Origin of the sequence: Pontibacillus litoralis JSM 072002 (genome assembly GCF_000775615.1) — a bacterium.
Taxonomy (GTDB): Bacteria; Bacillota; Bacilli; order Bacillales; family BH030062; genus Pontibacillus; species Pontibacillus litoralis.
Genome location: NZ_AVPG01000013.1, coordinates 1 through 57,671, shown reverse-complemented (window position 1 = coordinate 57,671; position 57,671 = coordinate 1). Strand labels below are relative to the sequence as shown.

The window sequence follows — 57,671 nt, the reverse complement described above, 5'->3', positions numbered from 1 at the left end:
ATGTGTAGAATGTGGCCGATGTACGAACTCTTGCCCAGCAACAGGAACAGGAAAAATGCTGTCGCCGATGGATTTAATTGTCCGGCTGCGCGATCATTTAACGGAAAAAGGTGCAGCTGTTACGGGCAAATCACCTTGGGTTCCCGCTGGTGCGTTTGCTAGTACGCAAGGTAATCAGTTGGCGCAAATGGCGAGGGCTTCTCAAGAGTCAGCAGCAGCGTTAGACAACGTTAATAGTACAGCGTTAATTGGCGATGTCATTACAGAAGAAGAGATATGGGCATGTACAACGTGTCGAAATTGCGAAGATCAATGTCCAGTAATGAACGAGCATGTAGATAAAATTATTGACTTGCGCCGTTACCTCGTATTAACAGAGGGAAAAATGGACCCTGAAGCGCAGCGTGCGATGATGAACATCGAGCGTCAAGGGAATCCATGGGGGCTTTCTAAGAAAGAGCGCGAAAATTGGAAGGATGAAGGAGAAAGCGTTCAGATTCCGACAGTGAAAGAAGTCGAAAAAGCAGGAGAAACATTTGAATACTTGTTCTGGGTTGGTTCCATGGGCTCGTATGATAACCGTAGTCAGAAGATTGCGATGGCTTTCGCGAGGTTATTGAGTGAAGCTGGAGTCAAGTTTGCTATTTTAGGAAATAAAGAGCGTAACTCTGGTGACACAGCACGTCGATTAGGGAATGAATTTCTGTTCCAAGAATTAGCGGAGAAAAATATAAAAGATTTCGAGAAGCATAACGTGAAGAAAATCGTAACCATTGATCCGCATGCATACAATGTGTTTAAACGAGAATATCCTGATTTCGGCTTTGAAGGAGAGGTTGTGCACCATACAGAGCTGTTAGCGCAGCTTGTGAAAGAAGGACGCTTGCAACCGAAGTATGATGTGAATGAAACGATTACGTATCATGATTCTTGTTATTTGGGCCGTTACAACGAAGTGTATGAACCACCACGAGACATTCTTAAAATGATTCCAGGTGTCCAAATAGTGGAGATGAACCGTAATCGTGAAAACGGCATGTGCTGTGGAGCTGGAGGCGGTATGATGTGGATGGAAGAGAAATCAGGTAACCGTGTGAACGAGGCTCGAACAGAACAGGCACTTCAAGTAGCTCCAACTACTATTTCTAGTGGTTGTCCGTATTGTTTAACGATGTTAAGTGACGGAACGAAAGCGAAAGAAGTAGAAGATACAGTAAGCACAAGTGATATTGCAGAGATTCTAGCTCGGTCGATTTTTGGAGAAGAGAAAAAGGATAAAACTGCTTAAATGTCGAAATGGAGAGTGTACAGAACATTCGTACACTTTTCTATTCGTCTTTTGTTGAGCGACCGTTCAGTCGATAGCATACGTTTTCTATATTAAAAATGAAAGCGCAACCAATTTAAGGGAGGAAGTAAGATGACGAAAACGGTAATTGTATCGGGTGTAAGAACCCCGTTTGGAAAATTGGGTGGAAGCTTAAGTGCATTAAGTGCTGCACAATTAGGTGGAGTAGCCATTAAAGCAGCTTTAGAACGGGCAGATTTTGAACCTGAGAAAGTGGATGAAGTTATAATGGGGACGGTATTGCAAGGGGGACAAGGACAGATTCCATCAAGGCAAGCGTCTCGAAATGCTGGTATCCCGTGGGAAGTGAAAACAGAAACGATTAATAAGGTATGTGCTTCTGGAATGAGAAGTGTGACGTTAGCTGATCAGCTTATTCGCTTAGGGGATGAGCAAGTCATTGTTGCGGGTGGTATGGAAAGCATGAGTAATGCACCATACTTTATGCCAAAAGCACGCTTTGGCTTTCGCATGGGTGATCAAGTAGTAAAGGATTTAATGGTGCATGACGGATTAACGTGTACATTTAAAGGCGTGCATATGGGGACGTACGGTAACGAAACAGCTTCAGAATATGAATTAAGTCGAGAAGAGCAAGATGAATGGGCGTATCGAAGTCATCAATTAGCTGTTGCAGCAATGGAAAACGGTACATTTGCAGAGGAAATTACTCCAGTAGAAGTGCCACAACGTAAAGGAGATCCGCTTTTGGTAGAGAAAGATGAAGCACCGCGAAAAACTACGTCCGTAGAGGCGCTTCGTAAACTAAATCCTGTGTTCGATGCAAATGGAACGATTACAGCAGGAAACGCTCCAGGAGTAAATGACGGGGCAGGGGCTATGTTATTAATGTCCCAACAATACGCATCAGCACACGGGTATCAACCAATGGCGACGATTCTAGCTCATGATGAAGTAGCCGTAGAAGCGAAAGACTTTCCAAAAACGCCTGGTCTAGTAATGAACAGTTTGTTGAAGAAAGCAGGCAAAACGTTAGAAGAAATTGATTTATTTGAAGTGAACGAAGCGTTTGCTGCTGTATCGTTAGCAAGCGGCAAAATTGCTGGCTTAGATCTAGACAAAGTGAATGTCAATGGTGGAGCAATTGCGTTAGGCCATCCAATTGGCGCGAGTGGCGCAAGAATCATTATTACATTAATGCATGAATTGAAGCGCCGGGGAGGAGGCATTGGCATTGCTGCTATTTGTAGTGGAGGTGGCCAAGGGGATGCCGTCATGATTGAAGTACCCAAGCAATAACGAGCGTGAGAAAGGGGATAAGAATATGTCTATACAAACGGTAATGGTGATTGGGGCAGGGCAAATGGGAGCTGGTATTGCCCAAGTGTGTGCACAAGCAGGTTACAATGTGAAGATGAATGATCGTGAAGAAGAAGCTTTACAGAAAGGCAAAGCAGGTATCGAGAAGCGATTAACCAAAGCGGTGGAAAAAGAGAAAATGACCGCCTCAGATTGTGATGCAACGATGCAACGATTATCGATGACTACGAATTTAGCAGAGGCAAATGATTGTGATTTAGTAATTGAAGCGGTTGTCGAGAACATGGATGTGAAAAAACAAGTGTTCACTGCGTTAGATACGCACGCTCCGAAACATGCTATTTTAGCTTCGAATACGAGCTCGCTGCCTATTACGGAAATCGCTGCTGCTACCAATCGCCCAGAGCGAGTCATCGGTATGCACTTTATGAACCCTGTTCCAGTAATGAAACTCGTCGAAATTATTCGTGGGCTTCAAACGAGTCATGAAACGTACCAAGCAATTCATGACATGACGCTGAAACTTGCCAAAACACCAGTAGAAGTGCGCGATTTTCCTGGCTTTGTTTCCAATCGTGTGTTAATGCCAATGATTAACGAAGCAATCTATACCGTTTATGAAGGAGTAGCGAATCCTCAAGCAGTAGATGACGTCATGAAGCTAGGAATGAATCACCCGATGGGACCATTAACGCTAGCGGATTTTATCGGTTTAGATACGTGCTTATCCATTATGGAAGTACTGCATGAAGGATTTGGTGATAGTAAGTATCGGCCGTGTCCATTGTTACGTCAATACGTGCAAGCAGGTTGGCTAGGGAAGAAATCAGGCAGAGGATTTTATCAATACGAAGGTTAAAACAGAGCGGAGGATGGAACATGAACCTACAATTTACAGAAGAACAACACATGATGCGCAAAATGGTTCGTGACTTTGCGAACAAGGAAGTCGCACCAATCGTACAACAAATGGATCAAGAAGATTACTTTCCGATAGAGCTAATCAAGCAAATGGGTGACATTGGTTTAATGGGAATACCAATTCCAGAACAGTACGGCGGGTCAGGGATGGATTTTCCGTCTTATATTATCGCTATTCATGAACTGTCCAAAGTGAGCGCTTCTGTAGGGGTCATTTTATCTGTGCATACATCTGTAGGGACGAACCCGATTCTTTACTTTGGAACAGAGGAGCAGAAGCAAAAGTATATTCCGAAGCTAGCATCAGGCGAATTTTTGGGAGCATTTGCTTTAACGGAGCCAGGAGCTGGGTCAGATGCAGGTTCATTAAAGATGAAAGCAGTTCGTGAAGGAGAAGAATATATTTTAAACGGCTCCAAAGTATTTATTACAAATGGTGAGAAAGCGGATACATTCATTGTGTTTGCCCGAACAGATAGTAATGCAGGGAATAAAGGGGTAACGGCATTTATTGTAGAGCGCAATACTTCTGGGTTTGAAATTGGTAAAAAGGAACACAAAATGGGGATGAATGGTTCCGGGACGGTAACGCTTAACTTTGATAACTGCCGCATTCCAGCCGAGCAGCGACTTGGTGAAGAAGGAGAAGGGTTTAAGATAGCGATGGCAAACTTGAATGTTGGGCGCATCGGTATTGCCGCTCAATCATTAGGAATTGCAGAAGCGGCTTTAGAGCATGCAGTCGGTTATGCGAAAGAACGAGAGCAATTTGGTAAGCCTATTGCACGGAATCAAGGCATATCTTTTAAGTTAGCTGATATGGCTACAAGCGTAGAAGCTGCGAAACTATTAACCTATCATGCAGCTAATTTACGTCATCAAGGGATTGACTGTGGCAAAGAGGCGTCGATGGCGAAAATGACTGCTTCTCAAGCTGCAATGAACGTTGCTACTGAAGCCATTCAAGTGTATGGCGGATATGGCTATACAGAAGATTATCCAGTCGAGCGTTTTTTCCGTGATGCGAAAGTGTGTGAAATATATGAAGGTACCAATGAAATTCAGCGTGTCGTCATTGGGAAACACGTATTGAAATAATGGCAAGGGGGAGAAGGAAATGAACTTTCAATTAACAGAAGAACAAGAAATGCTACGTAAAATGGTGCGAGATTTTGCTAAGAATGAAGTAGAACCGACGGCAGCAGAACGCGATGAAGAGGAACGGTTTGATCGAGAAATTTTTGACAAGATGGCACAACTAGGTTTAACAGGTATTCCGTGGCCAGAAGCGTATGGTGGCATTGAATCGGACTTTGTCAGTTATGTGATAGCCGTAGAAGAATTGTCCCGGGTGTGTGCTTCTACCGGTGTTACGTTATCAGCGCACATTTCCCTTGCAAGCTGGCCAATCTATAAATACGGAAACGAGCAACAGAAGAAAACGTTTCTAACGCAGCTAGCGCAAGGAGAGAAACTCGGAGCGTATGCATTGTCTGAGCCAGGGGCAGGGTCCGATGTCGCCTCCATGAAAACGACCGCAAAAAAAGATGGAGAAGAATATGTGCTAAACGGTAGCAAAGTATGGATTACGAACGGTGGTGTGGGTGACATCTATGTCGTTTTTGCTAAAACAGATACAGACGCAAACCACAAAGGGATTAGTGCGTTTATCGTTGAGAAAGGTACCCCTGGCTTCACATTTGGTAAGAAGGAAAAGAAACTAGGTATCCGTTCTTCGCCAACGACAGAGCTAATATTTGAAAATTGTCGCATTCCAGCTGCCAATTTGCTTGGTGAAGAAGGAGAAGGGTTCAAGATTGCCATGACGACACTTGATGGTGGTCGAAATGGGATTGCCGCCCAAGCGCTTGGCATTGCCCAAGGTGCGCTTGATGCTTCTGTTGCCTACGCAAAAGAACGCGAACAATTTGGCAAGCCGATTGCAAGGAATCAAGGCATTTCGTTCAAATTAGCAGACATGGCTACAAGTGTAGAAGCAGCACGTTTATTAACGTATCAAGCAGCATGGTTAGAATCAGAAGGCAAACCGTACGGAAAAGCTTCCGCAATGGCAAAGCTTTATGCAGGTGATGCTTCCATGCGAGTAACGATTGAAGCGGTCCAAGTATTCGGCGGCTACGGATATACGAAAGATTACCCTGTTGAACGCTATATGCGTGATGCTAAGATTACCCAAATTTACGAAGGAACGAATGAAATACAACGTCTCGTCATTGGACGCATGCTAACGACAGAGTAGAAAGGAAGACTAGTCATGCATGAGCTTGCTGAGCGGATACAACAAAAGGACCTGCGGGCACTAGCTCGAGGGATTACATGGATGGAAAACGATCACCCTGATAAATTACAGCTATTAAGTGATTTGTACGCCACTAGAAAGAATGCACATTATATCGGAATTACTGGTTCTCCAGGTGCAGGCAAAAGCTCTCTCGTAAACCGAATGATTGCTTATTTGCGAAAGCAGGATTTAACTGTAGCTGTAATCGCTGTTGATCCAACAAGTCCGTTCAGCGGCGGTGCTTTACTAGGTGACCGAGTAAGAATGAACGAGCATTTCACGGATCCAGGCGTTTACATTCGCAGTATGGCAACGAGAGGGAGTTTAGGAGGATTGTCAAGAGCTACGAAAGACTCCTTACGTGTATGTGATGCTTTTGGCTTTGATGTCATTCTAGTAGAAACAGTCGGTGTCGGCCAATCAGAGCTTGATATTATGAAAATTGTAGATACTACCGCTGTCGTGCTTACCCCGAATAGCGGAGACGTATTGCAAATTTTTAAAGCAGGTATTATGGAAATCGCGGATTTATTTGTCGTCAATAAAGCCGATTTGCCAGGAGTTAGGAAGTTGAAAACACAATTAGAAGAATTTCTATTGATTAGTCATTCAAATGATTGGTATCCACCAATTGTTGAAACCGTTAGTACAGAGAACAAAGGCATGGAACAATTTTGGCAACATCTTAAGGAACATGAACACTTTTTACACGATACAGCACAAGGAGATAAACGAAGGAAGCAACAGTTCGTCTATGAAGTATATGATGTGATACGTGAAGAGCTATGGCAATCGGTGAAACACTTTATTGAAAGCGATTCAGATAAGATTAAATCGATTACGCATGCTGAAGAGGATCCATATAGTACGGCTAAGCATTTGCTAACGCAATGGAAGCTAAAGGGAGGTCATGACCGATGAAAAAAGTACCTTCTTCCATTAAAGATGAACGACTAATTAAGGTGAGACGCGATCAAATGATTAAAGGCGCTGTGTCACTTTTTAAAGAGAAAGGGTTTCATAAAACGACGACGAGAGAAATCGCGAAAGCTTCCGGTTTTAGCATTGGAACGTTGTATGAATACATTCGCACGAAGGAAGATGTGTTATTCCTTGTATGTGACTATATTTATGAACGGGTCAAGGACCAGATGGGTAAGAAAATTGATATGGATAACATGGATGAATACAGCTTGAAAGAGGCGATATCTGCATATTTTCAACTGATGGATGACATGCAAGATGAAGTTGTTGTCATGTACCAAGAAGTGAAATCGTTGTCAAAGGATGCACAGGAATATGTGTTAAATAAAGAAAGAGACATGTTAGAACTATTTGAACACGTCATCAAAAGAAGTTTTCCTAATGAAATGACAGAAGAAGATGTAAAGTTATTAGCCAACAATATTTTTATTCAGGGGCAAATGTGGGGATTCAGGCGCTGGATTTTGCACAAACAATTTTCGTTAGAAGCTTATACAAATCGGCAATTACATTATTTGTTTCACGGTTTGTCCATAACGAGGGGGAAATGAGATGGAAACAGAAAAGTATCAACCGAAGCATGCTGTCAGGTTTGTTACCGCTTCAAGTTTATTCGATGGTCATGACGCTTCTATTAATATTATGCGACGCATTTTACAAGCGAGTGGGGCGGAGGTTATTCATTTAGGGCATAACCGTTCTGTAGAAGAAGTTGTCAATGCAGCCATTCAAGAAGATGCTCAAGGTATAGCGATGTCTTCCTATCAAGGAGGTCATGTGGAGTATTTCAAGTACATGATTGATTTGTTGAAAGCAAAAGGGGCAGATCACATTCGTGTCTATGGAGGTGGCGGAGGCGTAATTATCCCGCGTGAAATTAAAGAACTCCATGATTACGGAGTAGCTCGAATCTTCTCCCCTGAGGATGGGCGTGAGTACGGGCTACAAGGAATGATCAATCAAATGATAGAAGCGTGCGATTTTCAACCACCATTGCATGTTGAGCAACATATGCAGCAATTGCAACAAGGAGATAGTCAAGCCATTGCTCGATTCATTACGTATACGGAAAATACGACTATTCATGAAACCGAACCAGCTGCAGCAGTGGAAAAACTGTTAGAGCAACAAACGAAATCGATTCCTGTACTAGGTATTACAGGAACGGGTGGAGCCGGTAAAAGCTCCTTAACAGATGAACTAATTCGTCGTTTTCTTAATGAAATTCCTGAACGTAAAGTGGCGATTCTGTCTGTAGACCCAACGAAGAGAAAGACTGGCGGGGCACTGCTTGGGGACAGGATTCGTATGAACGCCATTTTCTCTGATCGAGTGTATATGCGTTCGTTGGCAACGAGAGACTCTCGTAGTGAACTATCCAAGTCGATTGATGAAGCCATTCAGGTTGTAAAAGCGGCAGGGTTTGACCTTATTGTTGTTGAAACGAGTGGGATTGGGCAAGGAGATGCGGCTGTTACCGATGTAACGGATTTATCTATGTACGTCATGACTGCAGAATTTGGAGCACCTTCCCAATTAGAGAAAATTGATATGATTGACTATGCAGACTTTATTGTTATTAATAAATTTGAACAAAAAGGCTCCGCCGACGCATTACGCCAAGTCCGCAAACAATACGAACGTAGCCATATGCTCTTTCATGAAGACCAAACAACCTTCCCTATCTACGGAACCATTGCTAGTCAGTTTAACGACCCAGGAACGAACACGCTATTTGCTGCATTAGTTGACCTCATTAATGATAAATATGGTTGGGAGGAGTCAACGCCATTTGAGCGTGTGACGAATGTGGAAAAGCAGAATTTAATTATTCCGCCAGAAAGACAGCAATATTTACGTGATATCGTGCAAACGGTTCACCATTATCACGAGAAGGCAGAAGAACAAAGTGATAAAGCGAGAAAATGGTACCAACTTACAAAATCAGCCAATCTAATAGAAGAAGAAACGATGAAACAACAACTCCTAACAACTGCCGCGCACTATGAACATCAATTAGATCCTAACCACAAACAAACACTAGAGCAATGGGATGATTTAAAGCATCGATATAGCCAAGAAGTAATGACGTATGCGGTCCGTAATAAAGAAATTACTATTGATTTAACGACGGAAAGTCTATCGGGGTTACAAATTCCGAAGGTCGCTTTACCAACCTATCATGACTGGGGTGACCGTTTACTTTGGGTGTTACGCGAAAATATTCCAGGAGCCTTCCCATTCACAGCAGGAGTATTTCCATTTAAACGAAAAGGGGAAGACCCAACGCGCCAATTTGCTGGTGAAGGCACCCCTGATCGCACGAACCGTCGTTTTCACTATTTATCGGAAGGCGAAGCTGCGAAGCGGTTAAGTACGGCTTTTGATTCTGTTACTTTATACGGTGAAGACCCTGATGAACGGCCAGACATTTACGGTAAAGTTGGTGAAAGTGGCGTCTCAATTTGTACATTAGACGATATGCAGAAGCTCTATGCAGGGTTTGACTTGTGCCATCCAACTACATCTGTATCGATGACGATTAATGGTCCAGCACCGATTATTTTGGCAATGTTCTTCAATACTGCCATCGATCAACAGATAGAAATGTTTAAAAAGCAAGAAGGTAGAGAGCCGAATCAAGAAGAACGTGATCGCATAAAGGCAGAAACGATATCCGTTGTACGTGGCACCGTCCAAGCAGATATACTGAAAGAGGACCAAGGACAGAATACGTGTATTTTCTCCACAGAATTCGCTTTACGTATGATGGGAGATATTCAGCAATACTTCATTGATCACGACGTAAAAAATTATTACTCCGTCTCCATTTCTGGCTACCATATTGCTGAAGCTGGTGCAAATCCGATTACACAGTTAGCCTTTACGTTAGCAAATGGCTTTACTTACGTAGAATACTATTTAAGTAGAGGGATGGATATTAATAAATTCGCGCCCAACTTATCATTCTTTTTCTCAAACGGTCTCGACCCGGAATATACGGTAATTGGCCGAGTGGCGAGAAGAATATGGGCGATTGTGATGCGCGATAAATACGGCGCCAACGAACGTAGTCAAAAGTTGAAATACCACGTGCAAACTTCTGGTCGTTCCTTACACGCACAAGAAATTGACTTTAATGATATTCGTACAACATTACAAGCGCTTCTAGCTATTCAAGATAATTGTAATTCCTTGCATACAAATTCATATGATGAAGCCATTACAACCCCGACGGAAGAATCGGTGCGCCGTGCGATGGCGATTCAAATGATTATTAATAAAGAATTTGGTTTAACAAAAAACGAAAACTCCTTACAAGGGTCATTTATCGTAGAAGAATTAACACACTTAGTCGAGGAAGCCGTACTACAAGAATTTGAGCGTATGAACGATCGTGGCGGTGTATTAGGTGCGATGGAACGCCAATACCAACGAGGTAAGATTCAAGAAGAGTCGTTGTACTACGAAGGGAAGAAGCATAGCGGAGACTTACCGATTATCGGTGTGAATACGTATTTAAATCCGAATCCACCTTCTGAAGAGGATATTGATTCCATGGAGCTTGCCCGCGCTTCTCAAGAAGAAAAAATGCACCAAATCCATTCATTACGAGATTTTCAAGAGCGCAACGCTCAAGTAACAGAAAATGCGCTGCAACGCCTTAAACAAGTAGCGAAGCAAAATGGGAATATCTTCGCTGAATTAATGGAAACGGTAAAAGTAGCTAGTCTTGGTCAAATTACCAATGCGTTATATGAAGTAGGAGGACAATACCGTAGAAACATGTAACGTGCTGCTTCAAAAGGTATCTACTGTGAAAGAAAACAATTCTAGCACAGTAGATACCGATTTTTCTGTTTATGTCTAGCATAATCACTATGTATTTGTTTATAATGAATGATAGGCTTGATTTGAAGCGATGAAGATTTTATAATTACAAGTTATGTGTATACTAATTTTTGATATAAAAGGGAGTGCTGGACGTGAGCTTAAACAAATATAGCCACGAAGAAGTTGCGGAAATGTCCATGATTGAAATTGCGAATGAGATTCTTTCAGATGAGAAGCAGGCGTTACAATTCAATGAATTATTTAATAAAATAGCAGAGCTAAAAGGGTTCGATAATCAACAAAAACGAGACAACATGGCGCTGTTATTTACGTACATGAATACAGACGGTCGTTTTATGACTATCGGCTCGAATATTTGGGGCTTGAAGCGTTGGTACCCAGTGGAACAACAAGTTGAAGAAGTGCAAGCTCCTGTAAAGAAGAAAAAGAAAGCGAAAAAAGAAGAAGAATTGGAAGAGGATATTGAGGAAGAAGTTATCGAAGATGATTTGAATCTAGATGTAGAAGAACTAGATTTAGATGCTGATGACGAAGAAGATGAGCTTGGTGAAGGCTTTCATATCGATGGTGATGACGAAGATATTGATGAAGAAGACAACGATAATAAATAATGACCTTGACTTTATAAAGTGATATCAGTATTATTTTATTTGGGCTCTTAAATTTTGATCGTTAAACAGCGCTCTCGTAAATAAATTACGGGAGCGCTTTTCTATTTTTTGTGTTAAACAAGGGATTCTTTTATAGAAGAACATAGGTTTGAACAATGTTGGTTAAGCGCTTCTCATAAAACGCGTACTAAACGCAAAACATAAGAACAAGAGTATAGACGAAAGGAAGAGGAGTATCATGACAAAGTATATTTTTGTAACAGGTGGCGTAGTTTCTTCTCTTGGAAAAGGAATTACAGCAGCATCACTTGGTCGCTTATTAAAAAATAGAGGATTAAAAGTGACAATCCAAAAGTTCGACCCATACATTAACGTGGACCCAGGTACTATGAGTCCTTACCAACACGGAGAAGTTTTTGTAACAGAAGATGGTGCAGAAACGGACTTGGACTTAGGCCACTATGAGCGTTTTATCGACATTAACTTAAATAAATATAGCAACGTTACAACAGGTAAAATCTACTCGACTGTATTGCAGAAAGAGCGTCGTGGAGACTACTTAGGTGGAACGGTGCAAGTCATTCCACATATTACAAATGAAATTAAAGACCGCGTTTTCCGTGCGGCTAAAGAAACGCACGCTGATGTAGTCATTACAGAAATCGGTGGAACGGTAGGGGATATTGAATCATTACCATTCCTTGAAGCAATTCGCCAAATTAAGAGTGATATTGGTAAAGAGAACGTCATGTATTTACACTGTACACTTGTACCATATATCAAAGCAGCGGGTGAAATGAAAACTAAACCAACTCAACACTCTGTGAAAGAATTACGCTCACTAGGTATTCAACCAGATGTTATCGTATTACGTACAGAAATGCCAATTAGCCAAGAAATGAAAGACAAAATTGCACTATTCTGTGATATCGATAAACGTTCTGTTATTGAAGCAGGCGATGCAGAGACATTGTATGACGTACCATTAAAGCTACAAGAGCAGCACTTAGATGATATTACATGTACTCATTTCGGTTTAGAGTGTGCGGCGCCGGATATGAAAGAATGGAACAAACTAGTTGATAACGTTAAGAATTTAAAGAAAGTCACTACTATTGGCTTAGTCGGAAAATACGTTGAACTACCAGATGCGTACCTTTCTGTAGTAGAAGCGTTGAAGCATGCTGGTTATTCCTTTGATAGTGACATTAAAGTGGAATGGATCAATGCAGAACACGTACATGCCGACAACGTAGCAGAACACCTTTCACACGTTGATGGAATTCTTGTACCAGGTGGCTTCGGCGATCGTGGAATTGAAGGAAAGATGGAAGCAATCCGCTACGCAAGGGAGAACAAAGTACCATTCTTCGGCATTTGCTTAGGTATGCAACTGGCAACAATCGAATTTGCTCGTAACGTATTAGGATACGAAGGAGCACATTCTGCCGAAATCGATCCAACAACACAATATCCAATTATCGACCTACTTCCAGAACAGAAGAATGTAGAAGACTTAGGTGGTACACTTCGCCTTGGTGTTTACCCTTGTAAAGTGCAAGACGGAACGAAAGCAAGAGAAGCATACGGCGATGAAGTCATTTACGAACGCCACCGTCACCGCTATGAATTTAATAACGAGTATCGCGAAACAATGGAAGAAGCAGGCCTTACTTTCTCAGGTACAAGCCCAGATGGTCGTCTAGTAGAAATCATCGAACTAAATGATCACCCTTGGTTCGTAGCTTGCCAATTCCACCCAGAATTTAAATCAAGACCAACGAACCCGCAGCAACTGTTCCACGACTTCGTAGGAGCAAGTTTGGCAAATAAAGAACAGAAGTAACTAAAAAAGGACTTGTCCAGAATAAAGGACAGTCCTTTTTTTACGTAATTGAAAAAGCAAGAGCCACATACTTGAGGTGCAGCGCCTCAATCGAGTCCGAAAGCCTCATTCCGGGTCTTTCTCTAATCTGTTTATTCGTATTCTGAGATGATTTCTTTCGTTGTTAGGTACAATGCGTGATAGACATATAACATTCCCATTAAAGTAGGGAAGCCTATTCTTTCCATATCAAACGGCAGCATTGGTCCGGTCATTTGTGTGTCGATGTGATAATTGGCTAATTGTTGGAGTGGGTTATCTTCTTTCGTAGTGGAGGAAATTTGGATAACCTCTGCTCCTTGAGCTTGTATGTGTTTCGTTAGTTTGATTGCGGCTTCGTCATTAGCATGGCGAGATGCTACAATTACGCGGTCTAACGGTGTTAACGTCAAACCCTCTCTGAAAATAGACGTTTTCGGTAATTTCTCCGCTCCTTGTTCAATTTCATCGTGTAGTGCGACCATTTCACCTGTACCGCATACATAAATATGACCATCACCCACAATCGCTTGGGCTAAAGCTCTTGCGGCGTCTTCTATATGATTCCCTTGTTTCTCATTAATACGTTGAAAGGTTCCGGTTAATTGTGTTGAGAACATTTTTAACATGATTTATAATCCTCCTGTACTAAATAAATATGTATGTAAGGATAGCACATTTCTTAATAACTTCGAAATAATAACTAGAAGGTATTCGTATGGTGCAAATCGAATAATAAAAGTAGAAAAGCATAGTTTATGACAGAGAAAATGATGCGAAGGAGGAAGCGATGGATGGGAAAACGGGTTTTAATTGTAGATGATCAATCTGGCATCCGCTTTTTGTTACAAGAAGTCATTAAGAATAAAGGATGCCAAACATTTGAGGCGAAAACAGGTCAAGAAGCAATTGAGCAAGTGAAACAACATGAACCGGACTTTATTTTTATTGATCTGAAATTACCAATTAAAGACGGCATTACCGTATTAACAGAATTAGAAGCGGAAGGTTATGCGATTCCAGCAGTCATGATGAGTGGCTTAACACAAATGGAATGGAATGAACTATCTCTTCCACGCAATGTTAGGGGAACGATTACAAAACCATTTGACATTGAAGAAATTGAACGGATTATTACGGAGTTTTGCAATGTGAAGAGGTAAAAACGTCAATTTTATGAATGTAAGCGTTATTTCAATAGGATGATGTTGCACCAGTGGTAAGGACTTGGTATGCTATACTTGTTGATAGGAAATCGTACATAGTAAGAATGATGTCAGCTGGAAAAGGACATGCTATGGTTGACATATTCTGTATGAAGGATTATAAAGGAGGATCTAGTCCATGCCACTAGTATCAATGAAGGAAATGTTAGAAAAGGCAAAAGAAGAACGCTACGGTGTAGGTCAATTTAACTTAAACAACCTTGAATATGTTCAAGCAATTCTTCAAGCAGCAGAAGAAGAACAATCTCCTGTAATTCTTGGTGTATCTGAAGGTGCAGGTCGTTATATGGGTGGATTTAACGTAGTAGTTGCAATGGTTAAATCACTAATGGAATCTTACGGTACTACAGTTCCAGTAGCAATCCATTTAGACCACGGTTCAAGCTTCGAAAAATGTGCAGAAGCTATTCATGCAGGATTTACATCTGTAATGATTGACGCTTCTCACGACCCACTAGAAGAGAACATTGCTCAAACGAAGAAAGTGGTTGAATTAGCTCACATCCATGGTGTTTCTGTTGAAGCGGAACTTGGCCGTGTTGGTGGACAAGAAGATGATTTAATCGTGGAAGATGCAGAGGCAGCATATGCAATTCCAGCCGAGTGTAAGCAACTTGTTGAAGCAACAAACGTTGATGTTCTTGCTCCAGCTCTAGGTTCTGTTCACGGACATTATAAAGGTGAACCAAACCTTGGTTTTGATCGAATGGAAGAGATTATGAACCTTCTTGATATGCCACTAGTTCTTCATGGTGGAACAGGTATCCCAACAGCTGATATTAAAAAGGCGATTAGTTTCGGTACAGCGAAGATTAACGTTAACACGGAGAACCAAGTATCTCAAACAAAAGCGGTTCGTGAAGCACTAGCTGAAAAGCCTGACCTATTCGATCCTCGTAAATATCTAGGACCTGGTCGTGAAGCGATTAAGGAAACAGTAATCGGCAAAATGCGCGAATTTGGTTCTTCTAACAAAGCATAAGGTGCAAATGATTTGAAAAAGTAAGAGAAATATGGCTTTTCATCATGAAAGATGAAAAGTCATGTTTTTCATTACTCTTGAAAACGCAACCATTCTAAAGGAGGTACAAATAAGGTGAAATTTTTTATAGATACGGCAAATATTGAGGATATTCGTGAAGCAAATGAGCTAGGGATTATTGCTGGTGTTACAACAAACCCATCATTAGTAGCGAAGGAAAATATTTCGTTCCACGATCGATTAAAAGAGATCGCTCAAGAGGTCGATGGCTCCATTAGTGCAGAAGTGATTGCAGAAGATGCAGAAGGTATGGTGAAAGAGGGGAAAGAATTAGCAGCTATTGCGCCGAATATTACGGTGAAAGTGCCGATGACTTTAGAAGGACTAAAGGCAGTCAAGCAATTATCTGCTTTAAATATTAAAACGAATGTGACCCTTATTTTCTCCGCTAACCAAGCATTACTTGCAGCTCGTGCAGGGGCAACATATGTATCTCCTTTCTTAGGAAGATTAGATGATATCGGACAAGACGGCATGCATTTAGTAGCTCAAATTGCAGAGATATTTGACCGTCACGCCATAGAAACAGAAATCATTGCAGCATCTGTTCGTCACCCAATTCACGTAACAGATGCAGCGTTAAATGGGGCGCACATTGCTACGTTACCAGCTAAAGTACTAAAACAGCTTGTCCATCATCCGTTAACAGATGCGGGTATTGAGAAGTTTCTATCGGATTGGAATAAACAAAAATAGTATATAGTTGGAAAAAACGTGTAAAATAAGCGTGGAAAGCATTGGTTTACCTAGATAGAAGGGAGTCCAAAATGGAAAAGCTGCTTATTGAAGGAGGTCACTCTTTAAAAGGGACAGTGCGTGTAAGTGGTGCCAAGAATAGTGCGGTTGCATTATTACCAGCATCCATACTAGCAGAATCTCCAGTCACTATTGAAGGGTTACCGAACATTTCTGATGTTGATACATTAAGTGTTTTGTTAGAAGAGATAGGTGGAACTGTGAAAAAAGATGGGCAGGATATTTATATTGATCCATCGAATATGTTCTCTATGCCTCTTCCGAACGGGAAAGTGAAGAAATTACGTGCTTCCTATTATTTTATGGGAGCGATGCTCGGACGATTCAAAAAAGCTGTCATCGGGTTGCCAGGTGGATGTCATTTAGGTCCACGTCCAATCGATCAGCATATTAAAGGATTTGAAGCGTTAGGTGCAGAGGTTACGAACGAACAAGGTGCCATTTATTTACGAGCAGAAGAGTTACGTGGCGCTCGTATATATCTAGACGTTGTTAGTGTTGGAGCTACAATTAACATTATGCTTGCAGCCGTTCGTGCAAAGGGAAAAACGCTCATTGAAAATGCTGCAAAAGAACCAGAAATCATTGATGTAGCCACACTATTATCGAGCATGGGAGCAAAAATTAAAGGTGCAGGTACAGACGTGATTCGTATTGAAGGTGTGGAATCGTTAAATGGTTGTCGTCATACAATTATCCCTGACAGAATTGAAGCAGGGACATACACCATTATGGCAGCAGCGCAAGGAGATAATGTAATTATTGATAACGTCATTCCACAGCATTTGGAATCGTTAATAGCTAAGTTGAGAGAAATGGGTGTCTCCATTGACACGAAAGACGATCAACTTTTAATTAGTAGCTCGAATGCTTTAAAAAGTGTTGATATTAAAACGCTCGTATATCCAGGCTTTCCAACAGATTTACAACAACCTTTCACATCTTTATTAACGCAAGCGAAAGGGACAGGTGTTGTAACAGATACGATTTATAGCGCTAGGTTTAAACATATTGACGAGCTTCGAAGAATGAATGCTGATATTAAAGTGGAGAGTAGCTCTGCTATTGTAAATGGTCCAGTGCATTTAGAGGGAGCGAAAGTGAAAGCAAGCGATTTAAGGGCTGGAGCAGCTCTCGTTGTCGCGGGTTTGTTAGCAAACGGAATAACGGAAGTATCCGGTCTAGAACATATTGATCGTGGCTATGAGCATCTTGTAGAGAAATTACAATCACTTGGTGCGAACATTTGGCGCGAACAAATGACAGAATCCGAAATAGAACAAACGCAGAATGCTTAAATAACTATACTGCCTGACTTTATGAAGTTGGGTAGTACATAACTTTGTTGCGGAAAGAGAATAAACTTCATACTCTATGGAGATGTAGAATGTTTTTTTGAGAAGAGAAATCGCATAAAAAGTGTAGATAAAACGAGGAGGAGCATAACCATGGAAAGAAGTTTATCAATGGAATTAGTTCGAGTAACGGAAGCAGCTGCCTTATCATCATCACGTTGGATGGGAAGAGGAAAAAAAGACGAGGCAGATGATGCAGCGACAAGTGCTATGCGTGACGTATTTGATACCATTCCAATGAAAGGTACCGTTGTTATTGGCGAAGGGGAAATGGATGAAGCTCCAATGCTTTACATAGGGGAAACGCTAGGGAATGGTTTTGGACCTCGTGTAGACGTTGCAGTAGACCCGTTAGAAGGTACGAATATTGTAGCTCAAGGTACGTGGAATGCCTTAGCTGTGCTTGCAGTAGCTGACCATGGGAAATTATTGCATGCTCCTGATATGTACATGGACAAAATTGCTGTAGGTCCTGATTGTGTAGGAAAAGTCGATATTAATAAGTCAGTAACGGAGAACTTAGAAGCGGTAGCGAAAGCGAAGAACAAAGATGTAGAAGACGTTGTGGCGATTGTATTAAATCGTGAGCGTCATCAAGGCATCATTGATGAAATCCGAGCTGCTGGTGCTCGTATTAAGCTTATTTCTGATGGAGACGTAGCAGCAGCCATTAATACCGCTTTTGATCACACAGGTGTTGATATTCTACTCGGTAGTGGTGGCGCGCCAGAAGGTGTATTAGCAGCAGCTGCTTTAAAATGTTTAGGTGGAGAAATTCAAGGGAAGCTTCTACCAGAAAATGAAGAACAAGAGGCAAGATGTCGTGACATGGGTATTGAAGATACGAGTAAAGTTCTTTCCTTAGAGGATATGTGTGGTGGAGATGATGCCATTTTTGCTGCGACAGGTGTAACAGATGGTGAACTTCTTAAAGGTGTACAATTTAAAGGGATGAAAGCAACGACTCAAACCGTTGTTATGCGTGCGAAATCCGGAACAGTACGATTTATTGATGGCAACCATTCCTTGAAGAAGAAGCCTAATTTAGTTATTAAACCATAATAGATGTAAACGAAATCCTAGCACTTGCTTATAGGAGTGCTAGGTTTTTCATGTAAATCGTTCATGTTGATTTAACGGTGCTACTAAAATAAATGTTGTATATTAATGATAAATAAGGTTAAAATAATATATGTTTAATTAAATCTTGATGAATGCCCCGTTTGAAACTTCTATTCTAGCTTCTAAAGATTCTTCTAATACATTTACAACTAAATGGAGAGAAGCTATTTCACAGAATGACTTTCATAGATTTCAACAATAAGATGATAAAAATAAATAATATGTAGGTGATAGTGTGTCTGATGCATTAACCATTTCGCATTTAGAAACAAAGAATTTAAAAGAATTATATGCTTTAGCCAAGGAGTATAAAGTATCGTATTATGCTAAATTAACAAAGAAAGAACTCATATTTGCTATTTTAAAAGCGCAAGCAGAGAAAGACGGCTTCTTATTTATGGATGGGATTTTAGAAATTATTCCTTCAGAAGGGTTCGGTTTTTTACGTCCGATTAATTATTCACCTAGTGCGGAGGATATTTACATCTCAGCTTCACAAATTCGTCGTTTTGATTTAAGAAATGGGGATAAAGTGTCTGGTAAGGTTCGTCCACCGAAAGAAAATGAACGTTATTACGGATTGTTACACGTTGATGCGGTCAATGGAGAGAATCCTGAAATAGCAAAAGAGCGTGTCCATTTCCCTGCCTTAACGCCTTTATATCCTGATCAATTAATGAAATTAGAAACCGAGAATAAAGGTAGTCTTTCCACACGCATTATTGATTTAATGACACCTGTTGGGTATGGCCAACGTGGATTAATCGTAGCCCCTCCGAAAGCAGGAAAAACCATTCTACTTAAACAAATTGCCAACAGCATCTCCTTGAATCACCCAGATTCGAAGTTGATTATTTTGTTAGTGGATGAGCGTCCAGAGGAAGTAACAGATATTGAACGATCGGTAGCATCCAACGTTGATGTGGTAAGTTCTACATTTGATGAAGTACCAGAAAACCATATTAAAGTATCAGAACTTGTGTTAGAACGAGCTATGCGTCTTGTAGAGCATAAAAAAGACGTTATCATTTTAATGGACAGTATTACTCGACTTGCACGTGCGTATAACTTAGTCATTCCGCCAAGTGGACGTACACTTTCTGGGGGTATTGATCCAGCTGCTTTCCATAGACCGAAACGTTTCTTCGGTGCTGCTCGTAACATTGAAGATGGTGGTAGCTTAACCATTTTAGCAACAGCACTTGTTGATACTGGTTCCCGTATGGATGATGTTATTTATGAAGAATTTAAAGGTACAGGTAATATGGAGCTTCACCTCGATCGTAGTCTAGCAGAACGCCGTATTTTCCCTGCAATCGACATTATGCGTTCTGGTACTCGTAAAGAAGAGTTGTTATTACCGAAGCATCATCTAGACAAAATATGGGCCATTCGCAAAACATTCGGCAATCAACCTGATTTCATCGATCGATTTCTACGTCGCCTGAAATCATCGAAAAATAACGAAGAATTTTTCCAACTGATGGAGGAAGATATGAAAGGGAAATCCCCATCATCTCGCCGTTCTTAGTTCATATTTATGACAAAACAATAGGTTGCAATTGTTATTAGACGCTGTTATAATCAGTCTATGTGAGTTTCGATAATGACTATTGTAGTCTGTTAACGGCTCTTATAATAACTCTGTTTCCACAGGACTCAGGGCAAAAAGGAGTGTAATAACATGAAGGAACAAATTCATCCTAAATTCCAGAAAGTTGTATTTCTAGATACTAGTTCAGATTTCAAATTTCTAACTGGCTCTACTATGACTTCTGATGAAACAATCGAATGGGAAGATGGCAACACTTACCCACTAATCCGTGTTGAGATTAGCTCAGCTTCTCACCCATTCTACACTGGTAAGCAAAAAGCGGACAAAGCTGGCGGCCGTGTGGATCGTTTCAAGAAAAAATACAATCTTGGATAAGTTTTATACAACTTATTATCGAGTTGAAAAAACAGGCAAATTGTCTCCTTTGCCTGTTTTTTTATTGGCATATTGTCCTGTCTTCCAAGGCAGTTTATGAATAAATAAGAAATGCTCACCGAGAAAGAAGGGGGAGGCTAACTAGTGCATATAATGAAACAAAACGGATGGATTGAAGTCATTTGTGGAAGTATGTTCTCTGGAAAATCAGAAGAACTCATCCGCCGCGTGCGCCGGGCTACATACGGAAACCTATCTATCCGTGTATTTAAGCCAGCAATCGATAATCGTTATGCAGAAGAGGCCATTGTATCGCATAATGGTTCATCTGTTGTTGCTCAACCATTAGATCAATCTGAAGCCATACTAAATCAGGTCGATGAATCAATCGATATTGTTGCCATAGATGAGGTGCAATTTTTCGATGATAAAATTGTTGAAGTTGCGCAAACATTAGCAGATCGTGGACACCGCGTCCTCGTTGCAGGATTGGATCAAGACTTTCGTGGCGAACCATTTGGCTGTTTACCAACATTTCTTGCCTTAGCGGAATCGGTAACAAAGCTAAGTGCCATTTGTCCGATATGTGGAGCTCCGGCTAGCCGCACACAACGTTTGATTGACGGCCGTCCAGCATCTTATGATGACCCCATTATCCTCGTAGGTGCATCGGAATCTTATGAACCGCGCTGTCGCCATCATCATGAAGTACCTAACAAACCAAAACAAGTGATGAAGGAGAAACCTTGCTGAACAAATTCAGGGAGGTTTTTTTGTATTCATCATAGAAATGGCGAGAATGGACAACCTATTTCTAAAATAATGAAGGAGGTTGTTCATTCATGTCCAATAAAGTGTTGCTTCTTATTGGTTGCATACTTTTCGTTCTGCCAGCTTGTACGAATAATCAAGCAGTAAATCAAGAAAAGGAAAAGTATGAACGGCTTAGTCATCAACAAACCGATAACCCACAACAAATGAACCAAGTTGGCGAATCGTGGGGGTTACGATTGGATAAAGAGAAAGTGTATGAAACCGTTGCATTAATTGACGGGGTAGAGGTGCGGCGCGTGAACTTTACAGGTAGTAAAGCGTATGTGGCTGTAAGAGCTACGAATGAGGATATAGATGAAGAAGAAAGAAATCGCCTTGAACAGCAAACCAAAGCCGCGCTTGAGGAAGCCTTACCACGTTATCGATTACAAGTGAACATAAAATGAAGAGGTATAGCCTTCAAAAAGCCACTTTTAAATTGCTGTACATTGTCTTGTTTTATCCCTCCACTTCTTTTTGACTACTAGTGGCTGGTGTACTATAATTATACTGTTATGGACGAAAAAGAGGTGGTTGTAAGTGTTAGAAAAGCTTCAAACCTTAGAAGATCGGTATGAGAAGCTGAATGAATTGTTGAGTGATCCTGAGATTGTGAATGATTCTAACAAGCTTCGCGAATATTCTAAAGAACAAGCTGGACTTGATGAGACTGTACAGGTTTATCGTGAATATAAGGATGTTTCGACTCAGCACGATGATACACGTGCGATGCTAGAAGAAGACCTGGATGAAGATATGAAAGAAATGGCGAAAGAAGAATTATCGGAGCTAGCTGACAAAAAGGTAGAGTTAGAAGAGCGTCTGAAAATCCTTCTTATTCCGAAAGACCCTAATGACGACAAAAACGTTATTATGGAGATTCGTGGAGCTGCTGGTGGTGACGAGGCGGCATTGTTTGCTGGTGACTTATTCCGTATGTACGCTCGCTTTGCAGAGGAACAAGGCTGGAAAATTGATATTATGGACTCCCATGAGAGTGAAGTTGGTGGCTATAAGGAAATCATTTTCATGGTAAATGGATCTGGTGCGTTTTCTAAGCTTAAGTTCGAGAACGGTGCTCACCGCGTGCAACGTGTTCCGCAAACAGAATCTGGCGGTCGAATTCATACTTCAACATCAACTGTAGCTGTATTACCAGAAGCGGAAGAAGTAGAAGTGGATATTAATGAGAAGGATATTCGTGTGGATACGTTTGCTTCATCTGGCCCGGGTGGACAGAGTGTAAACACGACAATGTCTGCCGTTCGTTTAACGCACGAGCCGACGGGTACGGTTGTATCTTGTCAGGACGAGAAATCGCAAATTAAGAACAAAGAAAAAGCGATGAAAGTATTACGTGCTCGTATTTTTGAGAAGATTCAACAAGAACAGCAAGCGGAATATGATGAACATCGTAAGTCTGCAGTAGGTTCTGGTGATCGTTCTGAGCGTATTCGTACGTACAATTTTCCACAAAACCGTGTAACAGATCATCGTATTGGCTTAACGATTCAGAAGTTAGACCAAATTCTAGATGGTAAACTGTCTGAGATTACGGAAGCACTTCTCATTGAAGAACAAACAAGAGCGCTAGAACAGATTGGTGAATAACATGACAGAACCGAGAACTATTTTTGAAGTCCGCCGCTGGGCTTCTCTTTTTTTACAAGAAAATGATCGAGAAGTTGGCGTAGGAGAAAGGCTAATACAACATCATTTACAAAAGAGTCGCGTGCAGTTGCTTGCCAACGGTTCCGAACCAATAGAGCATCAGCAATTTATGGCCATTCAACAAGATATAAAGCGTCACGTGTCAGACGGTACTCCAGTGCAACATTTGATTGGTTCAGAGCAATTTTATGGTCGTACATTTCGAGTGAATCCTCACGTATTGATTCCACGGCCAGAAACAGAAGAGTTAATTGTTGGTATATTGGACCGGGTGTCTGCCAAAGAGAGAAGCTTCATCGATTTAGGAACGGGAAGTGGTGTGCTTGCCATTACGTTAGCGAAGGAACTACCCGATGCTACCGTTTTTGCTAGTGATCTCTCTCCCGAAGCGTTAGAAGTAGCAGTCCAGAATGCACACCATTTACAAGCGGATGTTTCCTTTTCTGAAGGGGATTTCTTGCAGCCATTTATCAATAACGGGCAGAAATTCGATGTCGTTGTATCGAATCCCCCGTACATTCCTGAAACAGAACGGGACAATTTATCTGACGTAGTTCGTGAGCATGATCCTCATATGGCATTGTTTGCGGAGGATAACGGATTAGCAGCGTATAAACGGATCGTGACGCAGCTTCCTTACGTCATGAAAGATAAAACGCTACTTGCTTTGGAAATTGGCCATGATCAAGGGGAATCTGTTCCTTTCCTTATTCAACAACATTTCCCAAAAGCATTTGTAGAAGTCGTGAAAGATATAAATCAGCATAATCGTATGGTATTTGCCTGGCTTTCCTCTTAAAAGGGAGCCAGGCTTTGTTGATCATTAAAAAAATATAGATTAATAGAGTATAAAAGGAGAAAGGCCTGCCCACAATGGAAACTAACAACAACATTCATAGGGGGCAGGGAATGATGCAACGATTGTTATTATTTTTCGTTATCATTTGCATAGGTTTATCATTTATTCCGTTTTCGATACAAGGACAAGAGAGAAAGGCTGAGGAGCAATATCAAGTCATTCCAGATGATGCTATTCGATTAAGGATTTTAGCCAATAGTGATCAAGAAAAGGATCAACAGTTGAAACGTTACGTCCGTGATGTAGTAAATGAGAACATCACAGGCTGGGTGCAAGAAATAACTGATATTGAGGAAGCGTATGAGGAAATAGAAAGTCGCTTACCGGAAATAAGAGAAATCGTTAAGATGGCACTTGAGAAAAAGGGCGTCCCTCAATCGTTTTCTGTTCAATTTGATGAAGTTGATTTTCCAGCCAAGCTATATGGAAATTACGTGTATCCTGCTGGGGTTTATGAAGCCATCTTAATTACGTTAGGAGAGGGAAAAGGAGCGAATTGGTGGTGTGTATTGTTTCCGCCATTATGTTTTCTTGATTTTGATAATGGTACTTCGGTCGCACATGCAGAGGAAGAAGTAGAGCCAAACGAAACAGATGAGAAAGAAGAAGTAGAGGTGAAGTTCTTTCTGCTTGAATGGTTGGAATGGTTTTTCGATTTATTCCGGTGAAAAACTATCATAATGTCTCTATACTTTCATAGACTTTATTAAAAAGATAGGGAGGCATGTAGATATGATAGACGTGAAAAAAGCAGTAGAATACTCCGAGCAAGAGTTAGAGAATTTTATCGGCGAGAAGCCTAATCTTGAGGTACTTTATGAGCATGGGTATTACGTTGAAGTAAATGATGACAAAAAAGGTTTCTTCGCTCTTGTACCAGTGGATGAACAGGCGGTGTGGCTGCGAGCGTTGTATGTCGATCCGAAAATGAATGCCCATTTTATCTTAACGTTGTTCGAAGTAATTCCCTCTTATAAAGGAAATCGAGATGTGTACGTTTTCTGCCATCAAGATGAGCTTGAAACATTGCTTCAAGCGCAACAGTTTACTAAAATAAAACGAGAAGAAACGCCACCTTTTTTACAAGCTTTACGTAATGGTAAAGGAGATTGGTGGAAGTGGTGAAGCCTGAACACCTCCCGAACAAAGATCATCCATCGGGAGGTGTTTGTGTGAAATGATATAATAAAGAGGACTTTGATGAGAAAGGATGCCACTGATGGGTACATATGAAACGAAATTATGGCAAGTAACGAAGCAGCATATAGATAGAGAAGAAGAGAACGTGCAAGCAGCAGCAGCTTTACTAAAGAAGCGAGAAGTAGTTGCTTTTCCTACTGAAACGGTATATGGATTAGGAGCGGATGCGACGAATGAGCAGGCAGTGAAGCGGATTTTCGAAGCGAAGGGAAGGCCATCAGATAATCCATTGATTGTACACGTAGCGAAGAAGGAGCAAATAGAGCAATTAGTTACGCACATATCTGATCAGGCTCATGCATTAATAGACGCTTTTACACCAGGCCCATTGACGGTAATCATGCCGAGTAACGGTGTGTGTGCACGAAATGTGACGGCAGGGTTAGATTCTGTCGGCGTGCGGGTTCCTGATCACCCTGTTGCGAAAGCGTTGCTTGAAGCAAGTGATTTGCCTTTAGCGGCTCCGAGTGCGAATCGTTCAGGTAAGCCTAGTCCGACAACAGCGGCTCACGTGTATGACGATTTAAACGGTCGGGTAGCAGGTATTCTAGATGGAGGTGCGACAGGTGTTGGTGTGGAATCGACGGTCGTTGATTGTACAGGGGAAGTGCCAGTCATTCTGCGCCCAGGCGGTGTTACGAAAGAAGCGTTAGAAGCGGTTGTTGGAACAGTTAAGCTAGACGCTTCCCTCCATGATAAAAAGGAACCACCACGAGCACCTGGGATGAAGTATACTCACTATGCACCAGATGCGCCTCTTTGGTTAATCGATGGGGATGTGGTTTTTTTTCAAGCGCAAATTGATAGGTTACGTGAAGAAGGAAGACGCGTTGGGGTGATAGCTAGTGAAGAAACGTCGGCTCATTTACGAGCAAATCGCGTGCAAACGTGTGGATCGCAGCATGATTTACATCAAGTGGCCGTTCATTTATATGATGCACTTCGTTCGTTTGACCAAGATGAGATAGACATTATTTTAGCTGAAACCTTCGCAAGTGAAGGAATTGGCGTAGCCATCATGAACCGTTTATCGAAAGCGGCTTCGAAGACTGTGCAGCCATCTGAATAACTTCTTCTATTCCTCCTTGGCCATGCATACAATACAATAGCATGTCCAAGGAGGAGTAGGGATGGCTGTACTTCCTTTTACAGGAGAAATTATTACATTATCCTTTATGGCAATGGCCTTAGGGATGGATGCATTTTCAGTTAGTTTAGGAATGGGATTGATCCCGCTTCGATTAAGGCGAATCGCTTTAATCGGAGTTGTCGTTGGTTTATTTCATATATTGATGCCTTTTGCCGGAATGCTTGTCGGCCGTTTCCTTTCCAATCAACTAGGCGCTTATACGACGATTGGTGGTGGCATTTTATTAATTTTGTTAGGAATTCAAATGTTCCGCTCCTCTTTAAAGTCAGATGATACCCCGGCCTTAAATCCAGTCGGCTTTGGTTTACTATTGTTTGCTACGAGTGTTAGCTTAGATAGTTTTTCAGTTGGCTTAAGTTTGGGTATATCGGGAGTCCGGACGGCTTTGACGTTCATTTTGTTTGGCTCAGTGAGTATGATGTTAACGTGGTGCGGCTTGTTACTCGGACGTAAAGTACAAGGCTTTCTTGGTACGTATAGTGAAATGGTTGGGGGAAGTATTCTTTGTGCCTTTGGATTGCAACTAATTATTGGATAATATATAATGTGAAGCGCCTACATAGCTCTTTGTTTTTCATGAATGAAGAGATAACAGGGGCTCTTTTTTGTTATAATGAAGGAAATGGGATGAACGGAGGGAAGTGAATGAGGAACGTCTTATTTGTTTGTACAGGAAATACGTGCCGAAGCCCAATGGCAGAAGCTTTATTGAAACAAAAGAAGCCCGGTATAGAGGTGACATCTGCCGGATTGTTTGCGCAGGAAGGTTCGAAATTATCACCAGGGTCGACAGAAGTGTTAAAAAGTAGAGGGATTGAATGGAATCATCAGTCTAGGCCTGTTACAATAGAACTATTACAATGGGCGGATGTCGTATTGACGATGACCCAACATCATAAACAAATGCTTATGATGACATATCCGAAATATGAGCATGCGATGTTCACTTTGAAAGAATTTGTACAGGACAACCAAGATGATGTATGGAACAAGCTGAAGCAAGCTTATACAACACTAGAAGAGAAAAAAGCGAAGTTCTTGCATGAGAAAGAGGATAGCTTTTCAGATGATGAGGCAAAGAAAGAAGCGTTACAATTGCATGTACAATCAGAAATAGAATCCATCCAACAGCTAGAATCCAATCTTCCAAACTTGGACATTTCGGATCCATTTGGCGGGGATATATCCGTTTACGAAAAAACGTTAGAAGAAATGGAAGCCTATGTTGAGCGTTTAGTGAAGAAGTTAGATAGCGCTAACAAATAGATACGTACTTCATTTAGTGGGGGGACGGAATGTGGATAAGAAGTATAAGTTTAGCTTGAGTTTAAAATTAGTTTTATTTACAACAGTATTAGCCACAATTACGTATTCAACAAGCGCGTTTTTTATTTATGTAATTTATGATTGGCTTTCCGAGTTTATGCAAGTGCAAGAGTTTGTCTTTACAATTATCACGTTTTTGTTAGGAATTATATGGACGGGTATTTTGACATTTGTTGCGGCCGGTTTTATTACGAAGCCTTTACACCAATTGGAAAAAGCCGCTTCAACGGCAGCGGAAGGGCATATAAATGAAGAGATAGCTATTACGAAATCTGATGATGAGATTCGCTCTTTAGGAGTGGCGTTTGAAACAATGCTTATGAACCTAAGAGAAATGGTGCAAAATATCGAGAATAACTTTCAAGATACGAATGGTTCCGTTACCCACATTAAACAAGCGGTGGAACAAGCTTCTCAGCAAGCAGAACTCATTCAATCGACTATTGGGGAGATTTCCCAAGGTGCGGAGTCCACATCTATATCGATTCAACAAACAGCAGAGTTGGTTGAAGAATCTACGCAACTAGCAACTCAAATTCAAACCCAATCCCAATCCTCTCAACAAACTTCGGAGGATATGTTAGCAACGGTAGAACAAGGCAGAGGAATTGTATTGTCGCTTGTCGACGGCATTCAAAGTATTTCAAAAGAGCAAGAAATCTCCCTAGAAGCGGTGGAACGATTAGAAGGAAACGCTAATAAAGTAGAGGACATTATATCCGTAGTAGGTGATATAGCAAGCCAAACGAATTTACTAGCTTTAAATGCCTCGATTGAAGCGGCTCGAGCTGGTGAACAAGGGAAAGGCTTTGCAGTTGTAGCTGAAGAAGTTAGAAAACTAGCAGATGAAAGCGCTAAAGCGGTACAAGGAGTTTCCGATTTAATCGAAAATATGCAAGTAGATGTAAGAAAAGTAGTAGGGCAAATAAAGGAACAAGTAGCTAAAGGGCATAGAGAGGCTGATAAAGGTGTTCATACCAATGCAGCAATGGATAACATGTCCCGAACGATTAACGACATGGCCCAATCTGTTATTGAGATTACCACTTTAGTCGATAATCAGTTACAATTGTTACAGAAGACTTCCGCACAAGCTCAAGAAGTTTCAGCGATAGCACAACAAACATCAGCAGGCACACAACAAGTAAATGCTTCGATGCAACAACAAAATGAACAAATACATGACATCGATGACACAGCACATGCATTAGCTGAACAAGCGGATGGCTTAAAGCAACAAATAAATCGTTTTCGAACGACATAACAACGCTAAGTAGAGGTGACCGTATTATGAAAGTAATTTTAGCATCTGATCACGGGGGTACAAATATCCGTCAAGAAATGGCCTCCCTTTTAACGGAAATGAACATTGAATTTGAAGATATTGGTTGTAACTGCGAAGGATCTGTGGACTATCCAGATTATGCGATACCAGCTGCAGAACGCGTAGCTAGTGGTGAATTTGATCGCGGCATCTTAATTTGTGGAACAGGTATTGGGATGTCCATCGCAGCTAATAAAGTAAAAGGCATTCGCTGTGCATTAACGCATGATGTCTTCACAGCTAAAGTGACGAAGGAGCATAATGACTCCAACATGTTAGCAATGGGAGAGCGTGTTATCGGCCCAGGTTTAGCACGTGAAATTGCTAAGACGTGGCTAGAAGCAGAGTATGAAGGCGGCCGCCATGCAAATCGTGTTGGCAAAATTACTGAATATGAAGCATAATAGAGAAGAAAGAAAAAAGCGGGACATATGAAGTGTTCCTCTTTTTCTAATTTTCGTCTGAAATTTCCGATAAATCATCATGTAGCTTATTTCGCTTGAAAAAATGCGTTAACCGCATATGCTTGGAAGGAGAATGTGCTCATGAACATAACGAGCATTCAAAAGGAAATAGAAAGCATTGTAGATGAGTGGATAACGAGTGGCCTTCTCTACAAAGGGCAACTGTTTGTTATCGGCTGTTCCACGAGTGAAGTAGCCGGAGAACGAATTGGGACATCAGGTAGTGAAGAGATTGCGGCAGTTCTATTTCAACAATTCCGCCGTTTACAAGATCAAACGGGTGTTCACTTAGCATTCCAAGGGTGTGAGCATATTAACCGCGCTCTTGTAATGGATCGACAAGCTGCAGAGCAACGCCAACTTGAATCTGTTTCTGTCATTCCAGTCAATGAAGCGGGCGGCTCTATGGCAGCATATGCGCACCAGCACATACTAGATCCGGTTGTGGTGGAGCATATTCAAGCGCATCATGGAATGGATATTGGTGATACGTTTATTGGGATGCATATGAAGCACGTCGTTGTCCCACTTCGATTCAAATATAAGCAAATTGGTGCAGCCCACGTTACATGTGCCACAACCCGTCCGAAACTAATTGGTGGCGCTCGTGCCGTGTACCAACAATGTGATGTACAATCTACTACTTGTGATTATTAAGTAGTAGTTACAATGATAAAGGGGGATATAACCATGAATTACCTTAATCAAGTAGATCCAGAAATGCAAGAAGCAATCGAGTTAGAGAAAGGCCGACAACAAGACAAAATTGAATTAATCGCATCTGAGAACTTTGTATCAGAAGCGGTTATGGAAGCGCAAGGGTCCGTCCTAACGAATAAATATGCGGAAGGATACCCAGGACGCCGCTATTATGGTGGCTGTGAATATGTAGATATCGCCGAAAATTTAGCTCGTGATCGCGCGAAAGAACTTTTCCAAGCGGAGCATGTGAATGTCCAACCACATTCAGGCGCACAAGCGAATATGGCTGTATACTTCACTGCATTACAACCTGGCGATACAGTGCTCGGCATGAACTTGAACCATGGCGGACATTTGACTCACGGAAGCCCAGTCAACTTTAGCGGAAAACTATATAACTTCGTTGATTACGGAGTCGATGCAGAAACAGAAGTAATCGATTATGAAGCAGTTCGGGCAAAAGCATTAGAAGTAAAACCGAAAATGATTGTAGCTGGTGCTAGTGCTTATCCTCGTAAAATTGATTTCGCTAAATTTAAAGAAATTGCCGATGAAGTCGGAGCATACTTAATGGTGGATATGGCCCACATTGCAGGTTTAGTTGCAACAGGATTACACCAAAATCCAGTACCATATGCCGATTTCGTTACAACAACTACACACAAAACATTGCGCGGCCCACGTGGTGGAATGATTCTGTGTAAAGAAGAATACGCGAAGAAAATCAACTCAGCTGTATTCCCAGGCATGCAAGGCGGTCCACTTATGCATGTCATCGCGGCAAAAGGTGTTAGTTTTAAAGAAGCATTACAAGACGACTTCAAACAATACACAAAACAAATTCTCGCTAACACACAACGTTTAGGAGAAGGATTGCAAAAAGAAGGCATCCGCCTCGTATCAGGTGGAACAGACAACCATTTACTATTGCTAGACCTGCGCCCGCTGAACCTAACAGGAAAAGTGGCAGAAGAAGCGCTGGATCACATCGGCATCACAACGAATAAAAACACTATCCCATTCGATCCAGAAAGCCCATTCGTTACGAGCGGACTTCGCATAGGCACAGCAGCAGTAACAACACGTGGCTTTAAAGAAGTCGATATGGACGAAATTGCATCCATTATTGCATTCACATTAAAGAATCACGAAGACGAGGACAAACTACAAGAAGCTAGCAAACGTGTAGAAGCATTAACCAATCGCTACCCAATGTATCAATACGCATAAATGATTTAAAGAGGTTGTTCTAATTAATAGGACAGCCTTTTTGCGTGCGAGAGCCATATAATCTCTCCATTCGGTGATTGATTTTCTCGTAAAAGGGGGGATCATAGGATGAACATGGTTTATTTTATGAATAGAATCAAAAACCTCCCCTTGAAACGGGAGCGATATTTCAGTACAATCTGTAAGGATATATACTTTCACAAAAGGAGAGATCGGCTCATGAGTAAGGTACACGTTTTAGACCACCCTCTTATTCAGCACAAATTAACGTACATAAGAGATAAAGAGACAGGAACGAAGGACTTTCGTGAACTTGTGAATGAAGTAGCAGCACTTATGGCTTTCGAAATTACTCGTGATTTACCTCTCGAGGAAGTTCAAGTAGAGTCCCCAGTATCAAAAGCTACAGCAAAAGTGTTATCGGGTAAGAAGTTAGGGATTGTTCCTATTCTTCGTGCGGGATTAGGTATGGTAGATGGGATGATCGATTTGATTCCAGCGGCAAAAGTAGGCCATATCGGGTTGTACCGAGATCCAGAAACGTTAATGCCTGTAGAATATTATGTAAAGCTTCCAAGTGATATTGAAGAACGTGAACTTATTGTTGTTGATCCAATGTTAGCAACAGGTGGTTCAGCTATTGAAGCAATTAACTCGTTGAAAAAGCGTGGCGCGAAGCAAATTCGTCTTATGTGTTTAGTAGCAGCGCCTGAGGGTGTAGAAGAAACGCAGAAGGCACATCCTGATGTAGATATTTACTTAGCGGCATTAGATGAGAAGTTGAATGATAAAGGGTATATCGTCCCAGGTTTAGGGGACGCTGGTGATCGTTTATTTGGTACGAAATAAGCAGCTTACCAAAAAAGGAGTTCAACACCTATCATAGGTGGTGAACTCCTTTTTTTTATGAATGGAAACGCCTATTTTTCCAAAAGATATAAAAAAAGAAAGGCGGCATTCGTTCATGTGGGTTCGCATCGTGATACTTAGTTTGGCATTCTTATGGCCTTTTAGCGTAAATGCCATGTCAGAAGAACAGTCGATTATCGTTGAAGTTGAGGATAACGTTCATAAATGGAAGCAACATATAGAAATATACTATCCTCGAATCGAAGTAGTACATGTGTATGATCAGTTGCTTCAAGGGTTAGCGTTAAAAGGGGAGAAACGTGATTTACAAAAGCTTGAGCAAGCCCATTTTATTAAAGCGACCTTCCCAGCGCGTACATATAAAGTAGCTATTGAAGAAAGTGTGCCTTTTCTAATGAATCAAACAGATTTCTCACATTCGATTCCCTATACTGGGGAAGGTGTGAAGGTTGGTGTAATCGACACAGGGATAGATTATAACCACCCAGACTTGCAGGGGAATTATCGTGGTGGATATGATTTAGTCGATTTAGATGACGACCCGATGGAAACAACTAAATCACAAGGAAAATCAACGCTACACGGCACACATGTTGCGGGTATTATTGCAGCTAATGGAAAGCTGAAAGGGATTGCGCCTAATGCGGAATTGTACGGCTATCGCGCGCTTGGCCCAGGCGGGGTAGGTTCGTCTGTTCATGTAATTGCCGCGATGGAAAAAGCGGTGGAGGACGGCATGGATATTATTAATTTATCTTTAGGAAATGCGGTGAACGGTCCTGATTGGCCCACTAGCCTAGCTGTAAATAAAGCAGTCGAAATCGGCGTGTCTGTCGTCATATCTGGAGGAAATTCCGGCCCAGAGCATTGGACAGTAGGATCTCCTGCAACTGCGGAAGGAGCGATTACGGTTGGAGCAACCACACCGCCACTACAACTTCCCTACCTTCACGACCGTTTATGGAAAAAAAACATTCCATTAACCCCCTTAGTCGGTTCCGTACCATGGAATTTAACGAAAACCCAACTCATGGTGGATGGAGGATTAGGGAAAGAAGCGAATATGAATATGAAACGGAAAATCGTCTTAATGGAACGTGGCGATATTTCTTTTACCGAAAAAGCGAAAATGGCTGAGCAGGCAGGTGCTTTAGCAGTCATCATTTATAACAATGAGGAAGGAATTTTTCAAGGGTCACTAGAAGAGGAGATGTCTATTCCTGTTGCGGCTGTTTCAAGAGAGGATGGACAATGGTTGAAGGAGAATGTAGTCAAGGATGAGCAGTGGATTGCTACAAAATACGCCCCACAAGTGGATACAGTTGCGGAGTTTAGCTCAAAAGGGCCGGTTACGTGGAATTGGGCGATTAAACCAGATATTATGGCACCAGGAGTAGCTATTAATAGTACCATTCCAGGCGGTTATAAAGAATTACAAGGGACGAGTATGTCAGCTCCTCATGTCGCCGGAGCGCTAGCTTTGTTGAAAGAAGCTCATCCCGATTGGGAACCGAAACGACTAAAAGCAGCGATACTATCAACGGCAACACCGCTATCACAAGCAAGTGAAAAGGTATCCCCTTTGGCGCAAGGAGTTGGCAGAATAGAGCCTGTAGAAGCAATAACGCCAAGCACTCTTATTTACAATGGTCAACTTGCATTTGGGAGAGTGTTGCAGCGAAATGAATCGAGAACCGTTTACGTCACAGTAGAAAATAACGAACGTCACCCGCAACAATATCGATTTCATCCGCCTAAGCAAGTATCTGGACTTCGATTTGATGTTCCAATGGCATTTACACTTAAGCCGGAGGAAAAGCGAACAGTTGCCATCACAGTTCAAGTGAAACAGCAGCAATTAAAGGGAAATCCTTCGTATGTAGAAGGCTGGCTAGAGCTTGAAGACGAATCCACCTTATATGAGCTACCTTATATTCTATTGACAAAAGAGGCCAACTTTCCAAAAGCAATGGGCTTAGAATTAGCTTTAAAGCCATTTTCAAAGGATAGCTATCAATATCAATTGTATTTACCTTTAGAAGCGAACCAAATGCAAATAGATCTGTATAATCCTGATACCCTTCAATTTGTGAAATCCTTAGTAGAACGTGAAAACGTGGAAAGAGGAGTAGTAAAAGGAACCTTGTCTAAAAAAGATATGGTGACACCAGGAATTTACCTCGCCATTATTACCATTCATCAAGATGGAGAAAAGCAAACTTTGGAATCTTTAGTAAAAATAGAATAAAGTAAGCCTTATCATTTGAAAAATGCAATTAAATTGTCAAAAAGGCTGTCGAGATGTGCGGAAAAATGTGAAAAACACTTTGCTTTATGGGGTCTTTTGTGTACAATTTTAATTAACTTGTGAAATGATGAATTTGAAAATTTATAGAGAAACCTACGAAATTTTGTAATAAAATTTTTAGATGAAAATGAAGGACTAAATACGCCTTTTTATCTAATCTATTCTTTTCATTTCATTACATTGACAAGAGTCAATCCCCTATTGTATGCTTATTCAGTGTGGAATGATAAGGTTTTCATAAAGTTGTAACAATTACGTTAATCTATGAAAACGAGATAGGGGAGAATCCTATGTCAAAGGACCAAAATCCTTTCCAAGCCATGGCGCTCACAAGTGGTATTTTGTCGCAATTGGCGGGGTGTTCCTTAATAGGGATTTTTATCGGACGTTGGGCTGATGACTATTTTTCCACATCGCCACTTTTTCTTATAGTGGGTTTATTGATTGGATTAGCCGCAGGTACATATGGGACGATTTATTTAGTGCGAAAATATACAGGAGAAGATGTAGATGTCAGATCAGCAGTATCAAACAATGATGAAACGTCAAAGAAGATGGACGATTAACCTCCTTGCAGTATTCGTACTAGGTTGGGGCTTTACCTCCTATCAACATATTTTTCTCGGCTTAATTCTAGGGACTGTATTTAGCTTCTATAACCTCTGGCTATTGCAGCGTAAAATAAACCACTTTGGCGAGGCAGTTTCTCGACAAGAGAGGGTGAAGACGCTAGGAACTCTTTCGCGTTTTGCTGCTGGAGCTTTAGCCATTCTTATAGCACTTCGATACGACAATCACTTCCATTTAATCGCAGTAGTAATTGGTTTAATGACAACCTACGTTGTTATTATGATAGAGTTTATGGTTTCCAAATTTGAGACTAGCTTAAGGAAGAGAGGTGAATAATTTTGGGACATGAAAATCCATATGCGTTGGATGTCTTCGGGATACCTTGGTTAGACTTTAACCTGTCTAATATCTTGATGATTACCATCGCATCACTAATCGTGTTCATCATAGCCGTTGCATCTACGCGCACGCTTCAGCGTAAACCACGTGGAATGCAGAACTTCATGGAGTGGATTATTGATTTCGTAAAAGGGATTATTGGAAGCACCATGGATTGGAAGACGGGGAGAGTATTTTTACCATTAGGATTGACATTGTTGCTGTACATCTTTGTCTCTAACATATTAGGGGTAATGACAATGGTGACGTACGATCACACGTTATGGTGGAAATCGCCAACATCAGACCCAGGGATTACCTTAACGCTAGCCACTATGGTAGTAGTGTTATCCCACTATTATGGAATTAAGCTGAAAGGATTTGGTGAGTACGGTAAAGACTTCTTCCGTCCAATGCCATTCTTATTTCCGCTTAAGATCATTGAAGAGTTTGCAAATACGTTAACGTTAGGGCTTCGTTTATACGGTAACATTTTTGCAGGAGAAATTTTACTAGGTTTACTCGTTACAATGGGTGCAGGATCTGTTGGAGGATTCTTTGGAGCCATTATCCCAACGCTTGCATGGCAAGGGTTTAGTGTGTTTATCGGTGGAATCCAGGCATTTATTTTCACGATGTTAACAATGGTTTATATCTCTCACAAAGTGAGTACAGACCATTAATATTTTAATAAATACTTAAGTAATCAAAATTTTATTTATAATTTATGAGGAGGAATTTTATCATGGGTTTATTAGCAGCTGCAATTGCAGTAGGTTTAGCGGCACTAGGTGCTGGTATTGGTAACGGTTTGATCGTAAGTCGTACAGTTGAAGGTATTGCACGTCAGCCAGAATTAAAAGGTTCACTTCAAACTACAATGTTTATCGGGGTTGCACTAGTTGAGGCAGTTCCAATCATCGGCGTAGTTATTGCATTCATGGTAATGGGTCAATAAGAACTCACGTATACAATGTGGCGAAGTTCGTCTGCTAGAAACTTCGCCATTCCTTATACTAAACGTTGAACTATAGCAAAATAAAAAGAGAAACTACGACTATTATCTTAATTTTAAGTGAATGGCCGGGTTTTTCGCATGTTATGCCTGTTACAGAGAAGTGTGTGAAAGGAGTGTAAGTTGTGCAATCATTAGCTGGTATGTTAGTACTTGGAGCCGGTGCCGGATTCCAACCAGGAGATATACTTTACCAATTATTCATATTCCTTATTTTACTAGCGCTTTTACGTAAATTTGCATGGGGACCATTTATCGATGTCATGAAAGAACGTGAAGATCACATCGCTAATGAAATCGATACTGCGGAGAAGAACCGTACAGATGCGGAGCGTATGTCTAAGGAAGCGCAAGAAGATTTGAAGAAGACACGTCAAGAAGCGCACCAAATTATAGAAGAAGCAAGAAAAACCGCGAAAACACAAGAGCAAGACATTATAGCTGCAGCTCGCGTGGAAAGCGATCGTATGAAAGATGCTGCTCGACAAGAAATCGAGACAGAGAAAGATAAGGCTATTCAAGCATTGCAAGATCAAGTTGCTACCTTGTCCGTTCAAATTGCAAGCAAAGTTATTGAGAAAGAACTTTCTGATCAAGATCAACAGCAATTGATCAACGATTACATGAAAGAGTTAGGAGAAGAGCGATGAGTATAGAAATCGTAGGCAAACGGTATGCGAACGCTCTTTTTCAACTAGGACAAGAACAACATAAACTTGAACAATTTGAAGAAGAACTTCGCATCGTTCGTGAAGTTTTTCATTCTAATAAACCATTAATGGAATTCCTTAAGCATCCCCGTGTGGAATTACACAAGAAGAAACAATTGCTTAAAGAGGCATTTCAAGGCTTCTCAAATGAAGTGACACATACGCTAGAGTTAATTCTAGATCGTCACCGTGAAGCAATTATTCCGACAATGGTTAGTGAGTTTATCCATTTAAATAATGAAGCACGCGGAATTGCGGAAGCAGAAGTCTATTCTGTTCGTTCTCTTAGCAAAGATGAAGAAGAAACTATTCAGACCGTATTTGCGAAGAAGCTCCAAAAGGACACCCTACGTATTCACAATATCGTAGATCCATCCATTCTCGGCGGGTTAAAGCTGAAGATTGGTAATCGTATTTACGATGGTAGTGTGAGCGGTAAATTAGAGCGTATCGAACGAGAATTAGTTTCTGGAAACAATTGATGATAGGGGTGAAATTGCATGAGCATCAAAGCTGAAGAAATCAGTGCGCTGATAAAAAAGCAAATTGAAAATTATGATTCTGAAATTGAAGTCAACGATGTCGGTACTGTTATCCAAGTTGGTGACGGTATTGCTCGTGCACATGGCCTTGATAATGTCATGTCAGGTGAGTTAGTTGAATTTGCCAATGGTGTTGTAGGATTGGCACAAAACCTTGAAGAAAATAACGTCGGTATCATTATTCTTGGTGAATACACAGATATTCGTGAAGGTGATGAGGTTCGTCGTACAGGACGTATCATGCAAGTTCCAGTTGGGGAAGAACTTTTAGGACGCGTAGTAAACCCACTTGGAGAGCCTGTAGATGGAAAAGGGAAAATTGAGACGGATAAAACTCGTCCAATCGAATCTCCTGCACCAGGTGTTATGGATCGTAAATCCGTACATGAGCCGTTACAAACAGGTCTAAAAGCGATTGACGCACTTGTGCCAATTGGTCGTGGTCAGCGTGAGCTTATTATCGGTGACCGCCAAACAGGTAAAACGACTGTTGCACTAGATACAATTATCAATCAGAAAGACCAAGATATGATTTGTATTTATGTAGCAATCGGTCAGAAGGAATCAACTGTACGTGGAACAGTTGAAACACTTCGTAAACACGGTGCGCTTGATTACACAATCGTTGTAACAGCTAGTGCATCACAACCTGCACCATTACTTTACCTTGCTCCATATGCAGGTGTAGCAATGGGGGAAGAATTCATGTATAACGGCAAACACGTACTTGTTGTATATGATGACCTTTCTAAACAAGCAGCAGCTTATCGTGAACTGTCCTTACTACTTCGTCGTCCTCCAGGTCGTGAAGCATATCCTGGTGACGTTTTCTACCTACACTCTCGTTTACTTGAGCGTGCGGCGAAGCTTAGTGACGATAAAGGTGGCGGTTCTTTAACTGCACTTCCATTTATCGAAACGCAAGCTGGCGATATTTCTGCTTATATTCCGACAAACGTTATTTCCATCACAGATGGACAGATCTTCTTACAATCTGACTTGTTCTTCTCAGGTGTACGTCCTGCGATTAACGCTGGTCAATCGGTATCTCGTGTAGGTGGATCTGCACAAATCAAAGCCATGAAAAAGGTAGCTGGTACACTTCGTCTTGACCTGGCATCTTTCCGTGAGTTAGAAGCGTTTGCTCAGTTCGGTTCGGACCTTGATAAAGCAACACAAGCGAAGCTAAACCGTGGTGCACGTACAGTAGAAGTACTTAAACAAGGACTTCACGAGCCACTAGCAGTTGAGAAGCAAGTTGCAATCATTTATGCACTTGTAAACGGCTATTTAGATGATATTCCAATTGCCGATATTCGTCGTTTTGAAGCAGAACTTCAAGACTGGATTGGTAACAATAAATCTGAACTTTATGACCATATTCGCAATACAGGTCAACTTCCTGAAAAAGCAGATTTCAATAATGCTATTGAAGAATTCAAGAAGTCATTTGTCATTTCTGAATAATATGTTCAGAAGCAACCTGTGCAGAAAGGGTGGTGAAACAGCGTGGCATCCCTTAGAGAGATAAAATCACGGATTACGTCCACTAAGAAAACGAAGCAAATTACAAAAGCGATGGAAATGGTATCTGCTTCTAAGCTAAACCGTGCCGAACAGAATACGAAAGCTTTCTATCCGTACATGGAGAAAATTCAAGAAGTGGTAGCATCTATCGCAAGTGGTAACGTACAAGTAGATGATCCAATGTTGAAAAGTCGTCCAATTAAGAAGACAGGATACATTGTCATTACTTCAGACCGTGGTCTTGCTGGAGCATATAACAGTAACGTACTTCGCATGGTGTATCGTCATATCCAGGAACGTCATACGTCGCAGGATGAATATACAGTAATCCCTGTGGGACGAGTTGGACGTGATTTCTTTGCGAAGCGTAATATGCCTATAGAATCAGAAATTATCGGCCTTGCCGATCAGCCAGAATTTGCGGATATTAAAGATATTGCAAGTGAAGCTGTTCAGTTATATGCCGATGAAACAATCGATGAGCTTTACATTTACTACAACCACTATGTAAGTGCTATTACCCAAGAAGTACAAGGTACGAAATTACTACCATTAAGCAATTTACAATCAAGTGGCAAGCAAATGAGTGCTTATGAATACGAACCAGATCAAGAATCTATACTAAAAACATTACTTCCTCAATACGCTGAAAGTTTAATATATGGTGCCCTTATCGACGGTAAAGCTAGTGAACACGCTGCTCGAATGACAGCGATGAAATCTGCTACAGATAACGCCGATGAACTAATCGGTGACTTAACATTATCTTATAACCGTGCACGTCAAGCAGCAATTACGCAGGAGATAACAGAAATTGTTGGTGGAGCGGCAGCACTAGAATAGAATGTATTGAAGAATGAACGGAAAGTAAGTTAGGAGGGAAATCCATGAGCAAAGGACGCATTACACAAGTAATGGGACCAGTTGTTGACGTACAGTTTGAAAGTGGTCATCTTCCAGAAATCAACAACGCGTTAAGAGTCCGTCAAGACGCAGAAAACGAATCAGGCGTAAGCGTTGATGTTACATTAGAAGTAGCACTACACTTAGGTGATGACGCAGTTCGTACAGTAGCTATGGCATCAACAGAAGGACTTGTTCGTGGCTTGGTAGCAGAAGATACAGGTAAACCAATCTCTGTACCAGTTGGGGACGTGACATTAGGACGTGTATTTAACGTACTTGGAGACAAAATCGACCTTAAGGAAGAAATTCCAAGTGAAGCACGCCGTGATCCAATTCACCGCCAAGCTCCAAAATTTGAAAATCTAGCAACCGAAACAGAAATTCTGGAAACAGGAATTAAAGTTGTAGACTTATTAGCTCCTTATATTAAAGGTGGTAAAATCGGTCTATTCGGTGGAGCTGGAGTAGGTAAAACAGTACTTATCCAGGAATTAATTAATAACATCGCCCAAGAGCACGGTGGTATTTCCGTATTCGCAGGTGTAGGTGAGCGTACTCGTGAAGGGAACGACTTATACTGGGAGATGACTGATTCCGGAGTTATCGGTAAAACAGCGATGGTATTCGGTCAAATGAACGAGCCGCCAGGAGCACGTATGCGTGTAGCACTATCTGGTCTTACTATGGCAGAATACTTCCGTGATGAAGAAGGTCAAGACGTACTATTCTTTATTGATAACATTTTCCGCTTTACACAAGGTGGTCTAGAAGTATCGGCACTTCTTGGACGTATGCCTTCTGCCGTTGGTTACCAACCAACATTAGCAACGGAAATGGGTCAATTACAGGAGCGTATCACATCTACGGATAAAGGTTCTGTAACATCGATTCAGGCGATTTATGTACCTGCCGATGACTACACAGACCCAGCACCAGCAACAACGTTCGCACACTTAGATGCGACAACAAACCTTGAGCGTAAACTATCTGAGCAAGGTATCTATCCAGCGGTGGATCCACTTGCGTCCACTTCACGTGCCTTAGACCCAGCTGTTGTTGGTGAAGAGCATTATGAAGTAGCACGTCAAGTGCAAAGTACATTGCAACGTTACAAAGAGCTACAAGATATTATTGCAATCTTAGGTATGGATGAGCTATCTGACGAAGATAAGCAAACCGTATCACGTGCGCGTCGCATTCAATTCTTCTTGTCTCAGAACTTCCACGTAGCTGAACAGTTTACAGGTCAACAAGGTTCTTATGTACCGGTTTCTGAAACTGTTAAAGGCTTTAAGGAAATCCTTGACGGCAAATATGATGACCTACCTGAGGATGCATTCCGTCTAGTAGGTAAGATTGAAGAAGTAGTGGAAAAAGCCAAGTCGATGGAACAATAAGCACTAGAATAGAAGTTACATGGGATTCCTAATGTAACTCCATTCAAGCCCAAGGGGGGTTAACCATGAAATCACTAACGGTGAGTGTTGTCACTCCTGATGGCCCTGTTCTAGAAGACTCGTTCCAAATGGTGAGTTGTAAAGCAGAGAGTGGAGAATTAGGTATTTTACCTGGTCACATCCCTCTCGTTGCTCCCTTAACGATAAGCGTTGTACGTCTGAAAGGGGAAACCTCCAATCAACTCGTCGCAGTTAATGGAGGTTTCGTCGAAGTTCGTCCAGACAAAGTTACGATACTAGCCGAGTCAGCTGAACTTCCATCTGAAATTGATACAGAACGGGCACGCCGTGCTAAAGAGCGCGCTGAACGTCGTATTCAGTCACAACAAGACGACATCGATTTCAAACGAGCAGAACTATCCTTAAAACGCGCTATCAATCGTCTAGACGTTAAAAAGGGTCAATAACATGAAGAAGGAACCTTGAGTTAATGGTTTAGCTCAAGGTTTTTTTCGCATGAGTAAATGCTCCACGAACCTCTAAACATCGCTTCTCTCTCCCTCTTGATTGACATTTCCGTTTCTGCATGGCACAGTTCAAGAGAGTGTCATGTCGATATTTCCCCGGAAATAGAATATGGTGAAGGAAAAGGTGGAAAATACTCCAATAAGAACGTAAGTGTTGTTTATTTCCTCCTCTTAATAAGCATTAGGAAGGTGACAGAAAGATGGAGCAAATAGGAATTCAATCCTTAACGAGTATGGTTTCACATTTAGTGTTTATTACCATCACATGGAGGTTATTACAAGCAATTCATTTAGACGGTATCCTAAAAAAAGGACGAGTGTTTGAAGGACGACTGCTCCTTATGTTTTTGACGATTACGATTGGAACGGCTGTAAGTAACTTTTTCTTAGATTTCTTACTGTGGTCTCGTAATTTGCAATTTCTCTTATAATGTTGCAATTGCTTTGTCGAAATTCTTCTTATTTTATGGAGTATGTTCCGTGTTCTCTCTGACGATAATGCTAGTAAGATTTTTTTCTTAAGGAGAGGAACGGATCATGAAGCATTTTTCTATACTATTATTAGTGTTCTTATTGATGCAACCGCAATTATTGATCGCTGAGCAATCTGAAGCCAATGAAGATATAAAGCCTTTAAGGAATGCGGTCCAATTCTTAGAAGAACAGAACATCTCTTTGTCAGAATGGAATGTCTCTGCGAAAATGGAAATAAAGGCGGAGGAAGTTCCAGAATATGTGGAGCAAATAAAAGCCTTATTCGATGATAGTGTCATTTCAAAAGAAGAAGATGATAAAGTAAGCAAGATAATGATATCGAACCGACATAAAAAGAAACCATTCGACGAAGGATTTATTGTGAATCAATCCAAGATAAAGGGTGCATATGCAGAAATTACGTACATCTCTTCGGGAAAAACGTTTGATTCATCTGTGCAACATGCATTAATAGCTAGGATAAAAGAATTAAAATCTACCATTTTAGAAGAAGATATCACAATATTCACTTGTACAAAAGCGGCTTATAATGGTATGATAGATGGTGTTTTATTACTCGACAAATTTTTTGACCAATTTGATGTAACCGACTTACAAACACTTAATGAAGAAGATTTTATCACTGTTGCAGGATACACTAGTCAATGGAAAACCGTGTTGCCTTATGAGGATGGTTCCATGAATGTACAATTCGCTGTGCGTAACGGATTGGGCGCAAAGACAACCATTACAATAGGAACACCGATTATAACGAGTGAATATTAATATAGAGAAAATGGACGCGGAGGGGAATGACCTTGGAAAAAATCATTGTCCGCGGTGGCAATCAGTTAACAGGTACCGTTAAAGTTGAAGGTGCAAAGAATGCTGTTCTACCTGTCATCGCAGCAAGCCTAATAGCTAGTGAAGGAAAGAGTGTTCTTAAAGAAGTACCGGCTCTTGCAGATGTTACGACTATTAGTGAAGTGTTACGATATATGAATGCCGAAGTAGATATAAATGATACAACTGTTACAATTGATGCATCTGGGAGTTTAACGACAGAAGCACCGTTTGAATATGTTCGTAAAATGAGAGCATCTGTACTCGTTTTGGGACCATTGTTAGCACGTTACGGCCACGGGAAAGTTGCGTTACCAGGCGGATGTGCGATTGGCTCAAGACCGATTGATCAGCACCTTAAAGGATTTGAAGCAATGGGTGCGAAAGTAAATGTAGGTAATGGGTTTATTGAAGCACATACAGAAGGCCGACTTAAAGGTGCACGTATTTACTTAGATGTACCTAGCGTTGGTGCGACGGAGAATATTATGATGGCGGCGGCACTTGCTGAAGGAAAGACCGTGCTAGAAAACTGTGCGAAAGAACCTGAGATCGTTGACTTAGCAAACTATTTAAACAAAATGGGTGCAAAAGTAGTCGGCGCAGGTACCGAAACGATACGTATTGAAGGTGTGGAGAAATTAGTAGGCGCAGAGCATACTATTATTCCAGACCGTATTGAAGCAGGTACATTTATGGTAGCTGCTGCTATAACGAAAGGGAATGTACTTGTAAAAGGTGCGGAGCGAGAGCATTTACGTTCCTTAATGGCTAAGATGCAAGAAATGGGCGTTATCATTGAGGAAGAAGAGGAAGGACTACGCGTGATTGGTCCTGATGAATTAAAGGCTGTCGATATTAAAACGATGCCGCATCCAGGATTCCCGACAGATATGCAGTCACAAATGATGGCTCTTATGCTACAAGCAAAAGGAACAAGCGTTATTACCGAAACAGTATTTGAGAATCGTTTCATGCACGTAGAAGAGTTCCGTCGTATGAATGCTCATTTAAAGATTGAAGGTCGTTCTGTCATTGTTGAGGGACCGTCACAATTGCAAGGAGCAGAAGTAGCGGCAACGGACCTTCGTGCAGGCGCATCCCTCATATTAGCTGGTTTAGTTGCTGACGGGTACACTCGTGTTACAGAGCTAAAGCATCTTGATCGCGGTTATGTTAACTTTGCGGAAAAACTACAAGGCTTAGGAGCTAATGTAGAACGAATCAAAGAGGAATCTGTGCACGGAACGAAACAAGAACAAACTCAAGACGCTAAATCGATTTCATCTTAATATGATTTTTAAAAAAGGTACAAAGCTCTTTTAACAGGGATTCGTACCTTTTTTGTGTTGAATGATAAAGGACAATCTAGCACACAGAAGGGTGAAATTTTTTGTTCTAGCAATCCTTTTTTATGTGTACATATGTTAGTAGACTAAATAGAGAAAGGGAGCGTCTGCATGAACATGAGGAATAAGTCACTGTTTTTGTTTATAGGGGTGTTAATGGCGATTATCTTAATCATTCCAACCATAATTGTTGTCCCTTTTACTGGGGCAAGTAAAGATCAATCAGAGAAACCGAATGAGCCAAAGTCGAAACAACAAGAGATTAATCTACTGGAAGCATCAGAGGTTAACGTCTCCGTTATGCGGTCGCAAAAAGATACAGTAGAAGATGTCCCCCTTGAAGTATATGTATCTAGAGTCGTAGCTTCGGAAATGCCAGCTGATTTCGAATTAGAAGCACTGAAAGCCCAAGCACTTGCTGCCCGCACGTATATTGTGCAGTACTTGTCCCATGAAGATGGAGCCAACGTAACAGATACCGTACAACACCAAGTGTATAAAAATGACGAAGAACTGCGGAAGATTTGGGAGAGTGACTACGAGTGGAAGATGGATAAAATCGAGCAGGCTGTAAAGGAAACAGCAGGGGAGATTCTGACGTATAATAACCAACCGATAACCGCTGCTTTCTTCTCTACTTCGAACGGCTTCACGGAGAATTCAGAGGATTACTGGCCGAACGAAATCCCGTATTTGCGTAGTGTAGAAAGCCCATGGGATAAACAATCACCAAAGTATAACCATCAACAAGTATTTACGACTGAACAATTGGAGCAAGCGCTAGGTTTGCAACTTTCGGAGAATGCTCCCTTGCTATCGAATATGAAGAAAACGGAAAGCAACCGGGTATCAGAAGTAACGATAGGCAATAAAACGTTTACGGGTAGAGAAATAAGAGAATCATTGCAGCTTCAGTCAACAGACTTTAGTGTAGAACAGAAGAATGACCATGTTATTTTTACAACGAAAGGCTATGGGCATGGCATTGGTATGAGCCAATACGGTGCAAATGGAATGGCTCAAGAAGGAAAGTCATATGAAGAGATAGTAAAGCATTACTATAATGGAATTGACATAGCGAAAGTAAATGACCACTTGCCAAAGCTAGCTTCGAAGTAGATGAAAGGCTTTGTCGAAAAATAAATAGAAAAAATGTTTAATAAATGTATAGTTCTTCCTCTTTCTGTTCAGAATGGTTGCTGAGGTGATGATGAAATGAGAGAGGAAGAAAACAATAACGTTTCAAAAAACAGTTGGAAACGTATTTTCCGCAAAAAGTGGTTTTTCCCTAGTGTCTATCTAATGACCGCGGCATTGCTATTAACGGCTGTAGTCTGGTATCAAAACGCAGCAACAGATGACCAAGCAGACCCTTCTGAAGGTACGAATGTAGACAGCTATGATTCCGGTTATGATGATAATGACGCAGAGCCAGTGATGGAGCAAACTGAGAACTTGAATATGCCTGTGCAAGATCAGGAGCAAATGGTTATTAAGACGAAGTTCTATGATGTAAGTGCTAGTAAAGAAGAGAAGGAACAAGCACTCATTCTTTACAATAGCAGCTATCATCAAAGTAAAGGGGTAAGCATTGCTCAAGAAAATGGTGAATCCTTTGACGTGAATGCTTCAGCAAGTGGTACGGTCACAGAAATAAAGGAGGATCCGTTGTTTGGAAACGTTGTAGAGCTTACGCATGAAGATGACGTAACAACGAAGTACATGAGTCTTGACGATGTTCAAGTGGAAGCTGGAGAAGTGATTCAGCAAGGAGACCTACTTGGAACAGCTGGTCAAAGTCTAGCTGGTCAAGAAACTGGCATGCACGTTCACTTTGAAGTTCGTAAAGCAGGAACGGCCGTTGATCCAGAAACGTATTTTAATCAACCTTTAAGTGAATTAGAAGCGAAAGAGCCAAAGGAAGAAGAGGAATCCTCCGTTGAGCCGAAAGAAGGCGAGGATGAGGGTCCTCAAGAGGATGACCAACCAGACGAACGTGATCAGCCTGGTGATGAGCAAACCGATCCATCGAATGGTGAGCAAGCAGAACACCCTATGGAAGACGATGGTGATGACGAAGGAGATGCAACCGAAGAGCAACAGGATATGGACTCTTCTATCTCCATGATGAATGCCTAGTCGAATACAAACACCCGATTCAAATCCCAAGCGAATCGGGTGTTTTTTTGTGTATTAGTACATTTTCATTTAATTTCTGCATAGATTGGAAAAATGGCTCGTCACTCCTTGTCCGGGAAGACATTTTAATCATAAAGGTGTATTCCTGTACATAATCTGTTACAAACCGTTAAATCAGGAAGGTTTGAGGTGAGAGAGAAGGGTGTCGAATACTTAGAAGTGTTTGCAGCATCGTACTTATCATATACCTATTTTGTTTGATCACTTTGTCTCATTTCACACCTTTGATACCCAATGACCAGGAGGCGAGTGGTGTGCACGATTACATCAAAGAGCGTACTATCAAGATTGGGAAATATATCGTGGAGACGAGGAAGACTGTTCGAGTTATAGCAAAAGAGTTCGGAGTGTCAAAGAGTACAGTGCATAAAGATTTAACAGAGCGTTTGCCTGAAATAAATCCGGAATTAGCTAATGAGGTAAAGTTCATTTTAAACCATCATAAGGCGATTAGGCATTTAAGGGGGGGAGAAGCGACGAAGAAGAAATATAGTTTGCAAAGTAATCGAGAGAAATCGACGAATTCTGCGGGATAATTCACCTTGAATAAAGCCTCCTATACTCATTTCAAAAAAAAGCTGAAATTTTTTTGTCTTTGTTGACAATAATTGACGGAATATGTGATAAAATATACCCTTAGAAGAGTACTGTAATTCGTTAAGAGTTTTTATATAAAATAGGAGGATTATTCTATCATGTTTGCAAGAGATATTGGAATTGACCTTGGTACTGCCAATGTATTAATACACGTTAAAGGAAAAGGAATTGTATTAGATGAGCCATCTGTTGTAGCGATGGATCGCAACACAGGCAGGGTGCTTGAAGTTGGGGAGGAAGCGCGTCGCATGGTAGGACGTACTCCGGGGAACATCGAAGCCATTCGTCCACTTAAAGATGGGGTTATTGCGGATTTTGATGTGACAGAAGCGATGTTAAAGTACTTCATCGACAAGATTGATGTACGGGGCTTTCTTTCTAAGCCTCGTATGTTAATATGCTGTCCTACTGATATTACTAAAGTGGAACAGAAGGCAATTAAAGAAGCCGCTGAGAAAAGTGGGGGTAAGCAAGTATTTCTAGAAGAAGAGCCTAAAGTTGCTGCGATTGGTGCAGGAATGGATATTTTCCAGCCTAGCGGTAACATGGTTATTGATGTTGGTGGAGGTACAACAGATGTTGCTGTTCTGTCTATGGGCGATATCGTTACTTCTTCTTCCATTAAAATGGCTGGTGACAAATTCGACCAAGAAATACTGCAATACATTAAGAAGCAATACAAGCTTTTAATTGGTGAGCGTACAGCAGAAGATATTAAAGTGAATGTTGCAACCGTTTCACCATCTTCACGTAATGAAGCGATTGATATTCGCGGGCGTGATATGGTGTCAGGATTACCACGTACGATTACCGTTTATTCAGAGGAGATTGGGAAAGCGTTGCAAGAAGCTGTTTCCCTAATCGTTCAATCTGCTAAGCAGGTGTTGGAGCGTACGCCACCTGAGTTATCTGCTGACATTATTGATCGTGGTGTAATTCTGACTGGTGGTGGAGCTTTACTGCACGGCATTGATGAGCTATTAGCCGAAGAGTTGAAAGTGCCTGTATTAATTGCAGAAGAACCAATGAACTGTGTCGCTAAAGGAACTGGCATCATGCTAGAGAATATTGACAAGTTACCGAAACGCAGCATTGTTTAATACGTACTAGGAGGGTATTACTTTGTTAAGAGGATACTATTCAGCGGCATCTAGTATGCTTGCTCAACAGCGTCGACAAGAATCGTTATCCAATAATTTAGCTAACGTGAATACACCAGGATATAAAGCGGATCAGGGATCTTTACGAGCTTTTCCAGAGATGCTCCTTGCACGCTCTGAAACGAAAACTATACCAACGAAGAAGACGTTAACGTTACCGATGCGTTCAGAAATTGGCGCGTTGAATACAGGTGTATATATGCAAGAGGTAGCGCCGAATTTCTCTCAAGGAGATGTGAGAGAAACGAATATGACGACGGATGTTGCGTTAGTAAACGGCGATATTCCTGATGAAAATGGCGGTCTGTTCTTTACCGTAGAAAATATTCAAGGTGAAACGCGCTATACTCGTAATGGGAACTTTACAGTGGACCCTGAAGGCTATTTGACAACGCAGCAAGGCCTTTACGTGTTAGATGAGAATGCTAATCGAATTCAAACAGATGGGATGGAGTTTACAATCTCGTCTGAAGGTGTGTTGACAAGTAATGGACAAGCAACTCCGTTAGGCATTGCCTATACAGCAGATGCTAATCAAATGGTTAAAGAAGGCCAGGATCTATTTCGGATGGAAGGTGGACAAGCTCCAGTTAACGCTCGAGGTGTTGCAGGTGTGCAGTTTTCTTCCAAGCAAGGCTTTCTAGAAGGGTCAAATGTGGATTCTGGACAGACGATGACAGAAATGATGGCATCTTATCGATTATTTGAAACGAATCAAAAAGTATTAAAGGCATACGATCAAAGCATGGATAAAGCAGTTAATGAAATCGGAGTCGTTCGGTAGATTTACTCACTATCCATTTAAGCCTACATAAGGAGGGATATATCGGTGCTACACTCATCTATGAATGCTGCTGTGACGATGGGACAGTTACAGAAGAAGTTAGATGTTATTGGAAACAATATGGCTAACTCGAATACACCAGGGTATAAAAATAGACAAGCTGAATTTTCTTCGTTATTGTATCAGCAAATCAATCACGTAGAGAACGAAGGCGCTAATCCGAATCGATTGACACCTGAAGGGTTGCGCGTAGGTTCTGGTGCGTATGTTACAAGTACAGACGTGGATATGTCTCAAGGCTCTATCCAAGAAACGGGACGTCCTCTTGATGTTGCTTTATTAAAGGATAATCACATGTTTCAGGTAGATGTGACGCAAAATGGCCAGACGGAGCGAATGTACACAAGAGATGGGTCATTTTCGTTATCAGCTAATGAGGATGGTACGGTTAGCCTCGTAACATCAAATGGCCATCCTGTTATAGGGGAAAATGGTCCAATCCGCATAGAAGCAGGTTATAAGTCTGTATCTGTGCGCGAAGATGGTGTTATTCTAGTGGAACGTAATGGCGTGCAAATGGCTGAAGATCGCCTTCTTATTGTGGATGCGACGAGACCAAGATTTCTTGAATCAGCAGGAAAGAATCTTTATGCGATTCCAGATACCAATATCAATGCAGATGACATCATGGAAGATGTACCATTGATGAACACCTCATTGAAGCAAGGGGCATTAGAAACCTCGAATGTGGATATGGCCAATCAAATGACAGAAATGATGATGACACAACGGGCCTATCAGTTTAATAGTCGCTCTATATCAATGGGTGACCAAATGATGGGTCTTGTGAATCAACTACGTTAAGCTACAATAGTAAGGAGTCTCTAAGTTATGTCGAACAAACAAACGAAATCACCTAGTCGTTCAGAGCGACTTAAAGAGAAGCAGCAGAAGAATAACGCCTCGCAGCAAACGACGACGTCATCTGGTAAACAAACCAAGGAGAAAAAGGCGAAAAAAGAACGCCGACGTATTTTTCCTATTTGGATGCGTATTATTGTTATTCTCTTATTAAGTATCGTCGCATTACTTGGAGGCTTAATGATTGGGTATGGTGTTATAGGAGACGGAGATCCTTTAGATGCCTTGAAATGGGAAACGTGGCAACATATCATTGATATTGTAATGAAAGACTAAGGAGGATTTCCATGTTAGATATTGAACAGATTAAAGAAATTATCCCTCATCGCTATCCTTTTTTGTTAGTTGATTGTATTACAGAACTTGAAGAAGGACGTCGTGCAGTTGGGAAGAAGAATGTAACTGCAAATGAGCCATTTTTCCAAGGGCATTTCCCAAATTATCATGTCATGCCTGGAGTGCTCATCGTAGAAGCATTAGCACAAGTAGGGGCAGTCGCAATGCTGCAAAAGGAAGAAAATCAAGGTCGATTAGCTTTCTTCGCAGGTATTGATAAGTGCCGTTTCAAGCGCCAAGTGACACCAGGTGATACGTTAACATTAGAAGTGGAAATTATTCGCTTAAGAGGAAGTATGGGCAAAGGGAAAGCAATCGCTAAAGTAGACGATCAAGTTGCATGTGAAGCTGAAATCATGTTTGCTCTTGGCGAGAAACAAGCGTAAAGAAGTTACAACCGCTCTTATAGAAAGGGCGGTTTTTTTTGTATAATTTTTTCTTGAATTGCACAGTATATAAGCAATGCCATCATAAGGAGGTTATACAACATGACAAAGCATTGGTTCATGAAGCTTGGCGGTTCTGTACTTGCGTTATTTCTTATAACGGCTTGTGCAACAGAAGAGAATCCACCAGAGGAAGAGGAGCAAAAGCAAGAAGATATGCAAGAGGATATAGAAGAAGAACAGGATAAAATGGAAGAAGATATGCAAGAAGAGCAAGATAAAGAAATGAAGGAAGAAGACACTACTGAGTAAGGCGAGGGCACTCTCCTCGTCTTTTTAATTTGAGATAGTGTAAATTTTGTTGAAATTATATTAATAATATGACGATGTGACAAAAATCGACAATAACTATTAAACCATATTAGTAAAATGGACTCAGTTTAACCGATTTATTTTGCCATATAGGGGGAATGGTTAGGGATATGGTCGGGATAATGAAGTCTTCTCAGTATTGTAGTACATATGTCGTTACAGAACAAACGATGGGGATATTCTGGAATCAAGACATCGAATATGCCTCAAGAATCATTGAAGCAGAGCGGATTATTTACTGTAAAAAAACATCCGCACAAATTGTGGCAGAATCATGTAATGTATATGGAGCTTCTTTGCAACAACGTCGTGATTCGATGAAACATGTTCTCGCATCTCGTTCTAAGTTACCTATAGCTATTGACCCTAAATCGTGTATCTTTATGTTTCCGACGAGATCCCCTAGAAGCATTTATTGCAATTGGATTTCTTTCTATCAAGTCCATCAGTGCAAAGATGTGGGAGAGGGGACTATGTTCATATTTAATGACCTATCTACTGTGACAGTACCTGCGACAGCTTCTTCGTTAAGGAAGCAAATGCACCGCACTGCCATGGGGATCGCTTATTATATGAAAGAGAGCATGACACAACCAACCGTTCTAGAGAACAATGATTAGCTTTAGTTATTATTCGTTGTTTAGAACGTGAATATTTAGTATAGTTAACATGTACTGACCGACCAGTCATCTTGGCGTGTCAGTCAGATAGTGTAAGGAAGTGAACGTATTGAATGAAAAGAAACGAACGCTCATTGAATCTGGCATGAAGCTATTTGCGCAAAAAGGGTTTCATGAAACATCTGTACAAGCAATCGTCGACAATAGTGGTGTATCTAAAGGGTCTTTTTACCTCCATTTTGATTCGAAGGAGGATTTGCTTTTCCATATTCACCATTATTATTATTACGGATTGATGGATGCAGTAAAAGAAGTGCAGAATCACGATGCAGAACCGAGAGAACAGCTTGCATTACAAGTAAAGGTGCTGCTGCAATCCTTTATGTCTAATAAAGATTTTATCGTGATGCATATGAGGGAGAATGTCAACGTTCCATTAGAAACGAGCGGCCTTTTAACAGACATTCAACGTCATAGTTATGAATGGGCACGTGGCAATCTACTGAATATTTACGGGAAACCGTTGCAGTCTAAAATTAATGATGCGGTAATTCTGTTAGAAGGGATATTGCATGGTTATGTGAAGTGGTTAGTCATTGATGAAGTTCGACTAGATGCAGACGTCTTGTCCAATTTTATCGTCCGACGAATCGATGACGTGATTGCTGGTATGATTGGCGAAGAACACGAACCGCTTATATCAGATGCATTACTTCAGGAGCATTTCCCTGGCAATGTCGCTCAAGGTGGTTATGCATGTGTACAGCGAGAATTACAGCGAATGCGGGAAAAAATCGACTACGTAAATGCTACAGAACAACAGAAACAAGATTTGTGTAGTGCGATGAATGTGTTAGAGGAAGAAATGAAGAAAGCAGAACCACAACATGTTATTGTGCAAGGCATGCTAACTCATTTCGCCCACTTTCCTCCATTTAAGCCGAATTTACAACAAATATCCAAATATTTAGAGATTACACTTTTGACTTAATAAAAAAAGGGGAGCTTCAGCGGTGAAAAAGAACATATTAGCGATGCTGCTGCTTATCTTACTAGTAACGCTAAGTGCGTGTGCAGAAGAGAAGAGTAGCGAACAGCCTAAGGAAGAACCAGTAACACCTGTACAAGTAATGAAAGTGAAGAAGGGGGATTTGCAAGTAGAAAGAGAAGTGTATGGCCGCGCTATTCCTGGATCACAATCAAGCATTGTCCCTAAAGCAACCGGCGAACTAGTGGAATTAACCATTGAGCGTGGCGATGTCGTTAAAGAAGGACAATCTATCGGCCGGGTGGATACCGGTAACGTCCAAGATAACGTCGAATTGCAACAACTTGCCGTCCAATCCGCTCAAAAACAATTAGACGGTGCGACTTCACAAAAAGAAGCAGCCGCGCAAAATGTAACCGATGCTAAAGAGCAGTTAGAGGAAGCGAAGCAAGCAACGAACAAACAAAGCGAGTCGAATGTAGGGAGTACATCCGAGCTTGAGAAGTTATTGAAAACGGCAACGGACAACGAAAAGGAGATGAAACAGCTAGTAGAATCAGGGGCTGTTTCAGAAAAGGAATATAACCAAATAGTTGAACAAGTAGAAATATTGACGCAACAGCTGGCGCAGGCGCAAAAAGCCGCCCAAGCAAGTGCAGGCCAATCACCCGTTGCTCAAGCAGAAATGGCAGTAAAGCAAGCAGAGCAACAGCTAGACAGTGCTAAAATCGGCGTAGAACAAGCGAAATTACAAGTAGAACAAGCGCAAACGCAATTAGAACAAGCGAAAGGACAATTGCAAAATGGTGCTATTACATCGAATCAATCCGGAGAGGTTGTTTCATTAGAAGTGAAACAAGGCGATATGGTATCCAATACGCAACCGATGGCAACTGTTGTGGACTTAAATCCGATTAAAGTGGAAGCCAATGTTAGCGCAGAAGAGTTAAAGCTATTTGAAGAAGGAAAGAAAGTACCTGTTGCGATTTCTTCTGTAAAGGATAAATTCAAAGCGGAAATTACGTATATCCCGTCTGTTACGAATGATTCAGGTCTGTACCCTGTCGAAGCAACAATTGCCAATTCAGACGAGCAAATCAAACCAGGTATGATGGTGACTTTTCAGCTACCGGAAGTGACCGTTAAGAAACAGCTGCTCGTTCCAACCCAGGCAATCGTAGAAGAAGGCGGAAAAGCATACGTTTACGTTGTAGAAGAAGAACGTGCGAAGAAGAAGCCTATTGAAATCGTAAGGAGCCAATCCAGGATAACAGCGGTGAAAGGGGACCTGAAGAAAGGCGATCCGATTGTTACGAAAGGCCAGTTAACCTTATCAGACGATAACAAGGTCAACATTATGAAGGAGGATACTAAGTGAAACTAGTAAACACCTCCGTCAAACGCCCAGTAGGAGTATTTATGATTGTTGTAGCAATCGTAGCGCTCGGCTTCGTCTCTTTACGAAATTTAACGATTGATTTATATCCAGAAATCGATTTACCAATTGCGGTCGTTTCCACAAGCTATCCAGATGCCGCACCACAAGAAGTAGAGAAGCTTCTCAGCAGACCAGTTGAATCAGCAGTGAGTACGATTGAAGGAGTCAACACCGTTCAATCCCAATCGCAGCCCGGTGCATCTCTTGTGATGATCATGTTTGACACCGGAACGAATTTAGATAACGCCTTACTCGAAGTGCGGGAGAAAATAGACCAAGTAAAAGGCGCATTACCAGAAGATGCTGGTGATCCGAACATACTACGATTTGATCCGCAACAAATTCCTGTTATGTGGCTAGGACTATCAGGGGAAAATGCTGCCGAGTTAACGAACATTGCAGAAAATGATGTCGTACCATATTTAGAACGACAAGGCGGAGTAGGATCTGTCAGCATAGAAGGTTCTAAAACGAGAGAAGTTAGAGTAGAAATGGATCGGGCTAAGCTTGCTCAATACGGACTAAATGCCAATATGCTTCTCCAATCCATTAACGCCGCCAATCAATCAGGCTCTGCCGGTGTAATTGAAAAAGGAGAACAAGATTTACAAGTTCGTATCCAAGGAGAATACGAATCTATTGAGGATATACGCCAGACGAAAATCATTACACCTACTGGAGCACAGCTAGAATTGCAAGACGTCGCAACAGTAGAAGATGATTTTAAAGAAGTAACAGGTATATCGAAAGTGAATGGCTCACCGTCCGTCGTGTTATCCGTATTGAAGCAATCGGACAGTAACACGGTGGAAGTATCCGACAACATATTAGAAGCTCGAGAAAAAGTTCAAGCAGAGTTACCAGAAGGCGTTCAGTTAGACGTTGTTTTTGATACGTCCATCTTTATTAAACAGTCCATCCAATCGGTTATTCAGAACATTATACTAGGGGGGATTTTCTCTGTCCTCGTCTTACTACTCTTTCTAAAAAGTGTACGAGCAACGTTAGTCATTGGCATCTCAATCCCGATTGCAGTTATATCAGCCTTCACCCTAATGTATTTCACAGACAATACGTTAAATGTGCTTACCATGGGGGGACTTGCGCTTGGAATCGGAATGATGGTCGATAGCTCTATCGTTATATTAGAGAACATTGTATCGTATCGACAACGAGGTCACTCTCTTAAAGAAGCTGCGGTAAAAGGGGCTTCCGAATTGGCGCCTGCCGTAATCGCTTCGACGACGACGACACTTGTTGTATTTTTGCCAATTGTTTTCGTAGACGGTATAGCATCGGAATTATTCACACCACTTGCATTAACGGTATCTTTTGCATTAATTGCATCACTTGTTGTGTCCATTACGCTAATCCCAATGCTATCATCTAAATTGTTAACGAAGGCGATGAAAGAAAACGGCAGAAGGTATTGGTTTGACCGCTTCATCGATAAAGTTCATCACAAGTATCGATCTGTACTAAAGTGGACATTAAAGCACCGACTAATTACAGTAATCACGACCCTTGTATTAGTCATTGGCAGCTTTGCTTTAATCCCATTTTTAGGTGCGGAATTTATCCCTGCATCGGACCAAGGACAAATTGAAATTAAAGTGACGACACCGAGTGGCACCTCCTTGGAAAATACGGAAGCTGTTACGAACGAAATCGATGAACAATTAAAAGCATACGACAATATTATCGAATCGAATTACTTAAGCATTGGTGGGGGTGGATTTGAAGGTTTTTCCACCACTTCTAATCAAGCAACATATACGATGCAGCTTGTTCCAGCAGAAGAAAGAGAACAAACGACAGTAGAAACCGTGCAAGCTATCGAGGAAGATGTACGTAATATCGTCGGAGCAGAAATTACAGTTAGCGAAATGGCGGCAGGACTCGGAACAGGAGCACCCGTTACCATTCAGCTAAACGGAGATAATTACGACGTCCTCAAAGAATTAGCTGACCAAGTCGTTTGGATGGTCTCTGATGTGGAGGGAGTAAGCAACCCCGAAACATCAGCAAGCGAAAGCAGACCAGAAGTACAAGTGAATGTAAATCGAGATAAAGCAGCTCAATACGGATTAACGTACCAAGACGTCATGAGCCAAGTACAAATGTCCTTCAGCGGCCAAACCGCAACAAGATATAGAGAAGACGCAAACGAAGTAGACGTCCGCATCACATTACCAAAAGACGAAAGAAGCACTATAAGTGACTTAGAATCAGCCAAAATCCAAACACAAGACGGAAGCATGATCCCGCTCGCCTCCATTGCAAACATAGAACAAATGCAAGGACCGAACACACTCATGCGGGAAAATCAACAACGCCAAGTAAACGTCACAAGCGAAGTAGTAGGACGAGACTTAGCAAGCGTAACAAAAGACATCCAAGCCGAACTAGACAAAATGAACTTCCCAGATGGCTATTCATACACCATCGGCGGGCAAGCAGAAGACATGGCAGAATCCTTTAAAGATTTAGCCATAGCACTCGTCTTCTCCATTTTCTTAGTATATGCCGTCATGGCTATCCAATTTGAGAACTTCCTATATCCATTCGTCATCATGTTCTCAATGCCAGCCACAAGTGTAGGAGTCGTCGGCGGATTATTAATCACAGGAAAACCATTAAGCATACCAGCCTTTATCGGAGTCATTATGCTAGCCGGAATCGTCGTCAACAACGCCATCGTACTAGTGGACTACATTAACATCGTCCGCTCCCGAGGCGCAGACCGATACGAAGCCATACTCGAAGCCGGCCCAAGCCGACTACGACCAATCTTCATGACGACCCTAACTACAGTACTAGGAATGATCCCACTAGCACTAGGACTTGGACAAGGAGCAGAGGCCCAACAACCAATGGCCATTACCATCATATTCGGACTTGCTGTATCAATGGTATTCACCCTACTCCTTATCCCAATCGTATACACATACTTCGATGACCTATCACACAAAATTGTCGGCTTCTTTCAACGCCGCCGCACCAAAAAGCATGAGGCCTAGCCCCATGCTTTTTTGCGTGCCTAGAGCCAGTACCCCCGTGTAAGTCGCTCCCGTTCGCATGCAAGTGGCTCGTCCGCGTGTGAAAGTCGCTCCCGTTC

The 57,671-nt window shown here is 41.4% G+C and carries 59 protein-coding genes (1 of these 59 running past the window's edge); 58 read left to right on the top strand and 1 reads right to left on the bottom strand.

The genetic code is table 11. The annotated features are described in order from the left end of the window. From N784_RS09625 to N784_RS09580, 10 genes are all read left to right on the top strand, one after another. A protein-coding gene (locus tag N784_RS09625) for a (Fe-S)-binding protein (protein ID WP_198134416.1) crosses the window boundary here: on the top strand, positions 1–1,288 show its 3' portion. The gene continues 836 nt to the left of window position 1, outside the view; the window shows 1,288 of its 2,124 coding nt (coding positions 837–2,124); its start codon lies off the left edge, out of view; its stop codon occupies positions 1,286–1,288. A 132-nt stretch (positions 1,289–1,420) separates the two neighbouring features. Continuing rightward, entirely contained in the window at positions 1,421–2,608 is a 1,188-nt protein-coding gene (locus N784_RS09620; protein ID WP_036834463.1) for an acetyl-CoA C-acetyltransferase, read from the top strand. Between the two features lie 25 nt (positions 2,609–2,633). Further along, on the top strand, positions 2,634–3,488 hold the full coding sequence (locus N784_RS09615; RefSeq protein ID WP_036834511.1) for a 3-hydroxybutyryl-CoA dehydrogenase: 855 nt from the start codon (positions 2,634–2,636) through the stop codon (positions 3,486–3,488). Between the two features lie 20 nt (positions 3,489–3,508). Then, positions 3,509–4,648, top strand: coding sequence for an acyl-CoA dehydrogenase (locus N784_RS09610; RefSeq protein WP_036834462.1), 1,140 nt, complete (start codon positions 3,509–3,511; stop codon positions 4,646–4,648). A 19-nt stretch (positions 4,649–4,667) separates the two neighbouring features. After that, the gene (locus tag N784_RS09605) at positions 4,668–5,810 is read left to right on the top strand and encodes an acyl-CoA dehydrogenase (protein WP_036834461.1); all 1,143 of its coding nucleotides are present in this window, start codon (positions 4,668–4,670) and stop codon (positions 5,808–5,810) included. A gap of 15 nt (positions 5,811–5,825) precedes the next feature. Next, positions 5,826–6,773 carry a methylmalonyl Co-A mutase-associated GTPase MeaB gene (gene meaB / locus N784_RS09600; RefSeq protein WP_036834459.1) on the top strand — a complete coding sequence of 316 codons (948 nt, stop codon included), beginning with the start codon at positions 5,826–5,828 and terminating at the stop codon, positions 6,771–6,773. Then, positions 6,770–7,387 (top strand): TetR/AcrR family transcriptional regulator, encoded by a 618-nt coding sequence (locus N784_RS09595; RefSeq protein WP_036834458.1) that lies wholly within the window; start codon positions 6,770–6,772, stop codon positions 7,385–7,387. The genes meaB and N784_RS09595 overlap by 4 nt, the downstream gene beginning before the upstream one ends. A 1-nt stretch (position 7,388) precedes the next feature. Continuing rightward, a complete protein-coding gene (gene icmF, locus N784_RS09590) occupies positions 7,389–10,628 on the top strand; it encodes a fused isobutyryl-CoA mutase/GTPase IcmF (RefSeq protein ID WP_036834456.1) in 3,240 nt (1,079 codons plus the stop codon). 194 nt (positions 10,629–10,822) lie between these two features. Beyond that, a complete protein-coding gene (rpoE, locus tag N784_RS09585; RefSeq protein WP_036834454.1) occupies positions 10,823–11,302 on the top strand; it encodes a DNA-directed RNA polymerase subunit delta in 480 nt (159 codons plus the stop codon). Positions 11,303–11,540: 238 nt separating this feature from the next. Next, positions 11,541–13,148, top strand: coding sequence for a CTP synthase (locus N784_RS09580; RefSeq protein ID WP_036834452.1), 1,608 nt, complete (start codon positions 11,541–11,543; stop codon positions 13,146–13,148). 131 nt (positions 13,149–13,279) lie between these two features. Here the strand turns inward: N784_RS09580 and N784_RS09575 are convergent, their stop codons facing one another. Further along, positions 13,280–13,795, bottom strand: coding sequence for a DUF2529 family protein (locus tag N784_RS09575; RefSeq protein WP_036834451.1), 516 nt, complete (start codon positions 13,793–13,795; stop codon positions 13,280–13,282). Positions 13,796–13,960: 165 nt separating this feature from the next. Between N784_RS09575 and N784_RS09570 the strand changes: the two genes are divergently transcribed. From N784_RS09570 to N784_RS09330, 48 genes are all read left to right on the top strand, one after another. Beyond that, positions 13,961–14,329, top strand: coding sequence for a response regulator (locus N784_RS09570; protein ID WP_036834449.1), 369 nt, complete (start codon positions 13,961–13,963; stop codon positions 14,327–14,329). Between the two features lie 181 nt (positions 14,330–14,510). Further along, on the top strand, positions 14,511–15,374 hold the full coding sequence (fba, locus tag N784_RS09565; RefSeq protein ID WP_036834448.1) for a class II fructose-1,6-bisphosphate aldolase: 864 nt from the start codon (positions 14,511–14,513) through the stop codon (positions 15,372–15,374). A gap of 114 nt (positions 15,375–15,488) precedes the next feature. After that, entirely contained in the window at positions 15,489–16,130 is a 642-nt protein-coding gene (gene fsa, locus N784_RS09560; RefSeq protein ID WP_036834447.1) for a fructose-6-phosphate aldolase, read from the top strand. A 71-nt stretch (positions 16,131–16,201) separates the two neighbouring features. Continuing rightward, positions 16,202–17,488 carry a UDP-N-acetylglucosamine 1-carboxyvinyltransferase gene (locus N784_RS09555; protein WP_036834446.1) on the top strand — a complete coding sequence of 429 codons (1,287 nt, stop codon included), beginning with the start codon at positions 16,202–16,204 and terminating at the stop codon, positions 17,486–17,488. Positions 17,489–17,638: 150 nt separating this feature from the next. Then, on the top strand, positions 17,639–18,607 hold the full coding sequence (gene glpX, locus N784_RS09550; protein WP_036834444.1) for a class II fructose-bisphosphatase: 969 nt from the start codon (positions 17,639–17,641) through the stop codon (positions 18,605–18,607). A gap of 295 nt (positions 18,608–18,902) precedes the next feature. After that, positions 18,903–20,198 carry a transcription termination factor Rho gene (gene rho / locus N784_RS09545; RefSeq protein WP_036834443.1) on the top strand — a complete coding sequence of 432 codons (1,296 nt, stop codon included), beginning with the start codon at positions 18,903–18,905 and terminating at the stop codon, positions 20,196–20,198. A gap of 153 nt (positions 20,199–20,351) precedes the next feature. Next, positions 20,352–20,597 carry a type B 50S ribosomal protein L31 gene (locus tag N784_RS09540; protein WP_036834442.1) on the top strand — a complete coding sequence of 82 codons (246 nt, stop codon included), beginning with the start codon at positions 20,352–20,354 and terminating at the stop codon, positions 20,595–20,597. Positions 20,598–20,741: 144 nt separating this feature from the next. Next, positions 20,742–21,350, top strand: coding sequence for a thymidine kinase (locus N784_RS09535; protein WP_036834441.1), 609 nt, complete (start codon positions 20,742–20,744; stop codon positions 21,348–21,350). A gap of 89 nt (positions 21,351–21,439) precedes the next feature. Further along, a complete protein-coding gene (locus N784_RS09530) occupies positions 21,440–21,817 on the top strand; it encodes a hypothetical protein (protein WP_036834439.1) in 378 nt (125 codons plus the stop codon). 133 nt (positions 21,818–21,950) lie between these two features. After that, the gene (gene prfA, locus N784_RS09525) at positions 21,951–23,021 is read left to right on the top strand and encodes a peptide chain release factor 1 (protein ID WP_036834438.1); all 1,071 of its coding nucleotides are present in this window, start codon (positions 21,951–21,953) and stop codon (positions 23,019–23,021) included. 1 nt (position 23,022) lies between these two features. Then, the gene (gene prmC, locus N784_RS09520; RefSeq protein WP_036834436.1) at positions 23,023–23,880 is read left to right on the top strand and encodes a peptide chain release factor N(5)-glutamine methyltransferase; all 858 of its coding nucleotides are present in this window, start codon (positions 23,023–23,025) and stop codon (positions 23,878–23,880) included. Between the two features lie 113 nt (positions 23,881–23,993). Beyond that, the gene (gene spoIIR, locus N784_RS09515; RefSeq protein ID WP_036834510.1) at positions 23,994–24,608 is read left to right on the top strand and encodes a stage II sporulation protein R; all 615 of its coding nucleotides are present in this window, start codon (positions 23,994–23,996) and stop codon (positions 24,606–24,608) included. 64 nt (positions 24,609–24,672) lie between these two features. Next, the gene (locus N784_RS09510) at positions 24,673–25,065 is read left to right on the top strand and encodes a hypothetical protein (protein WP_036834435.1); all 393 of its coding nucleotides are present in this window, start codon (positions 24,673–24,675) and stop codon (positions 25,063–25,065) included. 94 nt (positions 25,066–25,159) lie between these two features. Continuing rightward, positions 25,160–26,209: an L-threonylcarbamoyladenylate synthase gene (locus tag N784_RS09505; protein ID WP_036834434.1), complete on the top strand. Its 1,050-nt coding sequence runs from the start codon at positions 25,160–25,162 to the stop codon at positions 26,207–26,209. Between the two features lie 61 nt (positions 26,210–26,270). Continuing rightward, positions 26,271–26,828: a manganese efflux pump MntP gene (locus tag N784_RS09500; protein WP_036834433.1), complete on the top strand. Its 558-nt coding sequence runs from the start codon at positions 26,271–26,273 to the stop codon at positions 26,826–26,828. Between the two features lie 107 nt (positions 26,829–26,935). Then, positions 26,936–27,556 (top strand): low molecular weight protein arginine phosphatase, encoded by a 621-nt coding sequence (locus tag N784_RS09495; protein WP_036834430.1) that lies wholly within the window; start codon positions 26,936–26,938, stop codon positions 27,554–27,556. Positions 27,557–27,587: 31 nt separating this feature from the next. Beyond that, positions 27,588–28,880 carry a methyl-accepting chemotaxis protein gene (locus tag N784_RS09490; protein ID WP_036834428.1) on the top strand — a complete coding sequence of 431 codons (1,293 nt, stop codon included), beginning with the start codon at positions 27,588–27,590 and terminating at the stop codon, positions 28,878–28,880. A 26-nt stretch (positions 28,881–28,906) separates the two neighbouring features. Next, positions 28,907–29,344 carry a ribose 5-phosphate isomerase B gene (gene rpiB / locus N784_RS09485; protein ID WP_036834426.1) on the top strand — a complete coding sequence of 146 codons (438 nt, stop codon included), beginning with the start codon at positions 28,907–28,909 and terminating at the stop codon, positions 29,342–29,344. Positions 29,345–29,485: 141 nt separating this feature from the next. Next, entirely contained in the window at positions 29,486–30,061 is a 576-nt protein-coding gene (locus N784_RS09480) for a TIGR01440 family protein (RefSeq protein ID WP_036834425.1), read from the top strand. Positions 30,062–30,094: 33 nt separating this feature from the next. Then, entirely contained in the window at positions 30,095–31,336 is a 1,242-nt protein-coding gene (glyA, locus tag N784_RS09475) for a serine hydroxymethyltransferase (RefSeq protein WP_036834424.1), read from the top strand. Positions 31,337–31,555: 219 nt separating this feature from the next. Beyond that, positions 31,556–32,185: a uracil phosphoribosyltransferase gene (gene upp, locus N784_RS09465; RefSeq protein WP_036834422.1), complete on the top strand. Its 630-nt coding sequence runs from the start codon at positions 31,556–31,558 to the stop codon at positions 32,183–32,185. Between the two features lie 115 nt (positions 32,186–32,300). Then, positions 32,301–34,454: a S8 family serine peptidase gene (locus tag N784_RS09460; RefSeq protein WP_036834508.1), complete on the top strand. Its 2,154-nt coding sequence runs from the start codon at positions 32,301–32,303 to the stop codon at positions 34,452–34,454. Between the two features lie 350 nt (positions 34,455–34,804). Beyond that, complete coding sequence (locus N784_RS09455; RefSeq protein WP_052127234.1) at positions 34,805–35,080, top strand: AtpZ/AtpI family protein; 276 nt, start codon at positions 34,805–34,807, stop codon at positions 35,078–35,080. Beyond that, a complete protein-coding gene (locus N784_RS09450) occupies positions 35,025–35,420 on the top strand; it encodes an ATP synthase subunit I (protein WP_084600218.1) in 396 nt (131 codons plus the stop codon). Before N784_RS09455 ends, N784_RS09450 begins: the two co-directional genes overlap by 56 nt. Positions 35,421–35,422: 2 nt before the next feature. Further along, on the top strand, positions 35,423–36,145 hold the full coding sequence (gene atpB / locus N784_RS09445) for a F0F1 ATP synthase subunit A (protein WP_036834419.1): 723 nt from the start codon (positions 35,423–35,425) through the stop codon (positions 36,143–36,145). A gap of 62 nt (positions 36,146–36,207) precedes the next feature. Beyond that, positions 36,208–36,420, top strand: coding sequence for a F0F1 ATP synthase subunit C (gene atpE, locus N784_RS09440; RefSeq protein ID WP_036834416.1), 213 nt, complete (start codon positions 36,208–36,210; stop codon positions 36,418–36,420). 182 nt (positions 36,421–36,602) lie between these two features. Continuing rightward, positions 36,603–37,127 (top strand): F0F1 ATP synthase subunit B, encoded by a 525-nt coding sequence (locus N784_RS09435; RefSeq protein ID WP_232306003.1) that lies wholly within the window; start codon positions 36,603–36,605, stop codon positions 37,125–37,127. Then, on the top strand, positions 37,124–37,669 hold the full coding sequence (locus tag N784_RS09430) for a F0F1 ATP synthase subunit delta (RefSeq protein WP_036834415.1): 546 nt from the start codon (positions 37,124–37,126) through the stop codon (positions 37,667–37,669). The genes N784_RS09435 and N784_RS09430 overlap by 4 nt, the downstream gene beginning before the upstream one ends. Before the next feature lie 18 nt (positions 37,670–37,687). Beyond that, a complete protein-coding gene (atpA, locus tag N784_RS09425) occupies positions 37,688–39,196 on the top strand; it encodes a F0F1 ATP synthase subunit alpha (RefSeq protein ID WP_036834413.1) in 1,509 nt (502 codons plus the stop codon). Positions 39,197–39,238: 42 nt separating this feature from the next. After that, entirely contained in the window at positions 39,239–40,099 is an 861-nt protein-coding gene (locus tag N784_RS09420; protein ID WP_036834412.1) for a F0F1 ATP synthase subunit gamma, read from the top strand. A gap of 44 nt (positions 40,100–40,143) precedes the next feature. Then, a complete protein-coding gene (gene atpD, locus N784_RS09415; protein ID WP_036834411.1) occupies positions 40,144–41,559 on the top strand; it encodes a F0F1 ATP synthase subunit beta in 1,416 nt (471 codons plus the stop codon). A 65-nt stretch (positions 41,560–41,624) separates the two neighbouring features. Continuing rightward, entirely contained in the window at positions 41,625–42,026 is a 402-nt protein-coding gene (locus N784_RS09410) for a F0F1 ATP synthase subunit epsilon (RefSeq protein ID WP_036834409.1), read from the top strand. 260 nt (positions 42,027–42,286) lie between these two features. After that, entirely contained in the window at positions 42,287–42,517 is a 231-nt protein-coding gene (locus tag N784_RS09405; RefSeq protein ID WP_036834408.1) for a DUF1146 family protein, read from the top strand. A gap of 106 nt (positions 42,518–42,623) precedes the next feature. Continuing rightward, a complete protein-coding gene (locus N784_RS15995) occupies positions 42,624–43,346 on the top strand; it encodes a YwmB family TATA-box binding protein (protein WP_052127233.1) in 723 nt (240 codons plus the stop codon). Positions 43,347–43,378: 32 nt separating this feature from the next. Further along, complete coding sequence (gene murA, locus N784_RS09395) at positions 43,379–44,695, top strand: UDP-N-acetylglucosamine 1-carboxyvinyltransferase (RefSeq protein WP_036834406.1); 1,317 nt, start codon at positions 43,379–43,381, stop codon at positions 44,693–44,695. Positions 44,696–44,863: 168 nt separating this feature from the next. Beyond that, positions 44,864–45,871: a stage II sporulation protein D gene (spoIID, locus tag N784_RS09390; RefSeq protein WP_036834405.1), complete on the top strand. Its 1,008-nt coding sequence runs from the start codon at positions 44,864–44,866 to the stop codon at positions 45,869–45,871. A 96-nt stretch (positions 45,872–45,967) separates the two neighbouring features. After that, complete coding sequence (locus N784_RS09385; protein WP_036834403.1) at positions 45,968–46,891, top strand: M23 family metallopeptidase; 924 nt, start codon at positions 45,968–45,970, stop codon at positions 46,889–46,891. Positions 46,892–47,205: 314 nt separating this feature from the next. Continuing rightward, complete coding sequence (spoIIID, locus tag N784_RS09380; protein ID WP_036834402.1) at positions 47,206–47,487, top strand: sporulation transcriptional regulator SpoIIID; 282 nt, start codon at positions 47,206–47,208, stop codon at positions 47,485–47,487. A 159-nt stretch (positions 47,488–47,646) separates the two neighbouring features. After that, positions 47,647–48,648 (top strand): rod shape-determining protein, encoded by a 1,002-nt coding sequence (gene mreB / locus N784_RS09375; protein WP_036834401.1) that lies wholly within the window; start codon positions 47,647–47,649, stop codon positions 48,646–48,648. A gap of 22 nt (positions 48,649–48,670) precedes the next feature. Next, positions 48,671–49,492: a flagellar hook-basal body protein gene (locus N784_RS09370; RefSeq protein WP_036834399.1), complete on the top strand. Its 822-nt coding sequence runs from the start codon at positions 48,671–48,673 to the stop codon at positions 49,490–49,492. Positions 49,493–49,537: 45 nt separating this feature from the next. Next, a complete protein-coding gene (locus tag N784_RS09365; RefSeq protein ID WP_232306002.1) occupies positions 49,538–50,356 on the top strand; it encodes a flagellar hook-basal body protein in 819 nt (272 codons plus the stop codon). Between the two features lie 27 nt (positions 50,357–50,383). Next, the gene (locus tag N784_RS09360) at positions 50,384–50,689 is read left to right on the top strand and encodes a DNA-directed RNA polymerase subunit beta (RefSeq protein ID WP_036834397.1); all 306 of its coding nucleotides are present in this window, start codon (positions 50,384–50,386) and stop codon (positions 50,687–50,689) included. A gap of 11 nt (positions 50,690–50,700) precedes the next feature. After that, complete coding sequence (gene fabZ / locus N784_RS09355) at positions 50,701–51,135, top strand: 3-hydroxyacyl-ACP dehydratase FabZ (protein WP_036834395.1); 435 nt, start codon at positions 50,701–50,703, stop codon at positions 51,133–51,135. 102 nt (positions 51,136–51,237) lie between these two features. Continuing rightward, the gene (locus tag N784_RS09350) at positions 51,238–51,447 is read left to right on the top strand and encodes a hypothetical protein (protein ID WP_036834393.1); all 210 of its coding nucleotides are present in this window, start codon (positions 51,238–51,240) and stop codon (positions 51,445–51,447) included. Positions 51,448–51,605: 158 nt separating this feature from the next. After that, positions 51,606–52,127 carry a competence protein ComK gene (locus N784_RS15990; RefSeq protein WP_084600217.1) on the top strand — a complete coding sequence of 174 codons (522 nt, stop codon included), beginning with the start codon at positions 51,606–51,608 and terminating at the stop codon, positions 52,125–52,127. Positions 52,128–52,236: 109 nt separating this feature from the next. Further along, entirely contained in the window at positions 52,237–53,118 is an 882-nt protein-coding gene (locus tag N784_RS09340) for a TetR/AcrR family transcriptional regulator (protein WP_036834391.1), read from the top strand. 22 nt (positions 53,119–53,140) lie between these two features. After that, entirely contained in the window at positions 53,141–54,493 is a 1,353-nt protein-coding gene (locus N784_RS09335; RefSeq protein ID WP_052127231.1) for an efflux RND transporter periplasmic adaptor subunit, read from the top strand. After that, positions 54,490–57,573, top strand: coding sequence for an efflux RND transporter permease subunit (locus tag N784_RS09330; protein WP_036834390.1), 3,084 nt, complete (start codon positions 54,490–54,492; stop codon positions 57,571–57,573). Before N784_RS09335 ends, N784_RS09330 begins: the two co-directional genes overlap by 4 nt. Positions 57,574–57,671 lie beyond the last annotated feature (98 nt).

Excerpts from the sequence above, each read along its gene's own strand:
- N784_RS09620 (WP_036834463.1), top strand. The coding sequence starts at position 1,421 with ATGACGAAAACGGTAATTGTATCGGGTGTAAGAACCCCGTTTGGAAAA.
- N784_RS09615 (WP_036834511.1), top strand. The coding sequence starts at position 2,634 with ATGTCTATACAAACGGTAATGGTGATTGGGGCAGGGCAAATGGGAGCT.
- N784_RS09610 (WP_036834462.1), top strand. The coding sequence starts at position 3,509 with ATGAACCTACAATTTACAGAAGAACAACACATGATGCGCAAAATGGTT.
- N784_RS09605 (WP_036834461.1), top strand. The coding sequence starts at position 4,668 with ATGAACTTTCAATTAACAGAAGAACAAGAAATGCTACGTAAAATGGTG.
- meaB (WP_036834459.1), top strand. The coding sequence starts at position 5,826 with ATGCATGAGCTTGCTGAGCGGATACAACAAAAGGACCTGCGGGCACTA.
- N784_RS09595 (WP_036834458.1), top strand. The coding sequence starts at position 6,770 with ATGAAAAAAGTACCTTCTTCCATTAAAGATGAACGACTAATTAAGGTG.
- icmF (WP_036834456.1), top strand. The coding sequence starts at position 7,389 with ATGGAAACAGAAAAGTATCAACCGAAGCATGCTGTCAGGTTTGTTACC.
- N784_RS09580 (WP_036834452.1), top strand. The coding sequence starts at position 11,541 with ATGACAAAGTATATTTTTGTAACAGGTGGCGTAGTTTCTTCTCTTGGA.
- N784_RS09575 (WP_036834451.1), bottom strand. The coding sequence starts at position 13,795 with ATGTTAAAAATGTTCTCAACACAATTAACCGGAACCTTTCAACGTATT.
- N784_RS09570 (WP_036834449.1), top strand. The coding sequence starts at position 13,961 with ATGGGAAAACGGGTTTTAATTGTAGATGATCAATCTGGCATCCGCTTT.
- fba (WP_036834448.1), top strand. The coding sequence starts at position 14,511 with ATGCCACTAGTATCAATGAAGGAAATGTTAGAAAAGGCAAAAGAAGAA.
- N784_RS09555 (WP_036834446.1), top strand. The coding sequence starts at position 16,202 with ATGGAAAAGCTGCTTATTGAAGGAGGTCACTCTTTAAAAGGGACAGTG.
- glpX (WP_036834444.1), top strand. The coding sequence starts at position 17,639 with ATGGAAAGAAGTTTATCAATGGAATTAGTTCGAGTAACGGAAGCAGCT.
- N784_RS09540 (WP_036834442.1), top strand. The coding sequence starts at position 20,352 with ATGAAGGAACAAATTCATCCTAAATTCCAGAAAGTTGTATTTCTAGAT.
- N784_RS09530 (WP_036834439.1), top strand. The coding sequence starts at position 21,440 with ATGTCCAATAAAGTGTTGCTTCTTATTGGTTGCATACTTTTCGTTCTG.
- prmC (WP_036834436.1), top strand. The coding sequence starts at position 23,023 with ATGACAGAACCGAGAACTATTTTTGAAGTCCGCCGCTGGGCTTCTCTT.
- spoIIR (WP_036834510.1), top strand. The coding sequence starts at position 23,994 with ATGCAACGATTGTTATTATTTTTCGTTATCATTTGCATAGGTTTATCA.
- N784_RS09510 (WP_036834435.1), top strand. The coding sequence starts at position 24,673 with ATGATAGACGTGAAAAAAGCAGTAGAATACTCCGAGCAAGAGTTAGAG.
- N784_RS09505 (WP_036834434.1), top strand. The coding sequence starts at position 25,160 with ATGGGTACATATGAAACGAAATTATGGCAAGTAACGAAGCAGCATATA.
- N784_RS09500 (WP_036834433.1), top strand. The coding sequence starts at position 26,271 with ATGGCTGTACTTCCTTTTACAGGAGAAATTATTACATTATCCTTTATG.
- N784_RS09495 (WP_036834430.1), top strand. The coding sequence starts at position 26,936 with ATGAGGAACGTCTTATTTGTTTGTACAGGAAATACGTGCCGAAGCCCA.
- rpiB (WP_036834426.1), top strand. The coding sequence starts at position 28,907 with ATGAAAGTAATTTTAGCATCTGATCACGGGGGTACAAATATCCGTCAA.
- N784_RS09480 (WP_036834425.1), top strand. The coding sequence starts at position 29,486 with ATGAACATAACGAGCATTCAAAAGGAAATAGAAAGCATTGTAGATGAG.
- glyA (WP_036834424.1), top strand. The coding sequence starts at position 30,095 with ATGAATTACCTTAATCAAGTAGATCCAGAAATGCAAGAAGCAATCGAG.
- upp (WP_036834422.1), top strand. The coding sequence starts at position 31,556 with ATGAGTAAGGTACACGTTTTAGACCACCCTCTTATTCAGCACAAATTA.
- N784_RS09460 (WP_036834508.1), top strand. The coding sequence starts at position 32,301 with ATGTGGGTTCGCATCGTGATACTTAGTTTGGCATTCTTATGGCCTTTT.
- N784_RS09455 (WP_052127234.1), top strand. The coding sequence starts at position 34,805 with ATGTCAAAGGACCAAAATCCTTTCCAAGCCATGGCGCTCACAAGTGGT.
- N784_RS09450 (WP_084600218.1), top strand. The coding sequence starts at position 35,025 with ATGTCAGATCAGCAGTATCAAACAATGATGAAACGTCAAAGAAGATGG.
- atpE (WP_036834416.1), top strand. The coding sequence starts at position 36,208 with ATGGGTTTATTAGCAGCTGCAATTGCAGTAGGTTTAGCGGCACTAGGT.
- N784_RS09430 (WP_036834415.1), top strand. The coding sequence starts at position 37,124 with ATGAGTATAGAAATCGTAGGCAAACGGTATGCGAACGCTCTTTTTCAA.
- atpA (WP_036834413.1), top strand. The coding sequence starts at position 37,688 with ATGAGCATCAAAGCTGAAGAAATCAGTGCGCTGATAAAAAAGCAAATT.
- atpD (WP_036834411.1), top strand. The coding sequence starts at position 40,144 with ATGAGCAAAGGACGCATTACACAAGTAATGGGACCAGTTGTTGACGTA.
- N784_RS09410 (WP_036834409.1), top strand. The coding sequence starts at position 41,625 with ATGAAATCACTAACGGTGAGTGTTGTCACTCCTGATGGCCCTGTTCTA.
- N784_RS09405 (WP_036834408.1), top strand. The coding sequence starts at position 42,287 with ATGGAGCAAATAGGAATTCAATCCTTAACGAGTATGGTTTCACATTTA.
- N784_RS15995 (WP_052127233.1), top strand. The coding sequence starts at position 42,624 with ATGAAGCATTTTTCTATACTATTATTAGTGTTCTTATTGATGCAACCG.
- spoIID (WP_036834405.1), top strand. The coding sequence starts at position 44,864 with ATGAACATGAGGAATAAGTCACTGTTTTTGTTTATAGGGGTGTTAATG.
- N784_RS09385 (WP_036834403.1), top strand. The coding sequence starts at position 45,968 with ATGAGAGAGGAAGAAAACAATAACGTTTCAAAAAACAGTTGGAAACGT.
- mreB (WP_036834401.1), top strand. The coding sequence starts at position 47,647 with ATGTTTGCAAGAGATATTGGAATTGACCTTGGTACTGCCAATGTATTA.
- N784_RS09360 (WP_036834397.1), top strand. The coding sequence starts at position 50,384 with ATGTCGAACAAACAAACGAAATCACCTAGTCGTTCAGAGCGACTTAAA.
- fabZ (WP_036834395.1), top strand. The coding sequence starts at position 50,701 with ATGTTAGATATTGAACAGATTAAAGAAATTATCCCTCATCGCTATCCT.
- N784_RS09350 (WP_036834393.1), top strand. The coding sequence starts at position 51,238 with ATGACAAAGCATTGGTTCATGAAGCTTGGCGGTTCTGTACTTGCGTTA.
- N784_RS15990 (WP_084600217.1), top strand. The coding sequence starts at position 51,606 with ATGGTTAGGGATATGGTCGGGATAATGAAGTCTTCTCAGTATTGTAGT.